Source organism: Rhizobium leguminosarum (assembly GCF_002953715.1).
GTDB lineage: Bacteria > Pseudomonadota > Alphaproteobacteria > Rhizobiales > Rhizobiaceae > Rhizobium > Rhizobium leguminosarum_V.
On record NZ_CP025012.1, the window covers coordinates 1,563,398 to 1,620,175 of the forward strand.

A 56,778-nucleotide genomic window follows, 5' to 3' on the forward strand; every position below is an offset into this window, starting at 1 on the left:
TGGTGACATTGCGGCCCGCCAAAATTCCACCTGATTGATCTTCTTACTGCAGCAAATAGAAAGCATTAACCATAGTCCCGTAGACAACGAACAGGATCAATGGAACCTGTGTTCGATGGCTACTGAAATGACCCGCCGGCCTGCCGGCGCCAATGAAGGCAGAGTTATTGCCTTTCCCGCTGGAACCGGAACTGCCAATATCGAGCGCTGCGCGCGCGAACTCGGCCGGCGGCATGGCGCAGATGCGATAGAATTCTGGAAAGCCGAATGCCGCAGGCTTGCCGATCAGCTTCTGGCGGCCGGGCTGCCGGAGAGTGATGTCGGTCAGCGGGTGCTGCAGTTTCAGCAAGATGTCCAGAGCGAACTCGTCTTCAGCCATCAAAACGGACCACTGCCCAAGTCTCAAAACCGATAGCGGCAATCTCGCCGATCGCCGTCCTATGCCTTGAGATTAGCGCATCAGTCCAGCGGACCGGAGGGCGTCTTCAATGACCTTCTGAATGCCGCCACGGTCGCTGCCCGCGCCGAATGGGTCTGCGGCGTTTTCCGGTTGCGCAGAGGGTTTCGCGTTGCGCCGTTTTTCAAATGATGGAACCAGACCCCAGGACCTGGCAATTTCGACGGTCGAGGAAATTCCGACGTCAAGCATGAAGGGGCCGCTTGCCCCGTAGCCGGTGCCGACATCGAGCGGGGTGCCGTGATCCATCCCGGCAATCGCATAGAGCTCGATCACTTCGACACCGTGAGCATCGGTCCAGACCTTTCGCTGATGTCGTCCGTTATCTTCGACGCGCCCCGGCGACGCATCGACGCCATGGATATTTTTCCATTGCTCCACGATCGCATTCGCATTGGATGGCACGACGGTTCTGTCTGCGGTTCCCTGCCAGAGTGACAATGTCGGCCACGGGCCTTTGTGCCCTGAAGCGTTTCTCAACCGCAGTTCAAGCTCTTTGCCGGTCGGACCGCCGTGACCGCGCATCCGGTCGAACGCCTCGGGAATGGTCGCGGCACTTGCATATGGGAGGCCCGCAATGATCGCGCCGCCGGCAAAAACCTCGGGATAAGTGGCGAGCATGGAGGCGGCCATGGCGCCACCCGCCGAAAGCCCGGTCACGAACACGCGCCTGCCGTCGATACCGTGTTCCGCAACGACCTTTGCGATCATCTGTCGAATGGAAAAGACCTCGCCGTGATCCCGGCGGATGTCCTCCGGGTTAAACCAATTGAAGCAGAGGTTTGGATTGTTTGCCCGTCGTTGTTCGGGAAACAGCAGCGCGAAGCCATAGTCCTCGGCCAATCGCGACCACCCGGACCCGATATCATACCCGGCGGCAGTCTGGGTGCAGCCGTGCAGGACAACGACCAGGGCCATGTTTTTCCCGCGCTTCGACGGCAAATAGGTGTAGCCCCCTAAGGCGCCCGGGTTTGAGCCAAATGCGTCCAAGGCGACAAGATCGGCGTTGTCCTGCGTAGGTTGGGCGCGAAGGGTTCCCCGCAGCGCAGCAAGGCGTGCGAGGGTGTCTGACATAGATCTCATGAAAGTCTCCGCCAATCAGCAGCCGGGATGGCGGTGATGCTGAACTAAACGCGTCAGTCTACGAAAAAGTTGCTGCGGTGCACAATGTTTTTCGATGGTGCGGACATGACGAGGAGACGGTCAATTCAATTTGACCGATGGCTCCCGGCCCCAGACACGCAGTTTGCCAAGCGCCTTGATAAAAGCCGGAACGTCCTTCGCCGCTCCGAGCGCAATCACGCCCTCATCCAGTGAATCGGCAATTCCGGCCTTCTGCATCAGCGGCAGCGCTGTTTCCACATAGCCGATGAACTTGCAGTGTACGAAGGCGTCCGCCACGAAATCGCGGGCCGTTGCCTCCTTCATGAGATCGCCGGTTCCCTCGGCCGAGGGGAGGAGGGCGACGGCGTCGTAAAGTACCGAAGGTCCGCCGTCGATCATCTGATGTGCTTCGATCCAATTGCCGTCCGAGAGCGTCACGCCGCCGATCTTTGGCGCGATCACTTCGAATGTTGCCTTCTGCTCGGTGATCTCGGCAAGCAGCGCCTTGAAGACAGCGGCATCGGTGCCATCGCTGACAAGAATGCCGAGCTTGCGTCCTTCGAACCGCTTCGGACCGCGTTCGATGATACTCAGCGCCGGCGACGGCTCGAGATCCTGCCGCGTCGGCATGGCGGCATCGGCAGGTTTGGGCATCGATTTGAAGCCGATTGCGTGGCCGACCTTGCTGGCCAGCGTCTCATCGATGTTCATCAGATGCGAGACCATACGCTCACGAATGACCGGTGTTTCGACCTTGCTCAGTTCGAAGATCAGCGCCGCGGCGATATGGCGTTGCTCCGGCGGAGTCTGGCTGATGTAGAACTGCCGGGCCTGGCTGTAATGATCGGCAAAGCTTTCCGGGCGCAGCCGAACCTTGGGACCCCGTTCTTCGGCCGGGAAGTGCCGATAGCCCTGAACCGGCGATTCCCGCGGCCCCTGATTCCAGGAATTCGGCTGGTAATTGACGCGCCCGACAGGATTGCGCATCGCCATATGGCCATCCTGCTGAAAATTATGGAAGGGACACTTCGGCGCGTTGATCGGCAGATGGGTGAAATTCGGCCCACCCAGACGTTTCAACTGCGTATCGAGATAGGAGAAGTTTCGTCCCTGCAGCAGCGGATCATTGCTGAAGTCGATGCCGGGGGGAACGTTCTGCGTCATGAACGCGACCTGCTCGGTCTCTGCAAAAAAGTTCTCTGGCATTCGGTCGAGCACGAGACGGCCGATCGGTTTGACCGGAAGGATCTCCTCGGGAATGAGCTTCGTCGGATCGAGGATGTCGAAGTCGAACGTATCGGCGAAATCCTGATCGAAAAGCTGCACGCAGAGTTCCCATTCCGGGAAGGCTCCCGACTGGATTGACTGCCAGAGGTCGCGGCGATGGAAATCCGGATCGGCCCCATTGATTTTGACTGCCTCGTTCCAGGCGACGGACTGCAGCCCAAGCTTCGGTTTCCAATGGAATTTGACGAAGGTCGATTCATCCGCTGCATTGACGAAGCGGAAGGTATGAACGCCGAAACCCTCCATGAACCGGAACGACCGCGGAATGGCGCGGTCCGACATCACCCACATGATCATGTGCATGCTTTCGGGCGTGAGGGTGATGAAGTCCCAGAAATTGTCATGCGCCGACTGCGCCTGCGGAAATTGCCTGTCGGGTTCCGGCTTTACGGAATGAATGACGTCGGGAAACTTGATCGCGTCCTGAATGAAGAAAACGGGGATGTTGTTGCCGACCAGATCCCAATTTCCCTGCTGGGTGTAGATCTTCACTGCGAAACCACGCACGTCGCGCGCCAGATCGAAGGAACCCTTGCTGCCGGCAACGGTCGAAAACCGCACGAAGGCCGGCGTCTTTTCGCCGGGCCGCTGGAAAAGATCGGCGCGGGTATAGGCGGCCAGGGATTCATATGTTTCGAAGTAGCCATGGGCTCCATAGCCACGCGCATGCACCACCCGCTCGGGAATGCGCTCGTGGTCGAAATGAAAGATCTTTTCACGGAAGTGGAAGTCGTCGATGAGGGCAGGGCCACGGGCGCCAATGCGAAGCGTATTCTGATCGTCGGAAACGGGGCCGCCTTGCGCTGTGGTCAGCACCGGCATGCCGTCTTCGGCAAACTGATGAAGCTCGCCGCCTGCACCCCGGTGCACTTTCTGATCATGGATCGTTGCTTTGTCCGAGTGCGAGGTTTGGGAGGTCTTCTTGGCCATCTATATTCTCCGGAAAGGGTTTACCTAACCGAAGCTCCACGACGGCCACATGTTCCGCTTGATGCGAAATAAACCGCCACTGAGAAAAAGGCCTGGGGGCAGACGATGATCCAACCACAGCAGAGCCGGGGATGGCCCTACATAAAGGGGGCGCGTGGCCTTTCGACCCTGCGCCCCGGTTTCCGTTGATCCTTAGCTACGCGGCCTTAGATCCGGGAGGTAACGATGAGATCTTCCTCTTCGTCGCGTTGCGACCCACCAAACGCTGCGGCGGCAGCAGCGATGAAAGCCCCGATCAGAAGTGACAACGCCCCGAGCAATGCTGTGGTGGAGGCCGCCTTGCGTGCCTCATCGGCAGCTTTCTGGGCGGCGACCTTGGCGTCGTCGATGCGCTTCAGCACAGTGTCGACGCGGGTGCGTGCATCGGCCTCGGAAAGACCGGTGCGAGCAGAGACGATGGTGGCAAGATAGGCCTTGTCGTCATCGGGGATCTGGCCTGCGGCCGCACCGTTGAGGAGGATGCGGGAGACCTCGGCCGTTGCCGTAGTATCATCGGATGTTGCTCCTGCACGGGCCTGTTCAGGACGCAGCAAAGCGTCGGTAAAATAGGCGGTGGGCAGATCCGTGGCCGATGCCGTCGATGACGCTACCGTACCTGCGGCGGTGGCGGCCGAGCCCACGGCTTGTGCGCCCGCACCGGCAAGCGAGGTCAGCGACGACGCTAGAAAGCCGGCAACGAAGATCGTCGCCAGCGCCCAGCTGATGAAGCCATGCGCAGTGTCGCGGAAGAACACCTCGTCGGTGTGGACAGCCGCCCACTTCGTGCGCAGCCGGCCGGTGATATAGCCTCCGAGCCCGGAGGAGAGCCATTGGACGACAACGAGCCAGATCGCCGCCGTCACCCCGACCGTGCCGAGCGAGCTGCTTTGCCCCGACCAGGGCGACACCATCGTCAACCCAACCCCGGATCCAAGCAGCAAAAGAATGAGGGTCACGCCGATGGCAGCAGCGGCGCCTCCGAAGATGGGCCCCCATGTCATGGCGGATTTGGAGGATTCGACCGGAGTAGCAATCTCTCCGGAACCTGTCATTGAAACCGACATGATCTGTCCCTATCGCATAAACAGAGCAAGAAGGATGATGATCGGCAGTGGAACACCAAGCAGCCAAAGCAGAATACCGCGACCCATGAAAGACCTCCTGTCAGAAACTGACGTTACGTGGTTGATGCCACTCAACTTTGAACCACGGTCTTTGTTCCCGGCCGGCTTGGTCATCGACGATCTTCATGCGGAGCTGATCGAGCTCGATAAGAATCTTGCGCGTTCGGAGCTGACGTCTGGCGAAGAGAGCGCCATATCTTGCGGGACAAGGTGATTTTGGCAGGAGAGAGCAGAAGCTCTCGTCACTCGGTCACAACCTAAACTGGAGAGGCATCGATGAACAAATTTCGGGCATTTGTAGCAGCCGGAGCAATCAGCCTTGCCGCCATGACCTCGGCCTGCTCGACGCCGCCGAATTCATATGGCTCGGCGTCAGGATATCAGCCGGGAGATTCAATGAACCCGGCTTGCGCCGATGGATTCCGACCCGGCGACGGCCGTTCGTGCAGCTATTAAAGGTGGCCGACTCTTTGCCCGTACAATAAACGGGATCGTCCGGAGCGTCAGGCGGGCGGTCATTTCCGTTTGATGACAGCCCCGACGGCGGCGCCGATCGCGGCGTCATCGAACAGCGTCGGCCCGACTGCGGCGCCTATTCCGATTCCTATCGCCATACCCAAAGCCATGGCCGTGATTTATCCCGGTGCTGTGGCGATAGTATGTGTTTCGCTGCGCCCGGCGGAGCGTCGGCGGTCCTATTGACTGCCGATCCACTTCATTACGGTTTTTTCCGGAGGTCACCTGGTAAAGCATCAATGAGTTGATGCACTTTTCCGGTGGCGAATACGATGTCCTCGCGCGGCAGATGGACTGTTATCTCAATCTCTTCCCACCTGCCGCCATGGTCTTTTGCGAACCTGACGGCGGCTTCCAAAGACGTGAATTGCACGGCCGGTGCGTTGGCGGTCCAAAACTGCATGCTGCAGTCCGCCGCACTGTAATCTAAAAATGCTTTTTCAGGATCTAGCGCCATGGCGTTTGCTTTACACCGCCGGCGGTTGGTTGGCCAGCGGTTGCCTACTCATCGTAAATGCACATGACTAGGCCGCCGGCTTGACGGCGATGTGCGCGCGGATGGCGACCCGGGCAGGGATGGTCTTGGATAAAAAGAAAGGGTCGGGCGAATGCTCGCGCCGACCCTTCTTTGATTGCATTAGCAGGGTGCCAGTACATCCGTGGTCACCAGCAAAAGCCATCTGATAGATTGAATTTATCCGCCTCGTGAATTTTCGCAAGGATTAGGGGGTGCTGATTTAGGGCTAGGTGAGGGAGGCGCAATAACCAGGGTACGACGAGAAGCACGACACGTGCTTTGAGGGCGCTAGTTGCCTGGCTGATCGGTCAGTCGATCGAAAGACAGTGCGATTGCATGGACCGCCCAAGAGGGTACCCTACCAAGTGCTATCGCCTTGCGGCTCTGGCGACGGGATTTCTAGCAGGGCGGAGGGCGGCGCGGTATAGTGCAAACATACTATATGGGCGTTGGGCGAGCAGCGCTTATCCAGAGATCGCAGGCTCCTTCCACTAGTCCACCCAGCTAACTAGGCCTGTCATTACAAGAGCCGGCGATATGGGCGCCTGCGCAAAGCTGTCAAGCTTCTTCCATTGCCTCTCCACGTGGTTCGGATCCAGCATTCCGATCGTAAAGGCATTCGATATGATGCCCCCTCCGATTTCGTCCTTGAAACCGGAAAATTTCAAAATCGGATATTGGCCGAAATATAGCTCACTGGTCACATGCAAGCCGACAAACAAATTCACTGGGACGCGTAATCCATAACCGTTGTCCATTAGCGTAACATCTGTGTCGAATATCGGGACTTCCTCATGGTCGCCCACTTCAGTTGGGAATTGTCCCTTACCCCACTTCCTGGCCGCTACTTCTAGCGGAGTTCCCAATGGGGTGCCTTGAGGATCGTGTATCTCCGCCTTGTCGAAGAAACCGTCCGCAATCATGAGGGGATATAGTGAAGAGCAGCTAATTCCAAATGACATCGCAGCCGACCGATAATCGCAGATTGCCGGCATCGTTACGCGCGCAGTCCATTTATGGATATCGGTATCAACCGGACTATAAAGGTCAATTTGCAGATCTTGTGCGCGCGCCTTTGCGGCTTTGGTAAAGCTCCGCGGGCAGACCAGCACGCCTCGCTGTGCTCTGACGTCTTGCACGAGTCCATTGAACTCTTCGACGCCCTTAACGTCGACCGGCGATTTGTAGTCTTTGCAGTCAATCACGATGAGGAACTCGTATTGCCCGATCCTGTCTCGCACTAAAACATCGATCTGACGCTTTCGCTTACTGCTATAACCATCGAGCATAACATTATGCGAGACCTCAGATTGAGGCGCCAATAATTTTTGTATTTTGGCTACTAGTTGCTCCAGCCCCTTGAAGTCCGCCTGTGGAAGCTTCACGGATGTGGTCCCCCTTGTGAGTTTCAAATCCTCTCACTACGCAGGCGCGAAGTCGAGACCCCGTAAATATATTCACAGGTTGCGACATTGACGTCGAAGATCTTGACAAATTTGTCAATAAAAACATTGTCTTAGATCAAGTTTCCTATTGACGGTTGGGTTCGGTTGTGCCATGAAGATTACGCGGCTCACCAAACCGTAAATGGCTCTCCCGCCAGTTACTACCACCGAAAAGGGAAACGCATGATGGTCTTAACCGGCCGCCTGAAGCGCGGCCCCTATTCGAGGTTTATAAAGCTATGCCGCATCCCGAAGCTTTCACTGGCCGAATGCTAGCTTTGCATGCTGAAATCGTCCGGTTGCGCTCGCTCTGCGTGCCGATGCCGGACGATGCGATGGATGCTCTAGGAGACGCCGCTGCCTCTATACGAAAAGCGATAATTGACGCGCCGATCACCAGCGAAACCGATATCGCCAACAAGTTTCGCCTTGCTGTCATCTTGATTGAGGATCCGGAAGGCGACATGTCAGATGAGCCCATGGCAGTTCGACAAGCGCTTTTTGACCTCATTGGATTCCGCAACGACTTGTGGAGCGCAGACTTCGGAACCGGTACCGGCCACCCGTTCTATCGTGCAGGCTTTAAGCCTTGAAGCCCGCCGTCAGCCGCGAAATCAAACTACTCGCTGCCGAAGCCGGAGCCTACAGTTGGACGCTTGTGCGCGAGGGCAAGCACCTAATTATCGACTTCCAGTTCAAAGACCGCGTCGTTCGGCAAGTCGTTGCCGCTACTCCATCTGCCCCCTCGGCTCGTCGAAATGAGGCGGCATGGCTGAGGCGGCAGGTCAGAATTTAGCGGTTCACCGATGGCCGGCGCGATCACCACCTGCGCCAACACAAGCAGCGCGCCGGCCGGTTCTGTTGACTGCAGGCAGTTCCCCTCCGACTAACCCGTTTGTACAGCTTTTGCTGATGTGCGCTAGGCACTACCAACATGCCGCGAAACTTCGAGGGGAGGGGCATGCGCTGTCGCTCGAGCTATCAACGGCCGACGCGGCGATCGGTCCTGTCGTATCCAGGCCTATTAGTCGGCGCGCTGGCAGATGGCGCGGGTGGTGCCATAACCGCAACTGACTTTGTTGCGTCATTCAGCAGCGGTACCAGCGCCTCCTGCGACATCAAAGGCAACATCAGCACCGAGACCGGCGAGCGTATTTTCCACGTGCCGGGTCAGAAGTATTACTCGCAGACGAAAATTAGCCCTCAATCTGGAGAACGCTGGTTCTGTTCCGAATTCGAGGCGTGGGCCGCAGGATGGCGGAAGTCGAATGTATGAAGTCTTGCCGTCGTCGAATTCACCGGCGGGGGCTTTTCCGTTTCTAGCTGAATGCTAAGCGCCGACGCCAAGCACGAGGCCGGTAGCCGCCTGCTGGTAATCCGCTGCTCCGGCCGCAATGGCGCTCGTTTCGCGCTTTACCACTCCCGCGTGGAATCACATAGAAACTATTGGCTGCAACGATTGTTCGTTGCATTGGACTTTCCATTCCCAAGTGCTCGTGCCACCACCCGATAGGATGAAGATGGGGAGAATAGCAGATGGACTGGAACGTTTGGGGGCCGGCGATCCTGTCGAGTCTTGCTGCAGCTGGCATCGGTGGCGCAATCGTGAAATCACTGGTCGAAAACTCCGTAAAGCACGCCTTTGATCGCCAAATTGAGAAATTGAAGTCTGATCTCCGGGAAAGCGAAAGTGAGTTGCAGAGCGTTAGATCAAACATCTTGAATGCACAATCAGCCAGAAACATTGATCTGATCAAAAGACGGCAGCAAGCCGCAGAAACCTTGTGGTCTGCAACCCTATTTCAGCGAAGCTACAGCATGTCCACCATGTTCGCCCAGGTGGCTCGCATGGACGCCATTAGCGATTTGATGGAGCGCGGCGGCCGTGAGGCTGATGGCGTGAGGGACATGGCCAAGATGCTATGGGACGGTCAAAACCCCGAAAGCCTTAGCAAGAATCCATTGTCATCGGTCGGCTCGCAGCGGCTCTTCGTACCCCCGCGAGCTTGGCTTGCCTATCAGGCGATTGCCAGCTTGTCCGCGCGGTCGTCCATGGTGCTGGCAGTAATTAAGTCGGGTATGTCCCCAAAAAATCTAATGAAGGATCACACTGACATAAATGCCATGGTGCAAGAAGTGTTGCCTCATCAACGAGGGTATATCGAGAAAAGTCCGGATCACGCTTCGTATTGGCTGACCGGGCAGCTTGAGGAAGTGATCTTCTTCGAGTTGATGAAGTCAATAGCCGGTGACGATTACGATTTTGCTGCGGCTCGTAAGGCAGCAGATCTTGTGCGCAAGACAAAGGAGCATCAGTCCGAACTGGCGCTTCAAAGCCTACCGCCCCAGCTGAGGGTCGATCCACCGTCTTTGCAGTAGTCTGCTAAGGGGCGGTACGACAAGAGGTACGACTTGACTGTTATCCAGCCAAGTTCCACGCGCGATCCGTCCATTCGATCATCGGGGCGAATGCAAAAATCGACAGAGGTCGGTTGCGAAACAGACGGCGAGCTGCTTTCTCTGCTTTAACGTTCTTTAAAATGATTCAGAGAAGTAAAGTTGTGAGACTATCGAAGCTTAGATTGCATCTTGATCAAGCGCTGCAAGCTAACGCTGAGGCCATCTGCTCCCACATCAAGACCGTGATGCAGCATGGGAGGACAACAGGGATCGAAGCTGTGTTCGCCGGCGCATTTCATGAGCAACTCGACAGCAAGCGAATCGATTGGAAACCAGAGCTTCCGCTCCACGTTGTTGGCGTTGAGCAGCGCTACCACAACCGGACACATGGGAGGGTAGATTGCCTAATAGCAGGCAGCGCGACTGCTTTGGAATATAAAGCCGTGCGCATGCCTCGCGTTCAATCAAGTCCCAAATTCGACCTTGGTCAGATCTTGGCCGATTACATGCGGCTCCGATCGGGCTCCGGCCTTGACTACGCATACCTCGTAATATTCTTCTACGGACCAATCGTCTCCGATTGTTCGTCGCCGGGTTCGCTTTATCGCCGATTCCATAATCAAATGTTCGTGGACCAAGAGCTGGCACGGCAGACAAATCAACTATCGGCCGACGAAGAGGAAGCGATAGTAGACTTACGTTGGGCGAAGGCTTGGGGTGAGCCGCAGCCGCCGAAATTCGCCGCTGCCGCATTGCATGGAGATATCGGGGTGGTTTGCGTCAGCGCGTTGGATAAATGGTAGCGAAGCCAAGAGGCAAAGAAAGACGTCAAAAGCGGGGAGGGAAAACGGGGAAGAAAGCGCCTGCATTCGGAATTCTCAACGAAACAGGCGCTTAACTTGAAAAATGGCTCCCCGGGCCGGATTCGAACCGGCGACCTGTCGATTAACAGTCGAATGCTCTACCGCTGAGCTACCAGGGATCACTGCTTGGCGCGGTGTGAGTGGGCTAATACAAACGCTTTCCCGATTTGCCAAGCGGTTTTTTCAAAAAAATGAAATGAACTTGTATTTGGGATGCCTGCGCCCATCTCTGGGGAATGACAAACGTGAATGATCGTCAGGAGACGAGAGGCGGGGAGAAGCGCAAGGCACGGGCAGTGCGCTTCGGCATCGATCATGCAAGCGGCAGGCTTGTGCTCGGCTCTTTCAGCATGGGCATGCCGCGCTCGCGCATCGCGCGGATGGCACTCGGCATGGCCCTCATCTTCTGCGGCGTGTTGGGTTTCCTGCCCATCCTCGGCTTCTGGATGCTGCCGCTCGGCTTCCTCGTGCTCTCGCACGATCTGCCGTTCGCGCGCCGGCTTCGGAGACGGCTGGCGGTCTGGTGGCACAGGCGGGGAAAACCGGCTGGCTGATGGCAAGTAGGGTGTGGAACTGTGGATCGCTTTTCGCATTCGTGGTTTATGGAATGTAAAACGCAAAAATGCGTCACGACGGTCCAGGTGAGGAAATGAAGGTATCTTTTGTTGTCGTCCTGTCGGCGGCGGCGGTTCTGTCAGGCATCTCTGCCGAGGCCCAGGTAGACAGCGGCGGTTTCGACGCTCGCGGCATCTGTCGCCGTCCCGAAGGCTGCGTGGTCGACCACGGTCAAGGCGGCAGCTACAACGGGCCTCGCAACTATCGCAATTTCAACGGCCGGAATGAGCGCGATGGGAGGAACGACCGCGAGCGGGACAATCGGCGCTACCGTTCTCAGAACAGGAGCGACAATTTCGACGCCGGAACCACCCGCCTTGTTGCAGGTCCTGAGATTGGGCTGCAAATTCGCGTCTAATTGGATCTGAGTTCGCTTTCTTCGAAAGTTCCGCCGTGGTCCGGGTCGAGGCCGGTCGTCATCAGCAGGCTGCAGGCGGCAAGGAGAAGGACGAGCTTCACTGCGTAGGACGCCATGGAGGCCGGTTGTCGAGGGCCCGGTGATACGCGAGACGGCGCTATATAGTACTGGTAATAGAAGTATGGATCGTCCGTTTCCAGTAGGTTATGGTGGACGTGCGGCGGAATATCCGCATGTTTCACCGGCGGAGAACCAGGGAATTTTACATGCAGATCCCGGGTTTCGGCGTCGTATGCTGCACGCACGCGCTTCGATTTGAGGGCAGCCCAATCCATCTCAAGCTCCTATACCCTCCCGCGGGCAATTGAGTCCCGGACGGTGATCGAAGTCAAGTCAAGAATTTGTTTCAAATGCCATCATTGGCAGGAGATGGGGCATCGCTACGGCCGTGGAAATTCCAGCCCGCGCCCGCTCCGTTTCGCGATGGAAAAATGGTCGTTTCGGCAACCGCAGAATAGCGTTTTTCCGAAATGCCCTCTTGCGATTTCCTTACGATCATTCTAAACGCTCGCCACGGCTCAGATAACGAGCCCGTGAGGCCTCGTGGCGGAGTGGTGACGCAGAGGACTGCAAATCCTTGTACCCCGGTTCAATTCCGGGCGAGGCCTCCAACATCTTCCACATGACATAATCTATGTGAAACGCTGCTGGCTCAGCGGTGCGGCATTGGCGTTTGCGATGCTACCAGACCCGCTGGCCGGGAGAAAAATCGAACTGTAACGGATTGATTCCCGTGAGGCGGTAGAGCGCCTTCAGGCCGCCTTTCCGGATTTGCGCCTGATATTGCAGATCGCTCAATTCAGGTCCGTTATCGATTTCGGGGCCGGCGCCGAGAAGCCGCCGCATGCCTTGCCGCGAAATGCGGGTGAAGCTGCGAATGTCGCCGCTGCTGTATTTGATCAGCAGCAGGCGGGCATCGGCATTGTAGTGAAGCGCTTCTATACCGCGCGATTGGATCAGAAAGGTTTGCATGCGCACACCCATAGCGGGAGGTGAGGGCGCTGCAACATAATGGTTGACGTAACGTTAATGCGTATGCGGCTGTCGAGGGCTGGATTTCAAAAGGAAAGAACGCATGTCAGACCAGCGCTCGCTGACATGAATTGCCGCAGTCGCGATGCGGGGGATATCTCCGAGTGCGCTTCGGCGCCCTATCGCCTCCAGGTCGTTTCGCCGTCCAACAGCCCGCAGCAGAATATGCCGATGAGCGCTGCGACTATGAAGAAATCGAACAGCGTGAAATACTCGAAAATCGCAGACATGGCCTGCTCCTCCTATTTCCTCCGCTGCAGATCATAACATGAAGGGCTAAAAGAATCCACGCTGGAGTTGCAGTGTCCATCCCGCCCCTGTGGCGCGGAAGAGGCGCCGGCCGGATTCTTTTCGCTGGCGCCTGCCAAGCCTTGAAAGCATCCGTGGCGGGGATTAAGAGACGAGGGATAGGAACCGCTTTTCAAGAGCGAGAGGACATGATGGATTTCGAAGCAGCGCGCGTAAAGATGGTCGATACCCAGGTTCGCACGACGGACGTTACCTCGCATTCCGTGCTGACGGCGTTTCTCACGGTACCGCGTGAGGCTTTCGTGCCCGAGAAGGCGAAGCTGCTGGCCTATATCGACAACGACGTCGAGATCTCCGCAGCCGCATCGGGAAAGCCGGCCCGCTTCCTGATGGAAGCGTCGCCCCTCGCCAAGCTGTTGCAGCTGGCCGCGATCACCAAGGACGACTTCGTCCTCGAGGTTGGCTGCGGCACGGGTTACACTTCGGCGCTGCTGTCGATCGTTGCCGGCTCCGTCATCGCGCTCGAATGCGACGAGACGCTGGCCACTGAAGCGAAGGCGCAGCTTGCCGGCTACGCCAAGGTCGAGGTCGTGACCGGCCCGCTCGAACAGGGCTACGCTGCCGGCGCGCCCTATGATCTGATCTTCATCAACGGCGCGGTTGAAGAGGTTCCGGCGGCCCTTCTCGGTCAATTGCGCGATGGTGGTCGCCTGATCACGGTCGAAGGTTACGGCAATGCCGCCCGCGCCAAGGTCTTCGTCGCCGAGCGCGGCGCTGTTTCGGAAAATGTCTTCTTCAATGCCTCGGTCAAGCCGCTGCCGGGTTTCGCCAAGGCGCGCGAATTCGTTTTCTGACGTCGTTTTTATCGACGAAATTCAGCGACGGGCGCCATCGGCGCCCGTTTTTTATCAATGCCGCCGGAAAGCCTTCACAAACATCATTTACGCTGACGCGACCATGTCGGACCGGATGGAGGCAGTGCGCTGAAGTTCTGTTTCATGCGCGTCGCCGCCGCAATATCGCGACAGGCTTTGCGGGTGGCAAACATTGGGTAACAAAACTGTGCATGGCGGCATTCATTTGATTCGCGATGATTTTTTTCACGCCTGGGGTATTCTAAGGTCGTGGTGATTCGGATGAATGCTCCACTCCATCCGGTCGTTGTTTTGGGATAACGGGGATAGAAATGGCTCAGCCAAGTGTAGCGCGTGAACCGTCCATGGAAGAAATTCTGGCCTCCATCCGCCAGATCATCGAAAGCAATGAGCCCGGCGCCGGCAAGGCGATTTCCGCATCCCTGCCGCCGGTCTATGGCGCCGACGAGGATGACAACGGCTCGGAAATACATCTGACGGTCGACGACACCTATGCCGGCGTGGAATTCCCCGAACCGGTCATGCGCTCCTCCGATCCGCGTTTTGTCGCCGCCAATTCGGCCGGCACGGCTCCCGAAGCAGAAGTGCCGGCCCGTGCGCTGTCGCTTGCCGATGTCGCCGCCCGTGTGCGCGCCGCCTCTGAGCGCAGCGCCGTGCAGGCCGGTCAGGCCCTGCGTGAAATTCCGAGCGGCTTCCGTCAGCCCGAACCGCTGCCGGAACCTCCGCGCGCCGCGGCACCACAACCGCAACCACAGCCTGTTTTCCCCGCTGCCGCAGCGCCCATTCAGCATGTTGCGATCCAGCAGCCGGCCGAGCCGGTGTTTGCGGAAACGCCTGGGGTGGCCGTCGCCGAGCCTACGCCTGCCGTCGAAACAGCGCCGCCGGCGATCGAGCCCGCTCAGTCGTCGACCGAGCGTTTCCTGCCGAGCGTTATGGACGAGGTCCAGCCGACGCTGCTTTCGGAGGATGCCGGCCTGCAGATCAGCCGCTCTTTCGAGGAGCTCGCCGCCGCAATCGACGGTGCGGAGCGTCGCTCGCTGGACGAGATCGCAGAGGACATGCTGCGCCCGATGCTGCGCGAATGGCTTGATGATAATCTGCCGACGCTGGTCGAGCGGTTGGTGCGCGAGGAAATCGAGCGTGTGGCGCGCGGCCCGCGCCGCTGATCGGATTGCTTTTTCCTGAAAAGCCGCTCCGGTCTCCGGGGCGGCTTTTTTATTGACTTGGCCGTGACCATCCTATTTACAAACGCCACCCTCGAACCTCGAAATTGGTCAGAAAATGCTCGACAAGACCTATGATTCCGCCGCCGTCGAACCGAAAATCGCCGCGAAATGGGACGAAGCGGATGCCTTCCGTGCCGGCGCGAACGCCAGGCCCGGGGCCGAGACCTTCACTATCGTGATCCCGCCGCCGAATGTCACCGGTTCGCTGCACATGGGCCATGCGCTCAACAACACGCTGCAGGACATCCTGGTCCGCTTCGAGCGCATGCGCGGCAAGGATGTGCTCTGGCAGCCGGGCATGGACCACGCCGGCATCGCCACGCAGATGGTCGTCGAGCGCAAGCTGATGGAACAGCAGCTGCCCAGCCGCCGCGACATGGGCCGTGAAGCCTTCATCGACAAGGTCTGGGAGTGGAAGGCTGAATCGGGCGGCCTGATCTTCAACCAGCTGAAGCGCCTGGGTGCGTCATGCGACTGGTCGCGCGAACGTTTCACCATGGACGAAGGCCTGTCGAAGGCCGTTCTCGAGGTTTTCGTCACGCTCTACAAGGAAGGGCTGATCTACAAGGACAAGCGCCTCGTCAACTGGGATCCGAAGCTGCTGACGGCGATCTCCGACCTTGAAGTCGAACAGCATGAGGTCAAGGGCAATCTCTGGCATCTTCGCTATCCGCTCGAGCCGGGTGTCACCTACCAGTACCCGATCGCTTTCGACGAGGAAGGCAAGCCGACCGAATGGGAAACGCGCGACTATCTGGTCGTTGCCACCACGCGTCCGGAAACGATGCTGGGCGATACCGGTGTTGCCGTCAATCCGGAGGACGAGCGTTACAAGTCGATCATCGGCAAGCATGTCATCCTACCGATTGTCGGCCGCCGCATTCCGGTCGTTGCTGACAGCTACGCCGATCCGACGGCCGGTACCGGTGCCGTCAAGATCACGCCGGCACATGACTTCAACGACTTTGACGTCGGCAAGCGGGCTGGCCTGCGCTCGATCAACATCCTGAATATCGACGGTACGATCACCATCAAGGACAATGAGGATTTCCTCGAAGGCCTCGACAATCCGGCGGCGCTGCATGGCGCCTGGGACCGCCTGGAAGGTCAGGACCGTTTCTATGCGCGCAAGGTCATCGCCGAGATTTTCGAGGAGGCCGGCCTCCTCGACAAGATCGAGCCGCACAAGCACATGGTCCCGCACGGAGACCGCGGCGGTGTGCCGATCGAGCCGCGGTTGACCGAACAATGGTATGTCGATGCCAAGACGCTCGCCGAGCCGGCGATCGCCTCGGTCCGTGAAGGCCGCACCAGGATGGTGCCGAAGAGCTGGGACAAGACCTATTACGAGTGGATGGAAAACATCCAGCCGTGGTGCGTCTCCCGTCAGCTCTGGTGGGGTCATCAGATTCCCGCCTGGTACGGCCCGGACGGCCAGGTCTTCGTCGAAAAGACCGAGGAAGAGGCGCTGCAGGCGGCGATCCAGCATTACCTCTCGCATGAAGGGCCGATGAAGGCCTATGTCGAGGACCTGCTCGAAAACTTCAAGCCGGGTGAGATCCTGACGCGTGACGAGGACGTGCTCGACACCTGGTTCTCCTCGGCACTCTGGCCCTTCTCGACGCTCGGCTGGCCGGACGAGACACCGGAGCTGGCACGTTATTACCCGACCAACGTTCTTGTCACCGGCTTCGACATCATCTTCTTCTGGGTCGCCCGCATGATGATGATGGGCCTGCACTTCATGAAGGACGAGGATGGTGAACCCGTCGAGCCCTTCCAGACCGTCTATGTCCACGCGCTGGTGCGCGACAAGAATGGGCAGAAGATGTCGAAATCGAAGGGCAACGTCATCGATCCCTTGGAACTGATCGACGAATACGGCGCCGACGCGCTGCGCTTCACCCTGGCGATCATGGCGGCGCAGGGCCGCGACGTGAAGCTCGATCCGGCCCGCATCGCCGGCTACCGCAATTTCGGCACCAAGCTCTGGAACGCCACACGTTTCGCCGAGATGAACGGTGCGAACAGCGACCCGCATTTCGTGCCGGAGGCGGCCGAGCTCACCATCAACCGCTGGATCCTGACGGAACTTGCCCGTACGGAACGTGACGTTACGGAAGCGCTCGAAGCCTTCCGGTTCAACGATGCCGCCGGCGCGCTCTATCGCTTCGTCTGGAACGAGGTCTGCGACTGGTATCTCGAACTGTTGAAGCCGGTCTTCAATGGCGAAGACGAGGGCGCCAAGGCGGAAGCCCAGGCCTGCAGCGCTTATATTCTCGAAGAGATCTACAAGCTGCTGCATCCCTTCATGCCCTTCATGACCGAAGAGCTTTGGGCCCATACGGCAGGCGAAGGCAAAGAGCGCGACACATTGGTCTGCCATGCCGAATGGCCGGCGCCGTCCTATGCCGATGACGGGGCCGCCGACGAAATCAACTGGCTGATCGACCTCGTTTCCGGCATCCGCTCGGTGCGCGCTGAAATGAATGTGCCGCCATCGGCAACAGCGCCGCTCGTCGTCGTCAAGGCCAACAACCTGACGCGTGAACGGCTGTTCCGCCACGACGCCGCCATCAAGCGGCTGGCACGTGTCGAGGCGATATCGCTGGCTGACGATGCGCCCAAGGGTGCCGCTCAGATCGTCGTCGCTGAAGCGACCATCTGCCTGCCGCTCGGCAATCTGATCGACCTCTCCGCCGAAAAGGCTCGTTTGGAAAAAGCGATTGCCAAGATGGAAGGCGAGATCTCCCGCATCGACGGCAAGCTCTCCAACGAGAAGTTCGTCGCCAACGCCAATCCCGAAGTGGTCGAGGCCGAGCGCGATCGTCTTGAGGAACTGAAGGGGCAGATCGCAAGCCTGATGACCGCTCTTTCCAGGGTGAGCGAAGCCGGGTAAGTTTCACGGACCCATTTTGGTAAGTTATTTCAAAGACGCGCCCTCCGCCGGCGCGTCTTTTTTTGTTGTGATTCGTGCGGTTCGCGCGTGAAACGGCGCCTTTTCAGCACTTCATCCTGTGGATTGCTCTCATGCGAACCTCCAGCGGGCGAAAACTGCCACTGTTGTCGGATTGATACAGCTTCTGCAATGTTTGGAATGAAAACCCAAAAGCCCACCTGAAATTCGATAGGTCTGGAATAAAATTTTATTAACCAGGTTTTTTGACGTGTCCGTCAATTTCTTTACGTAAGTTAGCCACTGCAATGCCTGGGAGCGCTGCCGTGGGGCGCGTTGCCATATCACGCGAACACTTACTAGAGTGGGGTCACATCAATTGCTGGAGTGGGGGAGACACAATGGCATCTCGTAGGTTTTCCAAGGGCATAACGTCGCTCGTTCTTCTTTCGTCACTTGCATCGCCGTCCTTCGCCGGCGGTCTGGAGCGTGGCGGATATAATATCGACCTTCTCTTCGACAATTCGAGGTTCGCCGTCCAGTCCGGCGCGACCTATGTCATGCCGCAGCGCAAGCTGAAAAACGTCAAGGACACCGATGCCACCGATGGCCTCGGCACGAACGGCATTGGCGGCGGTTCGACCACGGCGGATGATACCGAGGATTACTGGATCCCCTATCTCGGGGTGAAAGTCGGTCTCGGCGACTCCATCGACTGCATGGGTGATTTTTCGACACCCTTCGGCGCACACACCAATCCCGGCGCCGACTGGCTGGGCGTCAACGACAACATCGAAACCAAGATCAGCACCCGCAACTACGGCGCCACCTGCTCCTATCGTTTCGATATGGGCGCCGGCCAGCTACGCCTGATCGGCGGCGGCTTCTATCAGACGGTCGATGGTTTCAAGACACGCCTCGTCGCGCCGATCACGGGGGCGGCCGCGCTGGTCTATGACGGCACCGGCCGTCTGGATCTTGCCGACCAGGCCATGGGATGGCGGGCGGGTATCGCCTACGAAATCGAGGAATATGCCTTCCGCGCCAGCCTGGTCTACAACAGCAAGGTCAAGTATGACGATCTCACCGGCACGGTCGACTTGACCGAGGTGCCAAAGGCCCTCAATCCCGCCAATCCTTATCTCGGCGTTGTGACGCCGGTCTACGGTTCGGCCGAGGCACCGGATTCCGTCGAGCTCAAGTTGCAGAGCGGCATTGCGCCCGACTGGCTCGCCTTCGGTTCGGTCAAGTGGACGAACTGGAGCGTGCTGCAGTCGATCGCCTTCTGCCCGAAGGCCACCAAGGGCGTGGTCGCCTGTAGCGCCAGCAGCCAGCTCACCTCGCTCGATCTCTTTTATCGCGACGGCTGGACGATCAGCGGTGGCGTCGGCCACAAGTTCAACGACCAATGGGCCGGCGCCCTCAGCCTGACCTGGGATCGCGGCACGAGCCAGGGCTACGGCGCCCAGACCGACACATGGACGCTCGGCGCGGGTGTTTCCTATACGCCTGTCGAGAACGTCGAGTGGCGTCTGGCCGGCGCGCTCGGCATCATGACCGGCGGAGAATCCGGCACCTACGTGTATAATGGCCGGACCTACGGCAACGACGTCTCCTATTCCTTCGGCGACGATCTGGTGGCGGCCCTTTCCACCAGCGTAAAGGTCAAGTTCTGATCCTGCGATCCAAGTAGAAGTCTTAAAGCCCGGCAGTTCGCCGGGCTTTTCTTTGGGCGTCAGCAAGACAAATCGACGTTCCAATTTGTGACGATTCAGCAACACATTTTTACGACGTTTGGCGTATGGTGGCGGCAGGGTGAATTTGTCCATTTCCCGCCACAAAGAGGGCGCAGCGCTATTTGCAGGCGAGGAGATGGCAGGCGTACGGTGCGTGTAAATAGTAGCATGGGTCGATTTTTTTCCGGGTACATCAAAACGTACGGCGCGATTGGCGACATTCGTTTGATTGCGGTCGTTTCGCTTTCCGAACAAGGCTGTTCCGGCCGCCAATCCGGTCTCGCGATGAAGTCGTCGATCCATTCATTGTCATTATTTTCGACCCACTCGCATGAGCAGCCCGGCTTTGCGGGAGCTGTCGATACCGGTTTTGTCACATTTGCCGTTTACGAATACGACAAAGGCGGGAAGGCGAATACCGCACCTGCCGAAAGAGTGCCACGGAGATTGCAGTCGAGCCATGCCGGGAGCCGGGTGGTTCTGAAGGATAGGCTGAGAATATCGGCTTTGAGAAAAGGCCAGTGGGCTGGATGCGACGCGGGTAAAGGAGCCATGGAGCTCGCCGCGGGATCGCTCGCCTCGAAGAAATACATCCGCGGGATGCACGGTGCGAGCGCCGTTGCCGCCTGCCTGAGATGAGCGAAAGAAATCGGTTGAAATGGTGACGTCCGAGTTCAAACTGTTCAAATTCATGCTGATGGGCATGTCGATAGCCGTAGCGCTGGCGCTGTCCGGTCCGTGCCGCGCATTCGACATCAAAGGTGGCGTCAGCAAGGAATCCGGCCCCTTCGATCTCTTCAAGTTCGGCTTCAAAGCCTATAAGAACGGCCAGAAGGAAGAGGCGGTCGAAGCCTATAAATACGCCGCCGAAAAGGGCCACACCGGCTCGCGCTGGGCGCTCGCCAATATGTATGCCGATGGCGACGGTGTCACGCAGGATGATTTCGAAGCCTTCAAGATCTACAGCGAGATTGCCCAGCAGGGCGTCGAACCCGGCTCGGAAGATACCGGCTTCTTCGTCAACGCGCTGCTCTCGCTCGCCAGTTATTACAAGCATGGCATTGCCGGCAGTCCGGTCAGGATCGACCTCAGCCAGGCGCGCCAGCTTTATTTTCAGGTGGCTTCCACCTTTGGCGTCCCCGAGGCGCAGTTCCAGCTGGCGCAGATGATGCTGGCGGGCGAGGGCGGCAATGCCAGCCCGCAGCAAGCCAAGAAATGGCTGAACCAGGCCCGCAAGAGCGGCCATCCCGGCGCCATGGCGGTCTTCGGCAATATTCTGTTCGATGAAGGCCAGACGGCCCGCGGTCTGGCGCTGATGACGGCAGCACTCGACCGCTGCAAGCCCAAGGATTGCAGCTGGATGGAAGCGTTGCAGGAGCAGGCCTTCTCGGTTGCGAACGAGGCCGACCGCCGCACGGCGGTATCCCTCTCGCACACCATCGCGAGCGGTTCCGACGACTAAGCGCCGATCGGGCGCTCAGCCCGCGAAATCGAAATACGCGATCACAGGCACATGGTCGGACGGCTTTTCCCAGGCCCGCACATGTTTTTCGATCGCAGCCGATGTCATCCGGTCGGCAGCTTCCGGCGACAGCAGCAGATGGTCGATGCGGATGCCGTTGTTCTTCGGCCATGCGCCGGCCTGATAATCCCAGAAGGAATAGAGCTGCGTCGCATCCGTCGTCGCGCGTACTGCATCCGTCAGCCCGAGATTTTCGAGCTTGCGGAACGCCTCCCGCGTCTGCGGCAGAAACAGTGCATCGTTTTCCCAGACCTTGGGATCGAAGCAGTCGTGCGGTTCCGGGATGACATTGTAATCGCCGGCAAGAACCAGCATATCTTCATAGGCCAGCCGTTCGGCCGCGAACGTCCTCAGACGCCCCATCCAGGCGAGCTTGTAAGGATATTTCTCCGTTTCGACAGGATTACCGTTCGGCAGGTAGAGGCAGCAGACGCGCAGGATGCGCGTGTCGGACAGCGTGAACGCCGCTTCGAGGAAACGCGCCTGTTCGTCCAGCGGATCGCCGGGCAGGCCGCGGTTCACTTCAAAAGGTGAGCTCTTGGAGAGGATCGCCACACCGTTGAAGCCCTTCTGGCCGTGCGTCTCGACATGATAACCAAGCGCCTCGATCTCCAGCCGCGGGAAACCTTCGTCGACCGTCTTGATCTCCTGCAGGCAGACGATATCCGGATCGGAATCCTTGAGCCATTGCGTGAGATTATCGATGCGCGCCTTGACGCCGTTGATGTTCCAGGTCGCGATCTTCATGGCTCTGTCCCGTTCCGCATAATGCATGTCGTCCAGAAGTGTGCAGCGGTTCTGGGATAACGACAGGCATAAAAACAAAGAGCTAAAGCGCACTGCATGAATCAGCGTCGATGCAGCGCGCTTTAGTGCGCTTCTTTTATCGCGGTCTTTCACCGGCGGACAAGACGATAAACCGGCCGGAAGGAATTCTTCGGCCGGTTTGATGAGGAGGCCGTGCGTTTAGACGTTCAGATCGAGAAACTGGTGCCACAGCCGCAGCTTGCCACCGCATTCGGGTTCTTGATCTGGAAGGATTGGCCAAGCAGGTTGTCGACGAAGTCGATCTCCGAGCCCGCCATATAGACGAGCGAAAGGCTGTCGATCAGCACCTTGGCATCGTTCTTTTCGACGATGATGTCGTCGTCATCAGCGCTGTCGGCAAGATCGAACTTGTAGGAAAAGCCCGAACAGCCGCCGCCTTCGACGGAAACGCGCAAGGCGCTCTTGCCGGCTTCGGCGCCGACGATCGCAGCGATACGCTTTGCCGCGGCATCTGAAAGGGTTACACTCGTATCCGTCATGTTTCCTCCTGCCGGGGTCAAGATCCGGAGAGAATGGGTTTTGGCGCTTGAATGTTCAAATGCCTGATATCAAAGAAACTTACCATGATCTTCGCGAAAAGGCGATGATGCGCCGAAGCGGTTAAGAAAGCGCCTCTTTGCCGTTTCATCGACCTATAGGTATGAAGAGCGATAAGCGGCGTCAATGGGCAGATGCGGCAACATGCAGGATGATGGTGAAGAATGACGATCGATACGCGTGCTTTGGGTTTCGGCAGCAGTGAAAGGGCGGTCTATGCGGCCGACCCATGGACGACGCGCGGACGGCTCTATCAGGAGGACGAAAGCCCGACGCGCTCCGATTTCCAGCGCGACCGCGACCGCATCGTCCACACCACCGCCTTCCGGCGGCTGAAACACAAGACCCAGGTCTTCATCGCCCAGGACGGCGATCACTACCGCACCCGGCTGACGCATACGATCGAGGTGGCGCAGATCGCCCGCGCTCTTGCCCGCGCCCTGAAGCTCGACGAGGATCTGGCCGAAGGCGTGGCGCTCGTGCACGATTTCGGCCACACGCCGTTCGGTCATACCGGCGAGGACGCGTTGCACGAGGTGCTGCTGCCCTATGGCGGCTTTGACCACAATGCCCAATCGCTGCGCATCGTGACCAAGCTGGAGAGGCGTTATGCCGAATTTGACGGCATCAACCTGACATGGGAAAGCCTCGAAGGTCTCGTCAAGCACAATGGTCCGCTTCTGACGCCGGATGGAGTCGGCACGCGCGGTCCCGTTCCGCAGCCGATCCTCGATTATTGCGAGCTGCACGATCTCGAGCTTGCAAGCTATGCCAGCCTCGAGGCCCAGGTTGCGGCGATCGCCGATGACATTGCCTATAACACCCACGATATCGACGATGGCCTGCGCTCCGGCTACCTGACTTTCGATATGCTGGAGGAAATCCCGTTTCTTGCCGGGCTGATGGCCGAGGTGCGGGAGCGATATCCGCATCTGGAGGCCAGCCGCTTCACCCATGAGATCATGCGCCGTCAGATTACCCGCATGGTCGAAGACGTGATCGGCGTCGCGCAACAGCGTCTGTCGCTCTTGCGGCCTGAGAGCGCAGCCGACATCCGCGCTGCCGGCCAGGTTATCGCCAGCTTTTCCGAGGGGATGGCCGAGACCGACAGGCAGATCAAGGCGATGCTCTTCAAACGCATCTACCGCAATCCCGATATCATGCGCATCCGTGCCGGCGCCGCCCAGATCGTCACCGATCTTTTTGCCGCCTACATGGCCAATCCAAAGGAAATGCAGAGCCATTACTGGGTCGATCATATCGCCGGCCTGTCCGACGCGCCGAAGGCTCGTCATGTCGGCGATTATCTCGCCGGCATGACCGACACATATGCGATCAGCGCCCACAGGCGGTTGTTTGACCACACTCCGGATTTGCGATAGGCAGCGGTCGCCCACGCCGAGGGCCGATTTGAGCCTTTGGCACAGCCTATGCATGGAAGAGTGCGATGAACCTTTTTACCGACTTCGAAGCCAGGATCAAAACCGCCCTTGAACAGATCGATCTGGTCAGGGAAAAGCGATCCGAGCTCGATTTCGGCCGCATCACCGTCGAACCGCCGCGTGACGCGAGCCATGGCGATGTGGCGACCAATGCCGCAATGGTGCTGGCAAAATCGCTCGGAACCAACCCGCGCGCGCTGGCCGACGTCATCATCGCCAAGCTCAAGGAGGATGCCGACGTCGCCGATGTCTCGGTCGCGGGTCCCGGCTTCATCAACATCCGTCTCGCCGTCGGCTACTGGCAGCGGCTGCTCGCCTCGATGATCGGCGCCGGCACCGATTACGGCCGCTCGTCGCTCGGCAAGGGCAAGAAGGTCAACGTCGAATATGTCTCGGCCAATCCGACCGGCCCCATGCATGTCGGCCATTGCCGTGGCGCTGTCGTCGGCGACGCGCTCGCCAACCTGCTGGCTTTTGCCGGTTACGGCGTCGAGAAGGAATATTACATCAACGATGCCGGCTCGCAGATCGACGTGCTCGCCCGTTCCGTCTTCCTGCGCTATCGCGAAGCGCTCGGCGAAAAGATCGGCGAAATCCCCTCGGGTCTCTATCCCGGCGACTATCTCGTGCCTGTCGGTCAGTCGCTTGCCGCCGACTACGGCGTGCGGCTGCACAACATGCCGGAAGACCAATGGATGCCGATCGTCAAGGATCGCACCATCGATGCGATGATGGTGATGATCCGCGAAGATCTGGCGGCGCTGAACGTCCATCACGACGTCTTCTTCTCCGAGCGCACCCTGCATGCCAATGGTGCGGCCGCGATCCGCACGGCGATCAACGACCTGACCTTCAAGGGTTACGTCTACAAGGGCACGCTGCCGCCGCCGAAGGGTCAGCTTCCCGAGGACTGGGAGGATCGCGAACAGACACTGTTCCGTTCGACCGAGGTGGGCGACGATATCGACCGACCGCTGATCAAGTCGGATGGCTCCTATACCTATTTCGCCGCCGACGTCGCCTACTTCAAGAACAAGTTCGACCGTGGTTTCGACGAGATGATCTACGTGCTTGGCGCCGACCATGGCGGTTACGTCAAGCGCCTGGAAGCGGTTGCACGCGGCGTTTCGGACGGTAAGGCGAAGCTGACGGTGCTCCTCTGCCAGCTCGTCAAGCTCTATCGCAACGGCGAGCCGGTGAAGATGTCGAAACGCTCGGGCGATTTCGTCACGCTTCGGGACGTCGTCGAAGAAGTCGGCCGTGATTCGGTCCGGTTCATGATGCTTTACCGCAAGAATTCCGAACCGCTCGACTTCGATTTCGCCAAAGTGACGGAACAATCGAAAGATAATCCGGTCTTCTACGTGCAATATGCACATGCTCGCTGCATGTCGGTCTTCCGGCAGGCGAGGGAGGCTTTCGCCGACCTCGATGTTTCGCCCGAGAATCTCGCGGAAACCGTTGCAGGCATTGGCGATCCGGCCGAATTGCAGCTCGTCGCCAAGCTTGCTGAATTCCCGCGTATCGTCGATGCGGCGGCCCAGTCGCAGGAGCCGCATCGCGTCGCTTTTTACCTCTACGACCTCGCCAGTTCCTTCCACGCGCACTGGAACAAAGGTAAAGATCAGCCAGAATTACGATTTGTTAATGATAAAAACCGAGAATCAAGTATTGCCAGACTTGGGCTGGTGTACGCCGTCGCGTCGGTTTTGAAGTCGGGACTCGCCATTACAGGCACTGCCGCACCGGACGAAATGCGATAACGTCACCATTTCCCCACAATGCGCTGGCATTTGAGCGTTGGCGTTTGCGAGTGGGAATAGGCATGGCTGATAAACAACTTGCGTATGATACGCGCGGAAAAAACGATCTGTTTGCCGACGATGATCCGTTGGCTGAACTTGCCCGGATCGTCGGCTTCGAGCCGCGTGTTGCGGCGAATACGGTAACTGAGACCGCACGCCGCGAGCCCGCTCTCGATCTCGAAGACGAGCTTGGGCGCGAGTTCGACCGCTACGATTCGCCACGTCCGCTCGCAGAGCTCGACCGGCCCGCCGAGCCGATCTCGGATGATGTCACTCCTGAAGATTACGTCGAGCCCGTTCTCGACGCTTCTCCCGCCGCCGAACGTGCGGAGGCTCCTGAGCCGGTTTCCGTCGCCCCCGTTGAGGCTGAAGAAGTCGAGGCCGAAGAAGAAGTAGCTTTGCCCGCCGCAGGGAATGGGGACGCATCTGCCGCCGACTGGGCGGAGCAGCTTTCCCCCGAGCCCGAGGCGTCGGTGCAATCGGCCTTCGGCGGTGCGCGCGACCTGATCGAGGAGCTTGAGCTGTCGATCGGCACAGCACCCGTTTCTTCGCTGGCGCAGCCCGCCAAGGCGCCGCAATGGTCGGCTGCCAGCATCAGGCTGCCGCTTGCCAATTTCCATGCAGCGAAGCGCGAGGAACCGGTTGTTTTGCCGGAGCCTGTGGCCGAAACGGTCGCAGCACCGGTTGCAGAGGCACCGTCCGCCGAACTTCCTGTGGTGGAGCCGCAATCTGTCATCGAGCCGCCGCCGGCCGTCGCCGCTATCGAGCCTTCCGAGGAATTCGAATCCGCTTCACCGTCGCTTGGCTTCCCCGCCGAGCTCGACCGCCATGATGAGGTGATCGCATCGGAAGAGGCTGCCGAGGCTGAAGAATTCGTCGAGATCGAGGAAGAGCTGCAGGATTTCGGGTCCGATGCCGGTTTTGATCTCATCGCCGCCACCGTCGAAGGCGAGATCCAGGCCGACGCCGCGCTGACCGAGGTCGTGCCTGATGTTCCTCACACCGCCGGCACTTTCGATCTTGACGATCTGCTCGCCGACGTCTCTCGTTATCCGGTGCCGCAACGTGCCAATCCGACGCCCGTCTCGCCACAGCCCGCATCGATCGAGGTAGCGCCCATTTCTGCCGCTCCCATGGCCGCCGCGCCTGTCGAGCCCAAGGTGATCGCGCCCGCACCGCTCGCTGCCGCACCCGTCCCGCCTGCTCCGATCGAACCGGCTCCGGTCTATGCTGCCGAAGCCGCAAGGCCGATCGCACCGCAGCTTGCCGAGGTCGTTGCGCCCCAGCCTGCCGTAACGGCATATTCGCGCGCGCCGCAGCCGCAGCCGGTGCCGGAAGCCGACGATCCCTTCGCCGGCCATGATTTCGAGCTGGACCTTGCCGGCATCGAGCTGGAACTCGCCGATCTCGATTTCTCCGAGACGTCCGAGCCAGCGCCGCAGCCAGCGCCGCCAGCACCTGCTCCCCAGCCGGCCGCTGCCGTCGCTACTCCTCGGCCCGCGCCTGTTTTTGCGCCTGAGCCGCCAGTTCCCGCTTTCCAGCCGGCCGCTGCTGCCCCTGCACGGTCCGCTCCGGCCTTTGTTCCCGATCCACAGGCTCCAGCTCCGGCTCCGGCTTTCAACTGGGCGGCTGTTTCCGACTCGACCGAAGACCTGCCATTCGATCCGGCGATGATCTCCGATCCGGAGGATCGTCCCGAGACCGTCGACGACATGCACGTGCCGACGCTGCCGCCGGTCGAGCAGCCCGCGCCGGTCGCGAAAACTGCTGATTTCGATTTCGATCTCGACGCGGAGATCGCCAGCTTCTTCGAACCGGCCAAGCCGCGGCAAACGCCGACGCCAGTCCGGGATACGGCTGCGGCCGCGGCACAGCCGGTCAAGCCCACCATCGCCGATGGCCTCGATGATTTCGAACGGGCGCTGGAGGAGGATTTCCGCCGCAGCGTGCGTGAGCCGGTCGAGCGCCGTGAGACCTCTGAAGTTCGTATCGAATCGGCAAGCCAGGCCGCTGATTTCAGCCGCGCCCGGTCGATGCGCCGGCTGCTTGCCGGGGCCGTCGTGCTCGTGGTCTTCGCCGGTGTCGGTTACGGTGTCTATTCCTCCGTCTGGAACGGCGAGGGGCTCGGCATTGTCGCGTCCGGCGAGCCGCGCGTGATCACCGCCGATAAGGAGCCGGTCAAGGTTGTTCCAGAAAATCCTGGCGGCAAGACCGTGCCGAACCAGGATAAGGCCGTTTACGACCGTGTTGCGGGTTCTGCCGAAGAGCCCAAGCAGAAGGCGCTCGTTTCTTCCGACGAGGCGCCCGTCGATGTTGTCCAGCGCACGCTGACACCGGAATCGCTGCCTGAAGACGACGAGAACGCCAACGCCGATGATCAGGTCACGCCGACTGCGGTCGGTGAGACGGAGGATCCGCGTCTGCTGCCGAACCAGGACAATGCCGACAAGGCTTCGGCAAGCGACGCTGACAAGACGCCGTCTGTTTCGCCGCGCAAGGTCCGCACGATGATCGTCAAGCCTGATGGTACGTTGGTTGCCCGCGAGGAGCCGGCGCCCGTCGATCAGCCGATGCCGTCTGCCCAGGCGACGCAATCTGCCCAGGCGACACAGTCTGCCCAGCCGACGCCGCCGGCCCAGCCGCCGTTGACGGCCCAGTCGACCCCGTCCGCGCAATCGACCTCGCCCGTGCCTCCAGTCGGCGGAACGGCCGCAAGCTTCCCGGCAAGCGCCGAGGTTGCTTCCGCCGATGCGCGTTCTGCAGCCCCTGTCGAAACTGCGCCGGTACAGCCGTCGCTTGCCGGCAGTGCCGATGCGCAGGCCGCAAATCCCGCTCCGGTGGCTCCGCCGGTGCGCCCGGTCAAGACCTCGGCGCTTGCCGATACCGCGCCGATTCCGACCGCGCGTCCGGCCGACCAGCCCGTCAACGTCGTCGGCACCGTGACCGAGAAGGGCAATGTTCGTCCGCCTGCACAGCAGCCGAAGACGACTGAGGTCGCAGCCGCTGCACCCGTCGCCGCAAAGCCACAGCAGGCCGCATCCGCCGGCGGCTACGGTATCCAGATCGCCTCGCTGCCTTCGGAAGACGAGGCGACCAAATCCTATGCCAACCTGTCGAAGAAATTCGCCAGCGTGCTTGGCGGCCGCAGTCACGAGATCCGCAGGGCCGATATCGCCGGCAAGGGTACTTTCTACCGTGTCCGCATTCCGGCCGGTTCCAAGGACGAGGCCGCAGCACTCTGCGAACAGTATCGCGCGGCGGGCGGAAGCTGCCTGATCTCCAAGTAGATCGGTTTTTTGAATAGAATATGAGAGCGGCGGGCCGGATCGGCCCGCCGCTCTTTTTTGTGCATCGGGCCTGACCTTGCTCGCATTTGGCCGGGCGCCGTCTATGATTCGGACATGACCGAATCAAAAGCGATGATCCTTGGCTGCAGCGGCCTTGCCCTCACATCCGAAGAGAAAGCCTTTTACCGGGGCGAACGGCCCTGGGGCTTCATCCTCTTCGGGCGCAACATCTCCGAAGCACGGCAGATCACCGATCTCGTCGCCGAACTGCGCGACAGTGTCGGCTGGCATGCACCGGTGCTGATCGACCAGGAGGGCGGCCGCGTTCAGCGCATCCGCCCCCCCGTTCTGGCGCGCTATCCTTCCGGCCAGGCGCTCGGCGATCTCTATCGCCGCGATCGCGTGCTCGGCCTACGCGCCGCCTGGCTGATGTCGCGGCTGCACGCCTTCGACCTTTCGAGCCTCGGCATCGATGTCGATTGCCTGCCGGTGCTCGATGTGCCCGTCGAGGGCAGCAGCAACGTCATCGGTGACCGCGCCTATGGCGGCGATCCCGAAACCGTCATCGCGATGGGGAAAGCGGCTGCCGCAGGGCTGAAGGCCGGTGGCCTGTTGCCTGTGATGAAGCATATGCCCGGCCACGGTCGCGGCTTTGCGGATTCACATCTGGAGCTGCCTGTCGTCACCGTCTCGCGCGATGAGCTGGAACTCCATGATTTCCCGCCCTTTGTCGCGATGAAGGACGAGTTGATGGCCATGACCTGTCACGTCGTTTTCGCCGCTATCGACCCGGATAATCCGGCGACGACCTCGCGCAAGGTGATCGACGGCATCATCCGCGAACACATCGGCTTTAACGGTCTGCTGCTCTCCGACGACAGCTCGATGAACGCTCTTTCCGGCACGATCGGTGGACGCGCGGCGAATATCATTGCAGGCGGATGCGATATCGTGCTGCATTGCAACGGCAATATGGACGAGATGCTAGATGTCGTGGCAAATGTTCCGCCGCTCACCGGCATATCGCTTGCCCGCGCAAAAGCGGTGGAAGCAGGCTTCCCGGCGCCGCATACTGCCGATGAAGCGGAATTGAGGGCGGAATTCGAGGCGATGTTTGCGACGGTCTGATCGTAAGGGAGCAGCTAGGTGAGCACGGTCAAGGGCACGGAACGTCCGCAGGCGGCGACGCCGATGGACAAGTTGTGGCAGGATAACGGTGCCGAGCGCGCCAGCCACGAGCCGGCGCTGGTGATCGACGTCGCCGGCTTCGAAGGCCCGCTCGACCTGTTGCTCTATCTCGCCCGCAACCAGAAGGTCGACCTGTCGCGCATTTCGGTGCTGGCGCTCGCCGAGCAATATCTGCTGTTCATCGAAAGCGCCCGGCGTATCCGCATCGAGCTTGCCGCCGATTATCTCGTCATGGCAGCCTGGCTTGCCTATCTCAAGTCGAAGCTGCTCATTCCCCAGCAGGTCAAGGATGACGGCCCTTCCGGCGAGGAGCTGGCGGCAACACTCGCCTTCCGCCTGAAACGTCTCGAAGCCATGCGGCAGGCTGCAGACGGCCTCGTCAACCGCAACCGCCTCGGCCGCGATATCTTCGTGCGCGGCGCGCCCGAGCATATTCCCGACCGGCAGCAATCCGCTTACGCGGCGAGCCTCTACGACCTCCTGACCGCCTATGCGGCGCTGCGCCAGCGCCATGCCGTCACCCAGGTGACGATCGAGCGGCGCACCGTCTGGTCGCTGACCGATGCCCGCGAACTGCTGACCCAGATGATCGGCGAGGTCGCTGACTGGACGGCGATGGAACATTATCTGCTGCGTTATCTCGCCGCGCCCGAAGAACGCGTCACGGCAATCGCCAGCGCCTTTGCCGCCTCGTTGGAGCTGGTGCGCGAGGGCAAGCTCGAAATCCGCCAGGACGGCGCCTTTCAGCCGATATACATGCGCCGCGGTCCGAAACATGCCACGCTGCAGGTGGTGGAACAGGAGCAGCCGGTTTGATCGACCTGAGGGGCGAAGAAGATTTCGAAGGCAATTTCGACGACAGGAGTCGCGACCTGCAGGCCGAGATCGAGGCCGAGCGCATCGCCGAAGCGCTGGTCTTCGCCTCCTCGCAGCCGGTCTCCGAAGGCTTCCTCGCGGAGCGTCTGCCCGAGAAGACCGACGTGCATGCGATCATGCTGCGCCTGAAGGAGCAATATGCGCCGCGGGGCGTCAATCTCGTGCAGGTCGAAGGCGCCTGGGCCTTCCGCACCGCCGCCGACCTGTCCTTCGTCATCCGCCGTGATGACACTGAAGTGAAGAAGCTTTCGCGCGCCGCTCTGGAAGTGCTGGCGATCATCGCCTATCACCAGCCGGTGACACGTGCCGAAATCGAGGATATCCGAGGCGTCCAGACCTCGCGCGGCACGCTTGACGTGCTGATGGAAGCCGGCTGGGTGCGCTTCCGTGGCCGCCGGCGCACACCGGGCCGGCCGGTGACATTGGGCACGACACGCGATTTCCTCGACCATTTCGGTCTCGAAGAGCTGCGTGACCTGCCCGGTCTCGAAGAGTTGAAGGGAGCGGGCTTGCTGTCGGGCCGCATTCCGGCGAACTTCAATATTCCCTCGCCGTTGATGAACGACGAACTGACCGAGGACGAAGACCCGATCACCCAGATGGACCTCGAGGAATTGGGGTTGCTGGCACCGCGCGGCACCCCCGAAGATTGAGGGGCTTACGTCTTGCTTTTGCCATGCATGGCGAAAACAATGGTGGCCACCACTTTTCGATGGGTCGATGGCTTGTCACAAAGGGCGATACCGTGACATTAAGCTCAGTTCAAAGGGCTTGATGTTGGAAACGGTGTGGGAAATCCTTACATCGTGGGAACATAGAAACAGGGAGTTAGCGTAATGGGTTCTTTTAGCATGTGGCACTGGCTGATCGTTCTGGTCATCGTGCTGTTGTTGTTCGGTCGTGGCAAGATTCCGGAACTGATGGGCGACGTTGCCAAGGGCATCAAGAGCTTCAAGAAGGGCATGACGGACGAAGACGCGCCGGACACGGCAAAGACCGTCGATCACAAGGCCGACGAAACGAAGTAACCAAGTCCGGGAAAAAGCGCAGCCCCCGCGCTTCCCGTCCAGGAGCCTTGCATGTTCGATATTGGCTGGACCGAGCTTTTGGTCATCGCGGTCGTACTGATCGTGGTCGTCGGTCCCAAGGATTTGCCGCCGATGCTGCGCGCTTTCGGCAAGATGACGCAACGCGCCCGCAAGGTGGCGGGTGACTTCCGTGCGCAGTTCGATGAAGCGTTGCGCGAAGCTGAGCTTGACGATGTCCGCCAGACGATCAGCGACGCCCAGAAGCTCAACCCGGTCAACAGCCTGCGCGAGGCGATGAACCCGCTCCGCCAGATGGGCAACGAGATCAAGGCCGACCTGCAGAAGGCGACCACGGTCACGGAAAACAAGACCGAGGTGCCAGCCGATGCTGTTGCAGCCCCGACGCCGTCGATGAGCCTGCCGGAAACGCCGCCGTTGGTAGCGACACCTACGCCGTCGGAACCGGTCGCAGCAGCGATCGTGCAGGCCGATACGGTTGCCGCCAAGCCGAAGGCCGTGCGCAAGCCGCGCGTCAAGGCTGCCGATAAGGTCGATGCTGCGGCTGCCGTTGCCGTGCCTTTGGAAAAACCGAAACGCACGACGGCTGCCAGGAAGCCTGCAACGCCGAAGAAGCCGGCGCAGACGAAGAAGGACGAGGCATGAGCGGTGATATCGAAGACAAGCCGCAGCCGTTGATCGAGCACCTGATGGAGCTGCGCACGCGGCTGATGTGGTCGATCGGCGCGTTTTTCGTCGCCTTCATCGCATGCTTCTTTTTTGCCAAGCATCTCTTCAACTATCTGGTCATTCCCTACAAGACAGCCGTCGTATGGGCGCATCTCGACGTCGAGAAGGCCCAGCTCATCTACACCGCGCCGCAGGAATTCTTCTTCACCCAGGTCAAGGTGGCGATGTTCGGCGGCCTTGTGGTCGCCTTCCCGATCATTGCCGCCCAGGTCTATAAGTTCGTGGCGCCGGGCCTCTACAAGAACGAGCGCCAGGCTTTCCTGCCGTTCCTGATCGCCTCGCCGGTGCTGTTCCTGATGGGCGGCGCGCTCGTCTATTTCTTCTTCACGCCAATGGTCATGTGGTTCTTCCTGTCGATGCAGCAGGCGCCAGGTCATGACGAGATAGCCATCTCGCTGATGCCGAAGGTCTCGGAATATCTGAGCCTGATCATGACGCTGGTCTTCTCCTTCGGCCTCGTCTTCCAGCTTCCCGTTGTCACCACGCTGCTCGCCCGTGTCGGTCTTCTGACGTCGCAATGGCTCGCCGAAAAGCGCAAGTTTGCCATCGTCCTCGCCTTTGTCGTCGCCGCCGTGCTGACGCCGCCGGATCCGATGTCCCAGATCGGCCTTGCGATACCGACGATCCTTCTCTACGAGATTTCCATCCATGCGGCGCGACTCGTGGAGCGGCAGCGTGCCCGGCAGGCGGTCGAAAAGGAAACCGGATCCGCAGACGTTGCCAAGACGGACAGCGTCTGAGCTGAGATCTGGAAATCCCTTCATGAACGCCGTCGACTGCATAATCCTTAAATCGGAATCGGTTTAAGGAATTATGCAGCAATTCAAAGTGTTACAGCGTCCTTTGCGCGTCTGAAAAGACACGGCGGCGCTGTAACATCCGGTCGAGGTCCGATCAGGCTTTGGCCGGGCCACCTCTGTTGCAACGACCTGGAACGACGATGCTCGATATCAAATGGATCCGTGAGAATCCCGAAGCGCTCGATGCCGCCCTTGCCAAGCGCGGTGCGGAGCCTCTGGCCCAAAGTCTCGTTGCTCTCGATGAAAAGCGCCGCTCCGCCGTGCAGAAGGCGCAGGACTTGCTGTCCCGCCGCAACCTCGCCTCCAAGGAGATCGGTGCGGCAATGGCCCAGAAGAATGGCGAGCTTGCCGAGAAGCTGAAGGCGGAGGTCTCTGAGCTGAAGACCCTGCTGCCGGCGATCGAGGAAGAGGACCGGCAACTGACGGCCGAACTCAACGATGCGCTCTCGCGCATCCCGAACATACCTTTCGACGACGTCCCGGTCGGCAAGGACGAGCATGACAATGTCGTCACCCGCACCGTCGGCGAAAGGCCGCGCTGGAATCACGCGCCGAAGGAGCACTTCGAAATCGGCGAGGCGCTCGGCTATATGGATTTCGAGCGCGCAGCCAAGCTCTCCGGCTCGCGCTTCACGGTTCTGACCGGGCCGCTCGCCAGGCTCGAGCGCGCGCTCGGCCAGTTCATGATCGATCTCCACACCAGCGAGCACGGCTATACCGAAGTCAGCTCGCCGCTGATGGTGCGCGACGAGGCCGTTTATGGCACCGCCCAGCTGCCAAAATTCGCCGACGATCTCTTCAGGACGACTGATGGACGCTGGTTGATCCCGACGGCCGAAGTGACGCTGACCAATCTGGTGCGCGAGGAAATCCTCGATCAGGAAAAGCTGCCGCTCCGCTTCACCGCGCTGACGCCGTCCTTCCGCTCGGAAGCGGGCTCGGCCGGCCGCGATACGCGCGGCATGCTGCGCCAGCATCAGTTCTGGAAATGCGAGCTTGTTTCGATCACCGATGCCGAGAGCGCCGTTGCCGAGCACGAACGCATGACCGCCTGCGCCGAGGAAGTGCTGCAACGCCTCGGCCTGCATTTCCGTACCATGACGCTTTGCACCGGCGACATGGGCTTCGGCTCGCGCAAGACCTACGATCTCGAAGTCTGGCTGCCAGGACAGAATGCCTTCCGTGAAATCTCCTCCTGCTCGGTCTGCGGCGATTTTCAGGGCCGGCGAATGAATGCGCGCTACCGCGGCAAGGACGATAAGAGCAACAGGTTCGTCCATACGCTGAACGGTTCCGGCACGGCCGTCGGTCGCTGCCTGATCGCTGTCCTTGAAAATTATCTGAACGAGGACGGTTCCGTCACGATTCCGGACGTTTTGCTGCCTTATATGGGCGGATTGACCAAGATCGAACGGGCGGCCTGAGGCGATGCGCATCCTGCTTACGAATGACGACGGCATTCACGCCGAAGGCCTTGCCGCGCTGGAGCGGATCGCGCGCACGCTGTCTGACGATGTCTGGATCGTGGCGCCCGAGACCGACCAGAGCGGCCTTGCCCATTCGCTGAGCCTCTCCGAACCTCTGCGGCTGCGCAAGATTTCCGAAAAGCATTTCGCCCTGCGCGGCACGCCGACCGATTGCGTCATCATGGGCATCAGGCAGGTGATGGACATCAAGCCGGATCTGGTCCTGTCCGGCGTCAATTCGGGCTCGAACGTTGCCGACGACGTGACCTATTCCGGCACGATCGCCGGCGCCATCGAAGGCACGATGCAGGGCGTGCGCTCGTTTGCGCTGAGCCAGGCTTATCTCTATGAGGATGGCGCGCGCATCGTGCCCTGGGAGGTCTGCGAGACGCATGCGCCAGCTCTTCTGGAAAAGCTGATGGTCCTGGACCTGCCGGAGGGTACGTTCCTCAATCTCAATTTCCCGAACTGCCGTCCCGACGAAGTCAATGGCGCCGAGGTGACCATGCAGGGCAAGCTCGCCTTCAACCTGCAGGTCGACGCCCGCTCCGACGGCCGGGGGTTTCCTTACTACTGGCTGAAGTTTGGCGACCGCGCCGGCGCCTTCGTTGAAGGCACCGATATTCACGCCCTGAAGCATAATAAGATTTCGGTAACGCCTTTGAAACTGGATCTGACCGATTATTCCGTGACGGACCGCGTGGCGCGGGCCTTGGGATACGGAGCACAAGTTTGACGGCAAGACTGGCGGAGAAGGAGGGCTTTGCTGCGCTCGTCCTCAGATTGCGTGCCGAAGGCATCTCCGATCTCGATCTGCTGACGGCGGTCGAGCAGACGCAGCGCTCACTGTTTGTGCCGCCGCAATTTGCCGACGACGCCTATTCGAGCCGGACGATCCCGATCGAATGCGGTTCCTTCCTCGAAGGCATCGATTTTGCCGTCCGCATCCTGCATCACCTGAAGCTCAAGCCGGGCCAGCGCGTCCTGGAGATCGGCACCGGAAGCGGCTTTACCGCCGCCGTCATGGGCCGCATGGCCGAGCGTGTCCTGTCCATCGACCGCTACAAGACGCTGACGACGGCAGCGCAGCGGCGCATGGAATCGCTTGGTCTGCGCAGCGTCATCATTCGCCATGCCGACGGCAGTGCCGGCATGCAGGGCGAGGGCACCTTCGACCGCATCCTGGTGACGGCGGCCTTCAACGCGATGCCGCGCTTTTATACCGACCAGCTCGTTTCCGGCGGCTCGATGATCGCGCCGCTCATGATTTCCGAGAACGAGTGTCGCATGGTGCGGCTGACGAAAACCGGCAGCCGTTTCGAACGCGAGGAACTGTTCGAAGCACCCTATATGCCGATCGTTCCGCGTCTTGCTTCGCTGTTGTAGGGCCTCGCTGCCGTAGGCGTAAATGTTTTCCGGCCGGATCGGCCTGAAATCTGAATATGCTTCACAATCAGAAAAGCCGCTCGCAGTTTTCGGCATCATGCTGTGCGCACTACGATTTTTCACCCGTAAGCCTATGGTTATCAACTTCTCAAAAATATCGCACTGATTCCAGCATCTTAACCGCGTGGTAATACTAACGCGTTTTAATAGACTCACAAATGGTTGCGTTCTCAGTGGGTCGAGTCATGCGTTTCAGTCTTTCGCCAAAGTTCGGGAAGTCGGCCGGTAATCTTCTGGTTGTTGGCCTGCTGGCAAGTGCCGCAACGGGCTGCAGTTCCGATGTGACACGGTTTGGCGGCTTGTTTTCCTCCTCCGGGCAGGACCAGATCACCACAAGTTCCATTCCGCGCAGGAATATGAACGGTTCTCAGGGCGATCCGGTGCCGCGCGCCGATCTCGGCGGTTCGGCCGTTGCCAGCCAGTCGGGCTATGGCGGCGGCAATGACGCACTGAACCAGCCTTATCCCGCACGTCAGAGTTACGATCCGACCCGCACATCGAGCTCGAGCGCACGTCTCGCTTCCGCGCCGGTCTCGGTGCAGCGTTCCGAGCTGGCCGCGCCGTCGGCTGTTGCCCCGTCCCGGCAGCGGGAAAAGGAAGTCGCGCTCGCCCAACCTTTCCCGACTGCGCCGCAGGCCGAAAAGCCCCGATTGGTGGCGCCGGCGGCACCCAAGGTGACGCCCGACACGCTGACGACCGGCACGACACCAAAGGTTTCCGGCTGGTCCGCGACCAACGCTCCCTCGGTGACGCTGCGTCCGGGTGAAAGCATCGCCACGCTCTCCAGGCGTTTCGGCGTTCCGGAAAAGGAAATCCTGCGCGTCAATGACCTGAAGACGGCTTCTGCCGCCCAGCCGGGCCAGGCGATCCTCATCCCGACCTTCAACGGCGGCAATGCCGCCAAGGCGGCATCGCAGGCGGCTGACCTTTCCAAGCCCGGCAAGATGCCGGAGGCGCCGAAGGCGCCTGAGCAGAACGTTGCCGTAATTCCGGGCGCCAATTCCGCCCGCGACAAGACGCTGGCGAGTGCCGATGTCACCGGCAAGCTTCCCGCCGGCGCCGGCAAGGATCCGAAGGCGCCTGCCGGCACCTATGTCGTCAAGCAAGGCGATTCCCTGGCAAAGATCGCCAAGGCGACCGGCAGCAATGTCGACGATCTCAAGGCCGCCAACAATCTTTCGGCCAACTCGCTCCGCATCGGTCAGGCCCTGAAGATCCCGAACGGCACCGCCGACAATATCAAGACCGCCTCGATCCCGGCCGAGAAGGTCGATCCGAAGCCGACCCAGCCGGCAGCTGCCCAGCAGACGGCTTCCGCGCAGCCCGCGCCCTATAAGGCACCGGCCGCCACCCAGACCGTCGACGATGCCGAGAAGAAGTCGGACGTCAGCTCCGCCGCGCCGGAATCGACCGGCATCGGCAAATACCGTTGGCCGGTGCGCGGCCAAGTCATTGCTTCATACGGCGCCAACGTCAACGGCAACCGCAATGACGGCATCGACATCTCGGTACCGCAGGGCACGCCGATCAAGGCCGCTGAAAACGGCGTCGTCATTTATGCCGGCAACGGCCTGAAGGAACTCGGCAACACGGTTCTCGTCCGTCACGACGATGGCACCGTTACCGTCTACGGCAACGCCGACACGCTGAGCGTCACCCGCGGCCAGAAGATCCAGCGCGGCCAGACGGTTGCCGTCTCCGGCATGAGCGGCGACGTCAAGCAGCCACAGGTCCATTTCGAGGTGCGCAAGGATGCGTCCCCGGTCAACCCGATGACTTTCCTGGAATAGGTATAGCGTACCAGGAAACGCAAAAGCCCGGCCACCAGCCGGGCTTTTGTCATTTATGCATGTCGCGCAAAAGTGCGCAGCGATTGTGGGATAAACGACAAAGACCTAAAACGCGTCGCGTGCATTCGGATTGAAGCGACGCGCTCTAGCCTCGGTCGATGTGAACGCGCATGCGTCCGGCCAGGTCCTGGATATACTGCCAGGCGACGCGGCCGGAGCGTGCGCCGCGCGTCGTTGCCCATTCCAGCGCCTCGGCATGCATCTTGTCGCGTTCGAGCCCGATCTTGAAGTGATCGGCATAGCCGTCGATCATGCCGAGATAATCCTCCTGGCTGCATTTGTGGAAGCCGAGCCAGAGGCCGAAGCGGTCGGAAAGCGAAACCTTTTCCTCGACCGCCTCCGACGGATTGATCGCCGTCGACTGCTCGTTTTCCATCATGTGGCGCGGCAAGAGATGGCGCCGGTTGGAGGTGGCGTAGAAGAGCACATTGTCCGGCCGCCCCTCGACGCCGCCGTCGAGTGCTGCCTTCAGCGATTTGTAAGCGGTGTCATCGTGATCGAAGGAGAGATCGTCGCAGAAGACGATCACGCGGTACGGCGTGTCCTTCAGGAGGTCGAGCAGATGGGGGAGGGTGGCGATATCCTCGCGATGGACTTCGACCAGCTTCAGCAAGACGCTGCTTTCGCGCCTGACATCCTCGTGTACGGCCTTGACCAGCGAGGATTTGCCCATGCCGCGCGCGCCCCAGAGCAACACATTGTTGGCGGCATAACCCTCGGCGAAACGCACCGTATTCTCATGCAGGATGTCGCGCACATGATCAACGCCGCGGATGAGCTTCAACGCCACCCGGTTCGGTCTCTTGACCGGCTGCAGATGCTGGCGCAAAGGCGCCCAGACGAAACAGTCTGCAGCATCCCAATCGTTGAGGGCGGGTGCCGGTCCGGCAAGACGCTCGACGGCGTCTGCGAGCCGTCTCAGTTCGGCAAGCAGGGCTGTGTTGATTTCCTCGGTCATCGGTGGCCTCCTGATTTCTCACTGCGGCAATCCGCTTTGATCTTTCGATGCCGGGTAGCATGGCGTTTTGACGGCGGAAAGGTTATGAGGCAGCGGAATCGGTACTGTTTCCGGCTGTTTCTGTTGCATTCATCGAAGCCGTAACTATAGTCCGGCAACCTGAAAAGAGAGGCGGAGTTCCGCCGCCCAAGCCTGAGGAGTTTAGCATGTTCATCACCCCGGCATTCGCCCAAAGCGCGACCGATACCGCAACGGGATTCGGCGGTTCCGGTTTCGAAATGATCATCCTGTTCGTGCCGCTGATGGTCGTCTGGTACTTCCTGCTGATCCGTCCGCAGCGCGCACAGGCAAAAAAGCGTGAGGAGACCCTGAAGGCGATCCGTCGCGGCGACCAGGTCGTCACCGGCGGCGGTCTCGTCGGCAAGGTCACCAAGGTCGTCGACGAAAAGGAAGTCGAAGTCGAGATTGCTGACGGCGTGCGCGTGCGCATCGTCCGCAGCGGCATCTCCGAAATTCGCGTCAAGGGTGAACCGGTCAAGGCCGACGCGGCGTAACAAGCGATAACGGCAGGACCGCCGGATCGGAAGATCGTCGAGAGAATGTTGCATTTTTCCCGCTGGAAAACACTTCTGATTTGGCTGGCCGCGTTTGCGGCCATCGTCATCGCTGCGCCCAATCTGCTGACCGAGGCGCAGCGATCCTCCCTGCCGGACTGGTTGCGGCACGACCGCGTAATGCTTGGGCTCGACCTGCAGGGCGGCTCGCATATCGTTCTGAAGGTCGAGCGTTCCGACATCGTCAGGGACCGCCTGGAAGAGCTGGTCGCCAATATGCGCAACGCGCTGCGTGCCGCCGGCATCCGCTATACCGGGCTGACCGGCAATGACCAGACCGTCACCGTCCGGATCACCGATCCGGCTCAGATACAGGCGGCGGTCGATCTCCTGAAGCCTTTGACGACGGCCGGCGGACATTCCGGATCTGAGGTCGCGCTGCAGCAGGGCGCGGAGGGGCAGCTCTCGCTGCAGATTTCCGACGCCGGCATTACCGCTGACGTCGCTTCCGCGCGGACCCGGTCGCTCGATATCGTTGGCCGCCGCATCGCCGGATTCGGCTATGATGATTTCCTCGTTCGCCCCGATGGCGCCGACCGCATTGTCGTGCAGGTGTTGGGATCGGTCGATGCGGAGCGGCTGAAGAACATCCTGAACCAGCCGGCCAAGCTTTCCTTTCATCTGATCGACGAAAGCATGTCGGGGCAGGAGGCGCTGAACGGCCGTTGGCCGGCGACATCGCAGGTGCTCTATTCGCTTGACGATCCGCCGGTACCTTATCTGGTCGACCGCACGGCTTTCGTCACCGGCAGCAACATGGTCGATATCGAGCCTGTCGTCGATCAGCAGACGCAGGATACCGCGATTGCCTACCGTCTCGATGCGGAAGGTACGCAACGGCTGGCGCAGGCGACGGGGCAGAATATCGGCAAGCACCTCGCCATCGTCTTTGACGACCAGGTGATGTCGTCACCGGTCATCGATGCGGCGATCACCGGCGGCGAGGGCAGGATTTCGGCAAACTTCTCCGAGGATGGCGTTAGCGACCTTGCGATCATGCTGCGCGCCGGCGCCTTGCCGGCGACGCTGACCAGCGTTGAGGAACGCAGCGTCAGCCCGAGATTCGGCGCCGATTCCATCTTCAGTGGCCTCGTTGCCGGTCTCGTCGCCGTCGTGCTGGTCGCGGCACTGATGATCGCGCTCTATCGCATCCTCGGCATCATCGCCGTTGTCTCGCTCTTCTTCAACCTGATCCTCATCGTCGCGGTGCTGAGCCTTGCCGGCGCGACGCTCACCTTGCCCGGGATCGCCGGCATCGTGCTGATTGTCGGCATGGCCGTCGACTCGAACGTTCTAATCTACGAGCGTATCCGCGAAGAGGAGAAGATCACCCATTCCTTTGCGGAGGCCGTCGGCCGCGGTTTCTCGCGTGCATTCGCAACGATCGTCGACGCGAATGTGACGATCTTCATCGCCGCCATCATCCTCTTTTTCCTCGGCAGCGAATCCATCCGCGGTTTCGCGGTGACGCTGGCGGTCGGCATCCTGACGACTGTTTTCACGGCTTTCACGCTGACGCGCTCGATCGTTGCCGTCTGGCTGAGCGCGCGCCATCCCCGACATCTGCCGAAGAGCGTTCAGGCGCATCTTTTCGAACACGCCAATATCCGCTTCATGGGAATCCGCCGTTATGTCTTTACGGCGTCGGCGGTCATTTCGCTGATTGCCATGGCTGCCTTTGCCACCGTCGGCCTGCATCTCGGCATCGATTTCACCGGCGGCTCGCTGATCGAGGTGACGGCGAAGCAGGGCAATGCCGACATCGCCGATCTCCACTCGCGCCTCAATGATCTCAATCTCGGCGATGTGCGCGTCGAGCGCACGGGCGGACCGTCAAACGCGCGGATCCGCATCGCTTCCCAGGGCGGCGGCGAGAATGCCGAGCAGTCGGCGGCGACGCTGGTGCGTGGCGAGCTCCAGGAGGACTATGATTTTCGCCGCGTCGACGTCGTCGGACCCGCCATCTCGGGCGAATTGACGATGATGGCGACGCTCGGCGTGCTTGCAGCACTTGCGGCGATCCTGATCTACATCTGGATCCGCTTCGAATGGCAGTTCGCGGTTGGCGCCATCGTCGCAACGCTGCACGACGTCATCATCATGCTTGGTCTCTTCGTCCTTACCGGTATCGAGTTCAACCTGACGAGCATCGCCGCCGTGCTGACCGTCGTCGGTTATTCCCTGAACGACACGGTCGTGGTCTATGACCGAATGCGCGAGAATCTCAAGCGATACAAGAAGATGCCGTTGCCGATCCTGATCGATGCCTCGATCAACCAGACGCTGTCGCGCACCGTTCTGACCGCGGCGACGACGCTGACCGCCTTGCTAGCGCTCTTTCTCTTTGGGGGCGAAGTCATCCGCTCCTTCACCTTTGCGATGCTCTTTGGCGTCGCTCTCGGCACCTTCTCTTCGATCTATATCGCCGCTCCTGTCTTGATCGTCTTCCGGCTGCGGCCGGAGGCTCCCGACGGGGAAGAGAGCAACAAGACGGATGCTGGTGTAAAATCCGGCACGGTGGTTTGAAAACATGGCAAAAGGCATAGAAATCCGCGCCGCGCATTTCCCCGGGCGCGCTCCGATCGACGCTTACGGCAATGGCGGCTTTCGCTTTGCCGACATGTCGCATCGTGGCTCGATCCTTTGCCTGCCCTCCGGCATTCATGGCTGGGACATGGATATGTCGAAACCGCTGTCGCCGGAAAATTTCCGCCGCGTGCTTGATGAGGCTAGTGATATCGAGGTTCTGCTCGTCGGTACCGGAACCGAGCTCCGCCGTCTGCCCGAGGAATTGAAGCTGGCGCTGAAATCGCGCGGCATCTCATCCGATCCGATGAGCACCGGGGCTGCAGTGCGCACCTTCAATATCATGCTCGCCGAGCAACGTGCCGTCGCCGCGGCGTTGATTGCGGTCTGACGATGGCTGAAGCGCATATTGCGACGAACCAGGAGATCTGCCTGGCGATGCTGCGTGACAGCGATCGCGACCGCTATCTCGCCTGTCTGCTGTCGCCGGAGGAAAAGCGCGGCGCGCTTGCGGCTCTCTATGCCTTCAATGCCGAGCTTGCCCGCATCCGCGATCTCGTGCACGAGCCGTTGCCCGGGGAGGTGCGGCTGCAATATTGGCACGATCTTCTGGAGGGCAGCGCACACGGCTCGACGGCGGCCAATCCTGTTGCCGCAGCGCTTCTGAGCGCAATCGAAACGCACCGCCTGCCGCGCAAGACGCTGATCGACATGATCGAGGCCCGCACCTTCGATCTCTATGACGATCCGATGGAGACACGTCTTTCGCTTGAAGGCTATGCCGGTGAAACGGCATCCGCCCTGATCCAGCTCGCAAGCCTGGTGCTTTCGCCGGAGGAAGCCGCACGCTCGGCCGACGCCGCCGGCCATGCCGGCGTTGCTCAGGCGGTCGCCGGGCTGTTGCTGCTGATGCCGTTGCATCGCCGCCGCGGCCAGATCTATATTCCGCTGCAGATCCTGTCCGCCACCGGTCTCGACCGAGATGCCTTCCTCGCCGGAAAAGACAGGCCGCGCATCGCCGCCGCCATCGAGGCCTTCGCCGGTCTTGGTCGCGAACATCTGGCAAAGGCGAGGGCGGCGGGGTCGATTGCGCCCGCCGTCTTTCCAGCCTTCCTGCCGGCGACGCTTGCTGAGCCGGTTCTCATCAGGGCGCAGAAACGGGGCGCCCTACTGTTTGACCGGCCGCTGCAGCCGCCGCAATGGCGCCGCCAGCTGCGGATGGGGCTGGCTGCCGCACGGCGAAAAATCTGATATCGGTCAAATTCGCGCAAGTCTCGCGCGTTACAAGGCTTCGACCGCTACCCTTTGAACGGAGACTCGGCGTGGGCATTATCGTCTGGTGCGTCCTTTTCGCCATCGTCATTTTCATTGCTTTCGTGGCAACGCGCATGGCCGCGCAGAACAAGGAGGACGGCCTGCATGACACGGGCCTCGCCATCATCGAGTTCGGCCGCGCCTTTCCGAACGAGGCGATCCGTCAGTTGCAGGCGACGGAAAATGGCCAGGCCGTCTTCGTGCGCCTGCACGACAACAAGGCGGGCTTCATGCGCAACATGTCGCGCCACTTCGCCTGCCATCTGATCGAGCCGGGTCGGGTGCGCGTCGTGGGCTCGGAAACGGGCAGGGGCCTGGTGATCGACTTCCTCGATGCACCCTATCACAACGGCGATTTCGAATTCGCTTCCGCCAAGGAGGCTTCGGAAGTTTCGCTCTGGCTGCTCGGCAATTATATCGCCGAGCCGGATAAGGACCTGCCGCCCGGCAATATGTCGGCGAACAAGCAGTAATGCATGCCGCCCAAAAGTGTGCACCGGTTTTGGCAGGACGACATGCATAAAGGCAAAGACTTCAAGCGGGTCGCATGAGCCGGTTCGATGCGACCCGCTTGAAAACGCCGGTCAGGCGCTTTCGGCAAGCGTCGATTCTTGACCGAGCCAGGTCGCGCAGTCGGCAAGGGCGCGGCGTGCGATCAACTGCCGCTTCATGATCGTCTTGTCCTTGCCGCGGAAGCGCTTGACGCCTTCAGGTTTGACGATCGAGCCCGGCTGGAGCTCCGGAAACAGCCCGAAATTGATGTTCATCGGCTGGAACGATCGTTTGCCCGGCTCCTCTTCGGTGACGATGTGCCCACCGGTGATATGACCGAGCAGCGAGCCGAGCGCCGTCGTTGCCGGCGGTAGCGAGATCGCCTCGCCCTTGCGTTCGGCGGCGGCGAAACGCCCGGCCATCAGCCCGACGCTGGCGCTTTCCACATAACCCTCACAGCCGGTGATCTGGCCGGCAAAACGCAGGCCGGGCCGCGATTTCAGCGTCAGCGACCGGTCGAGCAGGGTGGGGGAGTTGATATAGGTATTGCGGTGCAGGCCGCCGAGACGGGCAAATTCCGCATTTTCCAGACCCGGGATCATCCGGAAGATGTCCGCCTGCGCGCCATACTTCAGTTTCGTCTGGAAGCCGACCATGTTGTAGAGCGTGCCGAGTGCATTGTCCTGCCGCAGTTGCACGACGGCGTAGGCCTTGACCGTCGGGTTATGCGCGTTCGTCAGCCCCATCGGCTTCATCGGTCCGTGGCGCAGTGTCTCCCGGCCGCGTTCAGCCATCACCTCGATCGGCAGGCAGCCGTCGAAATAAGGCGTGCCTTCCCATTCCTTGAAACCGACCGTGTCGCCTGATATCAGCGCGTCGACGAAGGCATTGTACTGCGCCTCGTCCATCGGGCAGTTGATGTAATCCTTGCCGGTGCCGCCAGGCCCGACCTTGTCGTAGCGCGACTGATACCAGCAGATATCCATGTCGATGCTCTCGCGGTAGACGATCGGCGCGATGGCGTCGAAGAAGGCGAGCGAATCCTCGCCGGTTTCCGCCTGGATGGCGCTCGCGAGCGACGGCGCCGTCAGCGGTCCGGTGGCAACGATGGCAAGATCCCAGTCACGTGGTGGCAGGCCGGTGATCTCTTCACGCACGACGGTGATGAGCGGGTGGTCATGGACCGCCTTGGTCACCGCCTCGGAGAAGCCGTCGCGATCGACGGCGAGCGCACCGCCGGCCGGTACCTGGCACCGATCGGCAGCGGCCATGATCAGCGAACCCGCCATGCGCATCTCTGCATGGATGACGCCAACGGCATTGCTGGTCGCATCGTCGGACCGGAAGGAATTGGAGCAGACGAGTTCGGCAAGGCCGTCGGTCTTGTGCGCATCCGTGCCACGCACCCCGCGCATTTCATGCAGGATGACCGGAACGCCGGAACTGGCGATCTGCCAGGCGGCTTCCGAACCGGCAAGCCCGCCGCCGACGACGTGGATGGGGGAATAGGAGGAGATCGTGTTCATCCCGGGCTGATATCATGTCGGCAGGTGCGATCCAACACCCCGGAATCAAAAACGGCGCCTTCGTGGCGCCGTCTTGGAAGCATCGTACTCGCTATTAGCGGAACGAGCGGGATGCAATATTGCGGATGTCGTAGCGGCTGACGCCGATATCGGACAGGGTCTGGTTGGAAAGGCCGCCGAGTTCGTTGAGCGTACGACGGTAGCTGAGCCAGCTTTTTGCAATGCGGATCGGGTTCATTGTCTTCTTCCTATGTCCGCGGGACGGCGGGATCGCCCTCTCTCTGCGGTTGATGTTTATATAGGCGAGAACAGTCCCATTGTGCAGTGCAAATAAAAGGCGTCTGCCATGCAATTGTGCAATATGATGCTCGACAATTAGGCGGTGAATATTTTTTGAGCGGGCTAATCAAGCGGAAAACCTGCAACCGCCTCGGCCACCACGTGCAGACAAAAGAAAACGCCCGCTGTGGGTACAGCGGGCGTTTCGATCGAGAACAATCGTGCTTGGGAGGAGCAGCGATCGCCTTGAATTAGCGGGCAGAAGCCTCACGGGCAACGCGATGGATGTCCGAACGGTCGATGCCGAGATCGTGCAATTCGCGGTTGGTCATGCGGCCGAGTTCCGTGACGGTCTGACGATACTTGCGCCAGTTATTGAAAGAGCGAGAGAAGTTCATATTAAGCCCCTTTCCGAGGGTTTCATCTGCCAGCAGCCACCGATCGGCGCTGACCTCTATTTGATGACCAGAATATATGTTGCGGCGCGAAAGACTAAAACAGCCAAGTTTTCAGATCACCCATGCAAATGACGCATTGCTCAAAGGGCATTTGACGCAGACTTACCGTTTTTTGGTCAACGAATAGGCAGAATGACTTTTAGGAAAGCAGTTCGAATTGGAGGGGCGAATGGGGTATCGCAGCGGAAAAACGCTGCTCCCTCCGCCAGTTCCGCCCGTCCTTCTGCTATAAAGAGGCGTTCCGCTTCGGATCAGAAGTCGCCCATCTCTTCACGGGGTTGGTGGGGCGGCGTGACGACAATGTGGCTTTGACGGCTTCGCGCGACGAAAATCCTTCAACCATCAATGCTTTAATAAAGCTTTGGCTAAGCAAAAACGCCCGCCGGGGGAGGATCCGGCGGGCGTGTTATGGTGACTGACAACTGGGAGGAGGAGTGTTGCCAGTCTATCGCAGCGCGCTGGGAGGAGGAGTGCGCAGCTGCAAATCTCGTCACGGACAAAGCATCCGCGGGCATCCGGCTGGAGCCGGGCCGGGGCGCCATCCCCGCGCTTCGATGTTCTGATCAATAGTATGACTAATGAGTATTGTGCAGTGCAATAAATTCATGGGGGATATGCAAAGACCGCATACCTCTCCGTCCATAGGCTTATATTAGCGCTTATGACGTTAGCGGCCGGTTAACACTCGATACTATTTAGACCAATGAGGAACTTGTATATTTGTCGCAAGGGCGTTTGCGAACACCCGTGCTGCGTCTATAACGGCGTGAGCCGCAGCGCCGCAGTCGGCTTTGCGGAAATCGAGGGGTTGAGCATGTATCGCGGCAGATTGGAGCGGGATCTCTCGCTCTGGGTGGGCAAGGGCCTGCTCGGGCAGGAAACTGCAGGTGTACTTCTCGCCGAATATGACAGCCGCCCGGCAAGCTTCAGCCTCGGCAGGGTGCTGATGGCGCTGGCGGCGGTGCTGCTTGCCGCTGCCATCCTGCTGGTCGTCGCCTCCAACTGGGAGGCCATCCCGCGCCTTGTCCGCGTCGGCGGCATCCTTGCCCTGATCTGGTTGGTGCATATCGCCGCCGCCCAGATGCTTGCCCGCGGTGCGACAGCGGCCGCAGGCGGCTTGCTGGTCATCGGCGCGATGAGTTTCGGCGGCGCCATCTCGCTGGTCGGGCAGATGTATCACCTCTCCGGCGACGAGCAGACGGTGATGTATCTGTGGTTTGCGATCGCGACGATCTCGGCGATCCTGTTCCGTTCGGGCGCCGTCGCCGTCGTCGCGGGCTTCCTCTCCTGGGCGTCGTTTGCCGTCTATCTTGAAAATTACGACACGCATTGGATAGGGTTCGATCCCTGGATGGCGCCTCTCATGGCGGTGATCGTCATCGGGCTGGTGCGGTACACCGGCGCCGAGCGAGCCCGCCATCTGGCCTATCTGCTGCTGATCGGCTGGCTCGCCTGGCTCTATACTCTTTATGAGGAAATCGCCGTGGCGCTTGCCTTCGCGATCGGCGGCATGGCGGCCTTTGTCCTGACGGCGTTGCCGCTCCGGCCTATTGCCTCCTTGGTCAGGAGCGCCGGTGCGGCGCCGGCCTTCTACAGCTTCCTTGTCGCCGCGATCGGCTTCCTGCTGCTGCATATCGAGATCGAGGATGGCTGGCGGCTGGTGGTGCTAGGAGTGGCAACGCTTGCCGCTTCCGTGCTGGCGATCGCCCTTCACGGCAGGGATAACGGCGCGGTGCGATATCTCGCCTATACGACCTTTGCCGCGGAAATGCTCTATCTCGCCTCCGTCACCGTCGGCTCGATCCTTGGTACGTCGAGCCTCTTCCTCTTCTCCGGTCTCGTGGTCGCGCTGGTCGCCTGGATGGTCATCCGTCTCGAACGGCGGTTTTCGGCGAATGCCCAGGGGGAACGCGCATGAGCTCGTTCATGGCAAGGCTGCAATCCGGCAAGGGCTATCTGCTTTCGGCCATCATCGTCGCCGGTCTGCAGACCCTTATCCTCGGCACGATCATCCAGAGCCGGGCGTCGATCCTCAGCGACGGCGCCGAGGTGCTGCTGAAGACGGCGCCCGTCGATCCGCGCGATTTCCTGCGCGGCGATTATGTCGTCTTGAACTACGACATTTCCTCAGTGCCGGTTCAGACGGTTTCCGGCGGGATTCCGGCCGAGGCCGGCGAGCGGGTGCTCTGGGTCCGGTTGAAGAAGCAGGAGGACGGTTTCTGGACGGTGACCGAATCGTCCTTTCATGAGCTGCCTCCGCAGCCGGAGACGGTGATCCTGCGCAGCCTGCCATTTTATAGTGGCGGACTTGCGGCCGGCGACAGCATGCGTGTCGAATACGGCATCGAGCGCTACTACGTTCCTGAAGGCAAGGGCAGGCCGATCGAGGAGGCCCGCAACGACGGCAATGTCGCAATATCAGTGCGTGTCTCGGCGGCGGGAAGCGCGCAAATCCGCAGCCTTCTCGTTGACGGCAAGCCGGTTTACGACGAACCGCTTTACTGATCCGACGGCACTTCGGAGAAGGGCGGCTCCAGGGCCGCAAGTCCCCTGTCATTTGCCGTTCATTTTTCCTTTGCCTCGACCAAATCGGGTGATATAGAGACGCCGCGCTCCGGAAGGCCTCATGCGCAGGCATAGGCATGCGGTTTTGTGAACGCGGGTATGGTGAAATTGGTAGACACGCCAGATTTAGGTTCTGGTGCCGCAAGGCGTGGGAGTTCAAGTCTCTCTACCCGCACCAAGCTGTTTGCAGGCGGGAGACTAAGAATCGGTTGTTCCAGAACAATTGAGAGTTGTCCCAAATAGCCCGCGAGTGCCATTCCGCTTTGGGCGGAATGATATGGAATTGGGAAAAGCCACGCGCGGCAGGATCGCCGGCGTCGTGCTCATTGAAACGAACGGCGTCTGGGCACGGCCGCCACGAAATGAAGGTAGGAAGACATGCAGGTTATCGAAACGCTCGCTGAAGGGCTGAAGCGCGAAATCAAGGTCGTTATCCCGGCCAAGGACATGCAAGACAAGATGAATGAGCGTCTTGCCGATGTGAAGGACAAGGTTCGCATCAACGGCTTCCGTCCGGGCAAGGTCCCCGCCGCTCACCTGAAGAAGGTCTACGGCAAGTCGATCATGGCCGACCTCGTCAACGAGATCGTCCGCGAGCAGCCGGCCGCCATCCTGTCCAGCCGCGGCGAGAAGTCGGCCACGCAGCCGGAAATCGCCATGACGGAAGACAAGGACGAAGCCGACAAGATCCTCGCTGCCGAGCAGGATTTCGAATTCACGCTCTCCTATGAAGTGCTGCCGCCGATCGAACTGAAGTCGGTCAAGGGCATCAAGGTCACGCGCGAAGTCATCGACATCTCGGACGACGAAGTCAACGAGCAGGTCCTGAAGGTCGCCGAAAGCGCCCGCGCCTACGAGACCAAGACCGGCAAGGCCGCGAACGGCGACCGCATCACCATGGATTACGTCGGCAAGGTCGACGGCGAAGCCTTCGAAGGCGGCACCGATCAGGGCGCCGAACTGGTGCTCGGCTCCGGCCGCTTCATTCCGGGCTTCGAAGACCAGCTCGTTGGCGTCAAGGCCGGCGTTGAGAAGACCATCACCGTGACCTTCCCGGCCGACTACCCGGCCAAAAACCTCGCCGGCAAGGAAGCGACCTTCGACGTGTCAGTCAAGGAAGTCGCAGCACCTGCCGATGTCGAGATCAACGACGAACTCGCCTCCAAGCTCGGCATCGAATCCGCCGATCGCCTGAAGGAAATCGTCCGTGGCCAGATCGAATCGCAGTACGGCTCGCTGACCCGTCAGAAGCTGAAGCGTCAGATCCTCGACCAGCTCGACGAGATGTACAAATTCGAGACCCCGAACTCGCTCGTCGACGCCGAATATAACGGCATCTGGAGCCAGGTGAACAACGACCTCGCCCAGTCCGGCAAGACCTTCGAGGACGAAGACACGACCGAGGAGAAGGCTCGCGAGGAATACAAGACGCTCGCCGAGCGCCGCGTTCGCCTTGGCCTCGTACTCTCCGAAATCGGCGAAAAGGCCGGCGTCGAGGTCAGCGAAGACGAGATGCAGCGCGCCATTTACGATCAGCTGCGCCAGTATCCGGGCCAGGAAAAGCAGATTCTCGAATTCTTCCGCAGCCAGCCGGGTGCCGCCGCTTCGATCCGCGCACCGATCTTCGAAGAGAAGGTCATCGATCATCTGCTGACCGAAATCGACGTCACCGACAAGAAGGTGACGAAGGAAGAGCTGCTCGCCGAGGAAGAAGGCGAAGCCAAGGCCGAGACCAAGAAGGCCGCGCCGAAGAAGAAGGCTGCCGCCAAGGCCGAAGCAGCTGACGCCGGTGAAGGCGAAGAAGCCGCACCGAAGAAGAAGGCTGCTCCGAAGAAGAAGGCGGCTGACGAAAGCGCCGAATAATCGCTTTTCAGTTCAGAAATTTGGAAGGCCTCGCCATCGTGCGGGGCCTTTTTCTATTATCCGGGGCAGTTCATTCTCGCCGCCTACTCCATTGTGCCTATTCATTCGGAACAACAAATAGTTGCATTAAAGTATAATTAGATGCAAATTTCGCTGATGGTGGAGGGACCTGAAAATGACGGCAAAGTATGACATGAAGAAGCTCGTCGAAGAAATCTATGCTGTGCGTGACCGCGGCGATGTCGAAGCTACGCTGGCGCTGATCGGCGAGGATTGCACCTTTCGCATGGTCGGCAGTACACGGATGGCGCCTTTTTCGACTGAATCAAGCGGGCATGCTTTTCGCCAAGCGATAACGCAGCTTATCACAGTGTGGGATCTATCGAATATCAGGACAGCCGGCATCTATGTGGACGAAGATGAGCATATGGTCTTTGCCCACCGCGAAGGCGAGGTCAGGCACATCCCATCGGGCGTGAGCTTCCATACGGAATTCGTCGACAAGATCCATTTCCGAGATGGGAAACCGGTCAAGATCGTCGAATTCGTCGACACGCTGCAAGTGGCCGAGACGACCAAGATGATCCAAGTCGCTTAAACGGCCACCAAAGTCGAAGCGTTCAAAGCGCGTTGTCAAACTTGATTCATGCGACGCGCTTTAGCGACATGCATTGGCTTAGAGTTTGATGCCGCCAATGTTTTCGGGCGTCAGCAGCCGTTGCAAGAATTGCCGCTCAATGCGCGGTCAGTTGCGCGACTTTTCTGACATGGCTGACGGCTGCGGCGCCGCCGGCTGTCTGTGTGAAGAGGTGGAGCGTTTCCTCTTCGTCGTCGGCAACCGGCGTCAGGGCCTGATCCATATAGGTCTTCGACTTCGCATCCCTTGAAATCAGGAACGCCGAAATCGTCAGGCCAATGATCGTGCCGGCGAGCGACGCATGTTTTCTGAATGTTTCCCAGGCAAAGCGAGGCCAGAAGACCAGCGGATTCTCGCGCGGCAGGTCCGGGCGCCGCTCTCCCGGCGTCTTCAGGCGCAGCAGGCCGCTTTGCAGCGGATGCACGTTTTCCAGCGGCACGGTGGTGGCGAAGGAGACGAGAACCTTGACGAGCCTTGCGAGCGGTACCCCGGTCGCCACGGCGCGGCGCAGCAGCGTCTTCATATGATCAGGCGAATAATAGAGCGACCAGGCCTCGTGGTAGATGTCTTCCCATTCCTGCTTGCTCATTTTGGGATGCGCGGTGCAGACGTGCTCGACATCGTAGATATTGAGATCGGCATCCATCTCGATGCCCTTCTTCCACAGGACCTGATGGTCCTCGGAACCGGGCAGCGGCGTCAGGATGAAGAATTCGATGACGTCGAGCGGCAGCTCTTCCTGGATGATCGCGATGTCGCGACGGATCGATTCCGGCGTATCGGCCGGGAAGCCCAAGATATAACCGGCAAGCGTCATGATGCCCTGTGCCTTCCAGGCGAGCAGCATCTTGCGGTATTCGGTGATCTTGTTCTGGTTCTTCTTGGCGGCGGTCAGATTGTCCGGATTGACGTTTTCGAGGCCGATGAAGACGCGGGTGACACCGGCGCGTCTGGATTTCTCGATGAAATTAGGGATCTTGTGGCAGAGCGTGTCGACCTGGATCATCAGGCCGAGCGGAATGCCGTCCCGCTCCTTGAGCTCGATCAGCCGGTCGAAGATCGCTTCCCAATCCTTGTTGCGGGCGAAATTGTCGTCGGTGATGAAGAATTTGTGGATGCCCTGCGCCCAGTTCATCCGCACCAGCTTCTCGACGTCGTCGGCCGAACGGAAGCGCGACTTGCGTCCCTGCACGTTGATGATGGTGCAGAACGAGCACTGATAGGGACAGCCACGCCCGGCATCGAAGCTGGTGCTGAGCCCGAGCGTGCGCTGGATATTGTCCTTCGGCAGGAAGGGAACCGGCGTGCCGCCGATGCCGGGAAGGTCGTTCATGAAATTGTAGAGCGGTTTCAGTTCGCCGGCGGCGGCGTCGCGCAGCACCATGTCGAGTCGGCCCTCGGCCTCGCCGGCAAACATCGAGATGCCCATCTCGCGGCAGGCGTCGAGCCCGACCGCCTGGCCATCCAGCATCGACAGGCAGCCGGAAACATGAAAGCCGCCGATCGAAACCGGCAGGCCGGCATCTCGGAACGGCCGGGCGATATCGAGGGCGCGCGGATATTGGTTGGTCTGGACGCCGACGAGTGCGATCATGCCGAAATTGTCGTGGCGCTTGAACTGCGCCAGCAGTCCGGCGACATCGATCCGCGTATTGGTTTCGTCGATCACGGTGATGTCGATTGCCGTATCGTCGCCGAGCACCTTGCGCTCGGCACATTCGGCGGCGATGCCATAAAGAGCCGCAAGCGAATTGGAGGGGATCATCGCCCGCCACCAGCGGATGACGTAGCCGTCATCGTCATAATGCGACGGCTTGATCAGGATCAGCTGAAAACGTCTGCGCGCAGCTTCCAAGACATGGGACAAGAGTATCTATCTTTCTTTAGAAGCTTCTGCCCGAGGGCAAAATGGCGTTGAAGGCATATGGCAGGCACGGCGTATCAATGCCATTTATGAGGGTTCAAACTAAGGCGTAAAAAACGGCAAGGCGCGCAAACGCTTCGCGAAGTGTATCATTCCTCAATATACTACCCGATATCGAGCAGCAATGCGCGATGGTCGGAGACTTCGGGCGCCTCGACCACCTCGAATTTGGCAACTTTCACCCCCGGTGTAACCAGCATGTAGTCGGCAAAGCGGCCCTGCTTCAGATAGTAGGAGGTTCGCGTGTCTACAAGACCGTTTCCGGTGACGAGATCCGAAAGTCCGAGTCTGGCGAGAATCGCAAAGGTCGCGCTGTCGGGCAGCACGTTGAAATCGCCGCAGACGACGAGCCCTTCGTCGCCGGGCCAGACGCCCTCGATGAGCCCGACCAGCGCTGCGGCCTGCGCGTCGCGCGCTGCGGTATCGCCCTTGCCTGCGGGATCGCGCAGGCCATGCATGTGGGCGATGGTCACGCTAGAAGCGTGCTCATGGCTGAAGAGGCGTATGCAATGGGCGTTTCGCGGCCGCGGATGTTCGCCCCAGCCATCGGCAGAAAAACGGCCATGCACGAAATCCAGCCCCTGGCCAACGACGGAATGCGTTTTGCGCACGAAGGTCGCCAGCCCGAATTCGGCGGCAATGACCGTATTGCCATCGAAAAGCTCGCCTTTCCAGGTCGGGCAGAAAAAGCCGTCGTGGCCGGGCAGGGCGGTGCTGATTTCGGAAAAGAGGTTGAAGCGCTGTGGCAACTCGACATCGCCGTCCCGATAGATCGACCAGCCCGTGCCGGTGCCGGGTGTGCGCAAAACCTCCTGCAGGCACAGCACGTCGGGATCGGCCGCTGTCACATATTGAATCAGCGCCTCATGAAGCCTGCCGCCCCATGCGTTCAGCGAAATGATGCGCAATGTCATTCGGCTCCGTTTTAGTGGCCGGATTTAGACGACAGCTCTGCCGTTTACGCGACGCACCTTAGAGTTCCGACTTGATGTCGCCCATCCTGTTCCAGGCATCGAGGCCAGCGATCTTGTAGGCTTCGGCGAGCGTTGGATAGTTGAAGGTGTTTTCGACGAAATATTCGACCGTGCCTTTGAGATTGAGTACCGCCTGGCCGATATGGACCAGCTCGGTGGCGCCTTCGCCGACGATATGCACGCCGAGCAGGCGGCGCGTCTTCAACGAGAAAATCAGCTTCAGAAGCCCGGTGTCGAGGCCCATGATATGACCGCGCGAGGTCTCGCGGAAGCGGGCAATGCCGCATTCATAGGGAATACCGCGCTCCTTCATCTCTTCTTCGGTCAGGCCGCAGGTCGAAATCTCCGGCACGGCATAGATGCCGTAGGGGAAATATTTCGGCGGCTCCTTGGCGACCGCGCCGACCGCGACGCGGGCAGCGATGCGGCCCTGTTCCATCGAGGTCGAGGCAAGGCTCGGAAAGCCGACGACGTCGCCGGCGGCGTAGATGTTGGCAACCGATGTCTGGAAGGTTTCCGGATTGACCTTGAGACGGCCACGGCTGTCGGCTTCGAGGCCGATAGCCTGAAGGTTCAGCGCATCAGTCGCCCCCATGCGGCCGGCGGCGAAAAGCACCATGTCGGTCGTCAGGCGCCGGCCACTGTCGAGCGTCAACTCGACCTTGCCGTTATCGAGCCTCTCCACCTTGTCGGCCTTCTGGCCGAGCAGCAGCTTCATGTTGCGGTCGCGCAGCTGGTAGGTAAAATCCTCGATGATTTCCTTGTCGATGAAGTCGAGCATTGTCGCCTTCGGGTCGATGACGGTGACGGCGGTGTCGAGCGCGCTGAAGATCGTCGCATATTCGATGCCGATGACGCCGGCGCCGATGACGACCATCGATCGCGGCAGGTCCTGGATGTCGAGCAGTTCGTCGCTGTCGAGAACGGTCTTGCCGTCGAAGGGCATGTAATCGGGGCGGAACGGTTTTGTGCCGACGGCGAGCAGCACGCTGGCGGCGGTGACCTGCGTGGTCTCGCCGTCATCCTTGATCACCTGCAGCGTCGACGCATCGATGAAGCTCGCCTTGCCGCGAATATGCTGCACGCGGTTGCGGGCGAACTGGTGTTCCAGCACCTCGACCTCGTGGTTGAGCGTAATCAGCAGGCGGCGGCGCAGGTCATCTGCACTGATCTCTTCCTTGACGCGGTAAGACCGGCCGTAGAAGCCGCGTTCGCGCCAGCCGGAAAGATTAAGCGCGGTCTCGCGCAACGTTTTGGAAGGGATGGTGCCGGTATGCACAGACACGCCGCCGACGCGTTTGCCCTGCTCGATGACAAGCACTTTCTTGCCGAGTTTTGCCGCCTGGATCGCGCCGCGGCGCCCTGCGGGACCGCTGCCCACCACAACGAGATCGTACTGAAGCATCATCAAGCCCCGGATTGGAAAGGAATCATATTGCGACGCAAAATGTCGCCCGTCCATCGTTAGCCGGTCAATGTTACAGATTGTTTTACGGCCGCCGATTCCGCCGGACCTGTGCCTTTCAGATCAGCTTCAGCCCCTTCAGGCTGACATGGCCATCCCTGCCGATGATGACATGGTCGTGGACGGTGATATCGAGCGCCTTGGCGGCATCGATGATCACCTTCGTCATGTCGATGTCGGCGCGTGACGGTGTCGGGTCGCCGGAGGGATGGTTGTGCACGAGGATCATCGCCGTTGCCGAAAGCTCGAGCGCGCGTTTCACCACTTCGCGCGGATAGACCGGCGTGTGGTCGACAGTGCCGCGGCCTTGCACCTCATCGGCGATCAGCACATTGCGCTTGTCGAGGAAGAGGATGCGGAACTGTTCGCGGGTCTCGTGCGCCATGGCGGCATGGCAATACTGGATGACCGAAGACCACGAGGACAGGACCTGTTTGCTCCTGAGCTCGCTCTTCAAGGTCCGGTGGGCGACCGTCGAGATCAGCTTCAGGTCGAGCGCCACGGCCTCGCCGACGCCCTTTACCTCGGTCAGCAACGCCGCAGGCGCACCGAAGACACCGGAGAGCGACCCGAACCGCTCGATCAGCGCCTTGGCGATCGGCTTGGTGTCACGCCGCGGGATCAGGCGAAAA

54 protein-coding genes and 3 tRNA genes (2 of these 57 only partly in view) are annotated in these 56,778 nt (G+C 60.2%); 39 read left to right on the forward strand and 18 right to left on the reverse strand.

Annotation, left to right across the window (positions count from 1 at the left end; all coding sequences use genetic code 11):
* Together CUJ84_RS07945 and CUJ84_RS07950 are read left to right on the forward strand one after the other, a co-directional pair.
* Positions 1-6, forward strand: partial view of an adenine deaminase gene (locus CUJ84_RS07945; protein ID WP_105005795.1) — the 3' portion only. The gene continues 2,016 nt to the left of window position 1, outside the view; the window shows 6 of its 2,022 coding nt (coding positions 2,017-2,022); the start codon falls outside the window, past its left edge; its stop codon occupies positions 4-6.
* Positions 7-115: 109 nt separating this feature from the next.
* Complete coding sequence (locus CUJ84_RS07950) at positions 116-415, forward strand: DUF6074 family protein (RefSeq protein WP_105005796.1); 300 nt, start codon at positions 116-118, stop codon at positions 413-415.
* Positions 416-451: 36 nt separating this feature from the next.
* On the opposite strand, the gene CUJ84_RS07955 is transcribed toward CUJ84_RS07950, so the two are convergent.
* From CUJ84_RS07955 to CUJ84_RS07965, 3 genes are all read right to left on the reverse strand, one after another.
* On the reverse strand, positions 452-1,540 hold the full coding sequence (locus tag CUJ84_RS07955; protein ID WP_105005797.1) for an extracellular catalytic domain type 1 short-chain-length polyhydroxyalkanoate depolymerase: 1,089 nt from the start codon (positions 1,538-1,540) through the stop codon (positions 452-454).
* A gap of 120 nt (positions 1,541-1,660) precedes the next feature.
* Positions 1,661-3,778: a catalase gene (locus CUJ84_RS07960; protein WP_105005798.1), complete on the reverse strand. Its 2,118-nt coding sequence runs from the start codon at positions 3,776-3,778 to the stop codon at positions 1,661-1,663.
* A 206-nt stretch (positions 3,779-3,984) separates the two neighbouring features.
* Positions 3,985-4,881, reverse strand: coding sequence for a hypothetical protein (locus CUJ84_RS07965; RefSeq protein ID WP_105005799.1), 897 nt, complete (start codon positions 4,879-4,881; stop codon positions 3,985-3,987).
* 336 nt (positions 4,882-5,217) lie between these two features.
* Between CUJ84_RS07965 and CUJ84_RS38640 the strand changes: the two genes are divergently transcribed.
* Positions 5,218-5,397, forward strand: coding sequence for a hypothetical protein (locus CUJ84_RS38640; protein WP_003558829.1), 180 nt, complete (start codon positions 5,218-5,220; stop codon positions 5,395-5,397).
* A 262-nt stretch (positions 5,398-5,659) separates the two neighbouring features.
* Here CUJ84_RS38640 and CUJ84_RS07980 read toward each other — a convergent pair whose 3' ends face one another.
* The gene (locus CUJ84_RS07980) at positions 5,660-5,914 is read right to left on the reverse strand and encodes a hypothetical protein (RefSeq protein WP_105005801.1); all 255 of its coding nucleotides are present in this window, start codon (positions 5,912-5,914) and stop codon (positions 5,660-5,662) included.
* 551 nt (positions 5,915-6,465) lie between these two features.
* Positions 6,466-7,359 carry a restriction endonuclease gene (locus CUJ84_RS07985; RefSeq protein ID WP_105005802.1) on the reverse strand — a complete coding sequence of 298 codons (894 nt, stop codon included), beginning with the start codon at positions 7,357-7,359 and terminating at the stop codon, positions 6,466-6,468.
* Positions 7,360-7,658: 299 nt separating this feature from the next.
* Between CUJ84_RS07985 and CUJ84_RS07990 the strand changes: the two genes are divergently transcribed.
* From CUJ84_RS07990 to CUJ84_RS08005, 4 genes are all read left to right on the forward strand, one after another.
* Positions 7,659-8,012, forward strand: a complete 354-nt coding sequence (locus CUJ84_RS07990) for a hypothetical protein (protein ID WP_158686910.1) — start codon at positions 7,659-7,661, stop codon at positions 8,010-8,012.
* A 368-nt stretch (positions 8,013-8,380) separates the two neighbouring features.
* Positions 8,381-8,695, forward strand: coding sequence for a sunset domain-containing protein (locus CUJ84_RS38645; RefSeq protein WP_105008119.1), 315 nt, complete (start codon positions 8,381-8,383; stop codon positions 8,693-8,695).
* A 260-nt stretch (positions 8,696-8,955) separates the two neighbouring features.
* The gene (locus CUJ84_RS08000; protein WP_105005804.1) at positions 8,956-9,798 is read left to right on the forward strand and encodes a hypothetical protein; all 843 of its coding nucleotides are present in this window, start codon (positions 8,956-8,958) and stop codon (positions 9,796-9,798) included.
* A 203-nt stretch (positions 9,799-10,001) separates the two neighbouring features.
* Complete coding sequence (locus CUJ84_RS08005; protein ID WP_158686911.1) at positions 10,002-10,622, forward strand: hypothetical protein; 621 nt, start codon at positions 10,002-10,004, stop codon at positions 10,620-10,622.
* Between the two features lie 104 nt (positions 10,623-10,726).
* Here the strand turns inward: CUJ84_RS08005 and CUJ84_RS08010 are convergent.
* Positions 10,727-10,801, reverse strand: a tRNA-Asn gene (locus CUJ84_RS08010).
* A 117-nt stretch (positions 10,802-10,918) separates the two neighbouring features.
* On the opposite strand from CUJ84_RS08010, the gene CUJ84_RS08015 reads away from it, so the two are divergent.
* Positions 10,919-11,236 carry a hypothetical protein gene (locus CUJ84_RS08015; RefSeq protein WP_105005806.1) on the forward strand — a complete coding sequence of 106 codons (318 nt, stop codon included), beginning with the start codon at positions 10,919-10,921 and terminating at the stop codon, positions 11,234-11,236.
* Positions 11,237-11,331: 95 nt separating this feature from the next.
* On the forward strand, positions 11,332-11,655 hold the full coding sequence (locus CUJ84_RS08020; RefSeq protein ID WP_105005807.1) for a hypothetical protein: 324 nt from the start codon (positions 11,332-11,334) through the stop codon (positions 11,653-11,655).
* Here CUJ84_RS08020 and CUJ84_RS08025 read toward each other — a convergent pair.
* Entirely contained in the window at positions 11,652-11,990 is a 339-nt protein-coding gene (locus CUJ84_RS08025; RefSeq protein WP_105005808.1) for a KTSC domain-containing protein, read from the reverse strand. The two genes, CUJ84_RS08020 and CUJ84_RS08025, sit on opposite strands and share 4 nt — an antisense overlap.
* Before the next feature lie 262 nt (positions 11,991-12,252).
* Here CUJ84_RS08025 and CUJ84_RS08030 point away from each other — a divergent pair.
* Positions 12,253-12,326, forward strand: a tRNA-Cys gene (locus CUJ84_RS08030).
* Positions 12,327-12,396: 70 nt separating this feature from the next.
* Here CUJ84_RS08030 and CUJ84_RS08035 read toward each other — a convergent pair.
* Positions 12,397-12,699, reverse strand: a complete 303-nt coding sequence (locus CUJ84_RS08035) for a hypothetical protein (protein WP_105005809.1) — start codon at positions 12,697-12,699, stop codon at positions 12,397-12,399.
* Between the two features lie 485 nt (positions 12,700-13,184).
* On the opposite strand from CUJ84_RS08035, the gene CUJ84_RS08040 reads away from it, so the two are divergent.
* The 6 genes from CUJ84_RS08040 to exoR all read left to right on the forward strand — a co-directional run bounded on the left by CUJ84_RS08040 (position 13,185) and on the right by exoR (position 21,191).
* A complete protein-coding gene (locus tag CUJ84_RS08040) occupies positions 13,185-13,850 on the forward strand; it encodes a protein-L-isoaspartate O-methyltransferase family protein (protein ID WP_199788792.1) in 666 nt (221 codons plus the stop codon).
* Positions 13,851-14,182: 332 nt separating this feature from the next.
* Positions 14,183-15,037 (forward strand): PopZ family protein, encoded by an 855-nt coding sequence (locus CUJ84_RS08045; RefSeq protein ID WP_105005810.1) that lies wholly within the window; start codon positions 14,183-14,185, stop codon positions 15,035-15,037.
* A gap of 115 nt (positions 15,038-15,152) precedes the next feature.
* Positions 15,153-17,996 (forward strand): valine--tRNA ligase, encoded by a 2,844-nt coding sequence (locus CUJ84_RS08050; RefSeq protein WP_105005811.1) that lies wholly within the window; start codon positions 15,153-15,155, stop codon positions 17,994-17,996.
* A gap of 398 nt (positions 17,997-18,394) precedes the next feature.
* Positions 18,395-19,669 (forward strand): OmpP1/FadL family transporter, encoded by a 1,275-nt coding sequence (locus tag CUJ84_RS08055; protein ID WP_105005812.1) that lies wholly within the window; start codon positions 18,395-18,397, stop codon positions 19,667-19,669.
* Between the two features lie 228 nt (positions 19,670-19,897).
* Positions 19,898-20,368, forward strand: a complete 471-nt coding sequence (locus CUJ84_RS08060; protein ID WP_105005813.1) for a hypothetical protein — start codon at positions 19,898-19,900, stop codon at positions 20,366-20,368.
* A gap of 19 nt (positions 20,369-20,387) precedes the next feature.
* The gene (exoR, locus tag CUJ84_RS08065; protein WP_003558862.1) at positions 20,388-21,191 is read left to right on the forward strand and encodes an exopolysaccharide production regulator ExoR; all 804 of its coding nucleotides are present in this window, start codon (positions 20,388-20,390) and stop codon (positions 21,189-21,191) included.
* Positions 21,192-21,206: 15 nt separating this feature from the next.
* Here the strand turns inward: exoR and xth are convergent, their stop codons facing one another.
* Both xth and erpA read right to left on the reverse strand, forming a co-directional pair.
* Positions 21,207-21,998 carry an exodeoxyribonuclease III gene (gene xth / locus CUJ84_RS08070; protein WP_105005814.1) on the reverse strand — a complete coding sequence of 264 codons (792 nt, stop codon included), beginning with the start codon at positions 21,996-21,998 and terminating at the stop codon, positions 21,207-21,209.
* A 227-nt stretch (positions 21,999-22,225) separates the two neighbouring features.
* The gene (erpA, locus tag CUJ84_RS08075; RefSeq protein ID WP_003538958.1) at positions 22,226-22,558 is read right to left on the reverse strand and encodes an iron-sulfur cluster insertion protein ErpA; all 333 of its coding nucleotides are present in this window, start codon (positions 22,556-22,558) and stop codon (positions 22,226-22,228) included.
* Positions 22,559-22,780: 222 nt separating this feature from the next.
* On the opposite strand from erpA, the gene CUJ84_RS08080 reads away from it, so the two are divergent.
* From CUJ84_RS08080 to CUJ84_RS08140, 13 genes are all read left to right on the forward strand, one after another.
* Positions 22,781-23,998, forward strand: coding sequence for a deoxyguanosinetriphosphate triphosphohydrolase (locus tag CUJ84_RS08080; protein ID WP_105005815.1), 1,218 nt, complete (start codon positions 22,781-22,783; stop codon positions 23,996-23,998).
* 65 nt (positions 23,999-24,063) lie between these two features.
* Positions 24,064-25,821 (forward strand): arginine--tRNA ligase, encoded by a 1,758-nt coding sequence (gene argS / locus CUJ84_RS08085; RefSeq protein ID WP_105005816.1) that lies wholly within the window; start codon positions 24,064-24,066, stop codon positions 25,819-25,821.
* 62 nt (positions 25,822-25,883) lie between these two features.
* The gene (locus CUJ84_RS08090; RefSeq protein ID WP_199788793.1) at positions 25,884-29,150 is read left to right on the forward strand and encodes an SPOR domain-containing protein; all 3,267 of its coding nucleotides are present in this window, start codon (positions 25,884-25,886) and stop codon (positions 29,148-29,150) included.
* 114 nt (positions 29,151-29,264) lie between these two features.
* A complete protein-coding gene (gene nagZ / locus CUJ84_RS08095; protein WP_105008121.1) occupies positions 29,265-30,278 on the forward strand; it encodes a beta-N-acetylhexosaminidase in 1,014 nt (337 codons plus the stop codon).
* Between the two features lie 18 nt (positions 30,279-30,296).
* On the forward strand, positions 30,297-31,154 hold the full coding sequence (locus CUJ84_RS08100; RefSeq protein WP_105005818.1) for a segregation and condensation protein A: 858 nt from the start codon (positions 30,297-30,299) through the stop codon (positions 31,152-31,154).
* Positions 31,151-31,867: an SMC-Scp complex subunit ScpB gene (gene scpB / locus CUJ84_RS08105; protein WP_105005819.1), complete on the forward strand. Its 717-nt coding sequence runs from the start codon at positions 31,151-31,153 to the stop codon at positions 31,865-31,867. The genes CUJ84_RS08100 and scpB overlap by 4 nt, the downstream gene beginning before the upstream one ends.
* Before the next feature lie 183 nt (positions 31,868-32,050).
* The gene (locus tag CUJ84_RS08110; protein WP_003538990.1) at positions 32,051-32,242 is read left to right on the forward strand and encodes a twin-arginine translocase TatA/TatE family subunit; all 192 of its coding nucleotides are present in this window, start codon (positions 32,051-32,053) and stop codon (positions 32,240-32,242) included.
* Positions 32,243-32,293: 51 nt separating this feature from the next.
* A complete protein-coding gene (gene tatB / locus CUJ84_RS08115; RefSeq protein WP_027684916.1) occupies positions 32,294-32,905 on the forward strand; it encodes a Sec-independent protein translocase protein TatB in 612 nt (203 codons plus the stop codon).
* Positions 32,902-33,729, forward strand: a complete 828-nt coding sequence (gene tatC, locus CUJ84_RS08120; protein ID WP_018241797.1) for a twin-arginine translocase subunit TatC — start codon at positions 32,902-32,904, stop codon at positions 33,727-33,729. The genes tatB and tatC overlap by 4 nt, the downstream gene beginning before the upstream one ends.
* 200 nt (positions 33,730-33,929) lie before the next feature.
* Positions 33,930-35,213: a serine--tRNA ligase gene (gene serS, locus CUJ84_RS08125; RefSeq protein WP_105005820.1), complete on the forward strand. Its 1,284-nt coding sequence runs from the start codon at positions 33,930-33,932 to the stop codon at positions 35,211-35,213.
* 4 nt (positions 35,214-35,217) lie between these two features.
* Entirely contained in the window at positions 35,218-35,991 is a 774-nt protein-coding gene (gene surE, locus CUJ84_RS08130) for a 5'/3'-nucleotidase SurE (protein WP_105005821.1), read from the forward strand.
* Positions 35,988-36,641, forward strand: coding sequence for a protein-L-isoaspartate(D-aspartate) O-methyltransferase (locus CUJ84_RS08135; RefSeq protein ID WP_105005822.1), 654 nt, complete (start codon positions 35,988-35,990; stop codon positions 36,639-36,641). Before surE ends, CUJ84_RS08135 begins: the two co-directional genes overlap by 4 nt.
* 245 nt (positions 36,642-36,886) lie before the next feature.
* Positions 36,887-38,491 (forward strand): M23 family metallopeptidase, encoded by a 1,605-nt coding sequence (locus tag CUJ84_RS08140; protein ID WP_105005823.1) that lies wholly within the window; start codon positions 36,887-36,889, stop codon positions 38,489-38,491.
* A 145-nt stretch (positions 38,492-38,636) separates the two neighbouring features.
* Here CUJ84_RS08140 and CUJ84_RS08145 read toward each other — a convergent pair whose 3' ends face one another.
* On the reverse strand, positions 38,637-39,509 hold the full coding sequence (locus CUJ84_RS08145) for an ATP-binding protein (protein WP_105005824.1): 873 nt from the start codon (positions 39,507-39,509) through the stop codon (positions 38,637-38,639).
* 206 nt (positions 39,510-39,715) lie between these two features.
* Here CUJ84_RS08145 and yajC point away from each other — a divergent pair, with 206 nt between their 5' ends.
* The 5 genes from yajC to CUJ84_RS08170 all read left to right on the forward strand — a co-directional run bounded on the left by yajC (position 39,716) and on the right by CUJ84_RS08170 (position 44,436).
* Positions 39,716-40,063: a preprotein translocase subunit YajC gene (yajC, locus tag CUJ84_RS08150; protein ID WP_003558894.1), complete on the forward strand. Its 348-nt coding sequence runs from the start codon at positions 39,716-39,718 to the stop codon at positions 40,061-40,063.
* 45 nt (positions 40,064-40,108) lie between these two features.
* On the forward strand, positions 40,109-42,649 hold the full coding sequence (secDF, locus tag CUJ84_RS08155; protein ID WP_105005825.1) for a protein translocase subunit SecDF: 2,541 nt from the start codon (positions 40,109-40,111) through the stop codon (positions 42,647-42,649).
* 4 nt (positions 42,650-42,653) lie between these two features.
* Positions 42,654-43,040 carry an Mth938-like domain-containing protein gene (locus CUJ84_RS08160; RefSeq protein ID WP_018241804.1) on the forward strand — a complete coding sequence of 129 codons (387 nt, stop codon included), beginning with the start codon at positions 42,654-42,656 and terminating at the stop codon, positions 43,038-43,040.
* Positions 43,041-43,042: 2 nt separating this feature from the next.
* Complete coding sequence (locus CUJ84_RS08165) at positions 43,043-43,900, forward strand: phytoene/squalene synthase family protein (RefSeq protein ID WP_105005826.1); 858 nt, start codon at positions 43,043-43,045, stop codon at positions 43,898-43,900.
* Between the two features lie 71 nt (positions 43,901-43,971).
* On the forward strand, positions 43,972-44,436 hold the full coding sequence (locus tag CUJ84_RS08170; protein ID WP_105005827.1) for a hypothetical protein: 465 nt from the start codon (positions 43,972-43,974) through the stop codon (positions 44,434-44,436).
* Between the two features lie 111 nt (positions 44,437-44,547).
* On the opposite strand, the gene trmFO is transcribed toward CUJ84_RS08170, so the two are convergent.
* The 3 genes from trmFO to CUJ84_RS08185 form a co-directional block, all read right to left on the reverse strand.
* Positions 44,548-45,981 (reverse strand): methylenetetrahydrofolate--tRNA-(uracil(54)-C(5))-methyltransferase (FADH(2)-oxidizing) TrmFO, encoded by a 1,434-nt coding sequence (gene trmFO, locus CUJ84_RS08175; protein ID WP_105005828.1) that lies wholly within the window; start codon positions 45,979-45,981, stop codon positions 44,548-44,550.
* A gap of 94 nt (positions 45,982-46,075) precedes the next feature.
* A complete protein-coding gene (locus tag CUJ84_RS39250; protein ID WP_003573524.1) occupies positions 46,076-46,219 on the reverse strand; it encodes a DUF1127 domain-containing protein in 144 nt (47 codons plus the stop codon).
* A gap of 292 nt (positions 46,220-46,511) precedes the next feature.
* Entirely contained in the window at positions 46,512-46,658 is a 147-nt protein-coding gene (locus tag CUJ84_RS08185; RefSeq protein WP_003558908.1) for a DUF1127 domain-containing protein, read from the reverse strand.
* Positions 46,659-47,532: 874 nt separating this feature from the next.
* Here CUJ84_RS08185 and CUJ84_RS08190 point away from each other — a divergent pair.
* From CUJ84_RS08190 to CUJ84_RS08210, 5 genes are all read left to right on the forward strand, one after another.
* On the forward strand, positions 47,533-48,636 hold the full coding sequence (locus CUJ84_RS08190; protein ID WP_105005829.1) for a DUF2157 domain-containing protein: 1,104 nt from the start codon (positions 47,533-47,535) through the stop codon (positions 48,634-48,636).
* Positions 48,633-49,223 carry a GDYXXLXY domain-containing protein gene (locus CUJ84_RS08195; protein WP_105005830.1) on the forward strand — a complete coding sequence of 197 codons (591 nt, stop codon included), beginning with the start codon at positions 48,633-48,635 and terminating at the stop codon, positions 49,221-49,223. Before CUJ84_RS08190 ends, CUJ84_RS08195 begins: the two co-directional genes overlap by 4 nt.
* Positions 49,224-49,376: 153 nt before the next feature.
* A tRNA-Leu gene (locus tag CUJ84_RS08200) sits at positions 49,377-49,461 on the forward strand.
* Between the two features lie 200 nt (positions 49,462-49,661).
* Positions 49,662-51,146 (forward strand): trigger factor, encoded by a 1,485-nt coding sequence (gene tig / locus CUJ84_RS08205; protein ID WP_018241811.1) that lies wholly within the window; start codon positions 49,662-49,664, stop codon positions 51,144-51,146.
* A 175-nt stretch (positions 51,147-51,321) separates the two neighbouring features.
* Entirely contained in the window at positions 51,322-51,744 is a 423-nt protein-coding gene (locus CUJ84_RS08210) for a nuclear transport factor 2 family protein (RefSeq protein WP_105005831.1), read from the forward strand.
* A gap of 136 nt (positions 51,745-51,880) precedes the next feature.
* Here the strand turns inward: CUJ84_RS08210 and CUJ84_RS08215 are convergent, their stop codons facing one another.
* The 4 genes from CUJ84_RS08215 to radC form a co-directional block, all read right to left on the reverse strand.
* Positions 51,881-53,650, reverse strand: coding sequence for a B12-binding domain-containing radical SAM protein (locus CUJ84_RS08215; RefSeq protein WP_105005832.1), 1,770 nt, complete (start codon positions 53,648-53,650; stop codon positions 51,881-51,883).
* Between the two features lie 161 nt (positions 53,651-53,811).
* A complete protein-coding gene (locus tag CUJ84_RS08220) occupies positions 53,812-54,621 on the reverse strand; it encodes an endonuclease/exonuclease/phosphatase family protein (RefSeq protein WP_199788794.1) in 810 nt (269 codons plus the stop codon).
* 58 nt (positions 54,622-54,679) lie between these two features.
* On the reverse strand, positions 54,680-56,086 hold the full coding sequence (gene sthA / locus CUJ84_RS08225) for a Si-specific NAD(P)(+) transhydrogenase (RefSeq protein ID WP_105008123.1): 1,407 nt from the start codon (positions 56,084-56,086) through the stop codon (positions 54,680-54,682).
* 118 nt (positions 56,087-56,204) lie between these two features.
* Positions 56,205-56,778, reverse strand: partial view of a RadC family protein gene (gene radC, locus CUJ84_RS08230; RefSeq protein ID WP_105008124.1) — the 3' portion only. Its footprint extends 254 nt past the window's final position; the window shows 574 of its 828 coding nt (coding positions 255-828); the start codon falls outside the window, past its right edge; the stop codon is at positions 56,205-56,207.

Coding starts and splice junctions, on each gene's coding strand:
- CUJ84_RS07980 (WP_105005801.1), bottom strand. CDS start 5,914: ATGGCGCTAGATCCTGAAAAAGCATTTTTAGATTACAGTGCGGCGGAC.
- CUJ84_RS38640 (WP_003558829.1), top strand. CDS start 5,218: ATGAACAAATTTCGGGCATTTGTAGCAGCCGGAGCAATCAGCCTTGCC.
- CUJ84_RS08185 (WP_003558908.1), bottom strand. CDS start 46,658: ATGAACTTCTCTCGCTCTTTCAATAACTGGCGCAAGTATCGTCAGACC.
- CUJ84_RS07965 (WP_105005799.1), bottom strand. CDS start 4,881: ATGTCGGTTTCAATGACAGGTTCCGGAGAGATTGCTACTCCGGTCGAA.
- tatC (WP_018241797.1), top strand. CDS start 32,902: ATGAGCGGTGATATCGAAGACAAGCCGCAGCCGTTGATCGAGCACCTG.
- yajC (WP_003558894.1), top strand. CDS start 39,716: ATGTTCATCACCCCGGCATTCGCCCAAAGCGCGACCGATACCGCAACG.
- tatB (WP_027684916.1), top strand. CDS start 32,294: ATGTTCGATATTGGCTGGACCGAGCTTTTGGTCATCGCGGTCGTACTG.
- CUJ84_RS08165 (WP_105005826.1), top strand. CDS start 43,043: ATGGCTGAAGCGCATATTGCGACGAACCAGGAGATCTGCCTGGCGATG.
- CUJ84_RS08195 (WP_105005830.1), top strand. CDS start 48,633: ATGAGCTCGTTCATGGCAAGGCTGCAATCCGGCAAGGGCTATCTGCTT.
- CUJ84_RS07990 (WP_158686910.1), top strand. CDS start 7,659: ATGCCGCATCCCGAAGCTTTCACTGGCCGAATGCTAGCTTTGCATGCT.
- CUJ84_RS08210 (WP_105005831.1), top strand. CDS start 51,322: ATGACGGCAAAGTATGACATGAAGAAGCTCGTCGAAGAAATCTATGCT.
- CUJ84_RS08055 (WP_105005812.1), top strand. CDS start 18,395: ATGGCATCTCGTAGGTTTTCCAAGGGCATAACGTCGCTCGTTCTTCTT.
- CUJ84_RS08080 (WP_105005815.1), top strand. CDS start 22,781: ATGACGATCGATACGCGTGCTTTGGGTTTCGGCAGCAGTGAAAGGGCG.
- secDF (WP_105005825.1), top strand. CDS start 40,109: ATGTTGCATTTTTCCCGCTGGAAAACACTTCTGATTTGGCTGGCCGCG.
- CUJ84_RS08025 (WP_105005808.1), bottom strand. CDS start 11,990: ATGGATTGGGCTGCCCTCAAATCGAAGCGCGTGCGTGCAGCATACGAC.
- argS (WP_105005816.1), top strand. CDS start 24,064: ATGAACCTTTTTACCGACTTCGAAGCCAGGATCAAAACCGCCCTTGAA.
- CUJ84_RS08040 (WP_199788792.1), top strand. CDS start 13,185: ATGATGGATTTCGAAGCAGCGCGCGTAAAGATGGTCGATACCCAGGTT.
- CUJ84_RS08190 (WP_105005829.1), top strand. CDS start 47,533: ATGTATCGCGGCAGATTGGAGCGGGATCTCTCGCTCTGGGTGGGCAAG.
- CUJ84_RS08060 (WP_105005813.1), top strand. CDS start 19,898: ATGGGTCGATTTTTTTCCGGGTACATCAAAACGTACGGCGCGATTGGC.
- CUJ84_RS08160 (WP_018241804.1), top strand. CDS start 42,654: ATGGCAAAAGGCATAGAAATCCGCGCCGCGCATTTCCCCGGGCGCGCT.
- surE (WP_105005821.1), top strand. CDS start 35,218: ATGCGCATCCTGCTTACGAATGACGACGGCATTCACGCCGAAGGCCTT.
- CUJ84_RS08020 (WP_105005807.1), top strand. CDS start 11,332: ATGAAGGTATCTTTTGTTGTCGTCCTGTCGGCGGCGGCGGTTCTGTCA.
- exoR (WP_003558862.1), top strand. CDS start 20,388: ATGGTGACGTCCGAGTTCAAACTGTTCAAATTCATGCTGATGGGCATG.
- nagZ (WP_105008121.1), top strand. CDS start 29,265: ATGACCGAATCAAAAGCGATGATCCTTGGCTGCAGCGGCCTTGCCCTC.
- CUJ84_RS08090 (WP_199788793.1), top strand. CDS start 25,884: ATGGCTGATAAACAACTTGCGTATGATACGCGCGGAAAAAACGATCTG.
- CUJ84_RS08050 (WP_105005811.1), top strand. CDS start 15,153: ATGCTCGACAAGACCTATGATTCCGCCGCCGTCGAACCGAAAATCGCC.
- CUJ84_RS08220 (WP_199788794.1), bottom strand. CDS start 54,621: ATGACATTGCGCATCATTTCGCTGAACGCATGGGGCGGCAGGCTTCAT.
- CUJ84_RS38645 (WP_105008119.1), top strand. CDS start 8,381: ATGCGCTGTCGCTCGAGCTATCAACGGCCGACGCGGCGATCGGTCCTG.
- CUJ84_RS39250 (WP_003573524.1), bottom strand. CDS start 46,219: ATGAACCCGATCCGCATTGCAAAAAGCTGGCTCAGCTACCGTCGTACG.
- trmFO (WP_105005828.1), bottom strand. CDS start 45,981: ATGAACACGATCTCCTCCTATTCCCCCATCCACGTCGTCGGCGGCGGG.
- serS (WP_105005820.1), top strand. CDS start 33,930: ATGCTCGATATCAAATGGATCCGTGAGAATCCCGAAGCGCTCGATGCC.
- xth (WP_105005814.1), bottom strand. CDS start 21,998: ATGAAGATCGCGACCTGGAACATCAACGGCGTCAAGGCGCGCATCGAT.
- CUJ84_RS07950 (WP_105005796.1), top strand. CDS start 116: ATGGCTACTGAAATGACCCGCCGGCCTGCCGGCGCCAATGAAGGCAGA.
- CUJ84_RS08140 (WP_105005823.1), top strand. CDS start 36,887: ATGCGTTTCAGTCTTTCGCCAAAGTTCGGGAAGTCGGCCGGTAATCTT.
- tig (WP_018241811.1), top strand. CDS start 49,662: ATGCAGGTTATCGAAACGCTCGCTGAAGGGCTGAAGCGCGAAATCAAG.
- CUJ84_RS08045 (WP_105005810.1), top strand. CDS start 14,183: ATGGCTCAGCCAAGTGTAGCGCGTGAACCGTCCATGGAAGAAATTCTG.
- CUJ84_RS08145 (WP_105005824.1), bottom strand. CDS start 39,509: ATGACCGAGGAAATCAACACAGCCCTGCTTGCCGAACTGAGACGGCTC.
- CUJ84_RS08015 (WP_105005806.1), top strand. CDS start 10,919: ATGACAAACGTGAATGATCGTCAGGAGACGAGAGGCGGGGAGAAGCGC.
- CUJ84_RS08035 (WP_105005809.1), bottom strand. CDS start 12,699: ATGGGTGTGCGCATGCAAACCTTTCTGATCCAATCGCGCGGTATAGAA.
- sthA (WP_105008123.1), bottom strand. CDS start 56,086: ATGCTTCAGTACGATCTCGTTGTGGTGGGCAGCGGTCCCGCAGGGCGC.
- CUJ84_RS08000 (WP_105005804.1), top strand. CDS start 8,956: ATGGACTGGAACGTTTGGGGGCCGGCGATCCTGTCGAGTCTTGCTGCA.
- CUJ84_RS07955 (WP_105005797.1), bottom strand. CDS start 1,540: ATGAGATCTATGTCAGACACCCTCGCACGCCTTGCTGCGCTGCGGGGA.
- CUJ84_RS08110 (WP_003538990.1), top strand. CDS start 32,051: ATGGGTTCTTTTAGCATGTGGCACTGGCTGATCGTTCTGGTCATCGTG.
- CUJ84_RS07960 (WP_105005798.1), bottom strand. CDS start 3,778: ATGGCCAAGAAGACCTCCCAAACCTCGCACTCGGACAAAGCAACGATC.
- erpA (WP_003538958.1), bottom strand. CDS start 22,558: ATGACGGATACGAGTGTAACCCTTTCAGATGCCGCGGCAAAGCGTATC.